At 68.1% G+C, this 51,631-nt stretch carries 47 protein-coding genes (1 of these 47 only partly in view); 31 read left to right on the forward strand and 16 right to left on the reverse strand.

Annotated features, from left to right (window positions below; translation table 11 throughout):
• Positions 1 to 165: the start of a type I pantothenate kinase gene (gene coaA / locus EDF23_RS06010; RefSeq protein WP_131921069.1), read on the reverse strand. Its footprint begins 780 nt before the window's first position; the window shows 165 of its 945 coding nt (coding positions 1–165); it begins with the start codon at positions 163 to 165; its stop codon lies beyond the left edge, outside the window.
• 27 nt (positions 166 to 192) lie between these two features.
• Positions 193 to 678, reverse strand: coding sequence for a glutathione peroxidase (locus tag EDF23_RS06015; RefSeq protein WP_111083439.1), 486 nt, complete (start codon positions 676 to 678; stop codon positions 193 to 195).
• 70 nt (positions 679 to 748) lie between these two features.
• On the opposite strand from EDF23_RS06015, the gene glmS reads away from it, so the two are divergent.
• From glmS to tsaE, 5 genes are read left to right on the forward strand one after another with little or no spacing between them, the layout of a single operon-like run.
• Positions 749 to 2,596 carry a glutamine--fructose-6-phosphate transaminase (isomerizing) gene (gene glmS, locus EDF23_RS06020; protein ID WP_123936953.1) on the forward strand — a complete coding sequence of 616 codons (1,848 nt, stop codon included), beginning with the start codon at positions 749 to 751 and terminating at the stop codon, positions 2,594 to 2,596.
• A gap of 7 nt (positions 2,597 to 2,603) precedes the next feature.
• Positions 2,604 to 2,978: a holo-ACP synthase gene (locus tag EDF23_RS06025; RefSeq protein WP_123293157.1), complete on the forward strand. Its 375-nt coding sequence runs from the start codon at positions 2,604 to 2,606 to the stop codon at positions 2,976 to 2,978.
• Complete coding sequence (gene alr / locus EDF23_RS06030) at positions 2,975 to 4,078, forward strand: alanine racemase (protein ID WP_131921071.1); 1,104 nt, start codon at positions 2,975 to 2,977, stop codon at positions 4,076 to 4,078. Before EDF23_RS06025 ends, alr (EDF23_RS06030) begins: the two co-directional genes overlap by 4 nt.
• On the forward strand, positions 4,075 to 5,241 hold the full coding sequence (gene alr / locus EDF23_RS06035; RefSeq protein ID WP_165901023.1) for an alanine racemase: 1,167 nt from the start codon (positions 4,075 to 4,077) through the stop codon (positions 5,239 to 5,241). Before alr (EDF23_RS06030) ends, alr (EDF23_RS06035) begins: the two co-directional genes overlap by 4 nt.
• A complete protein-coding gene (gene tsaE, locus EDF23_RS06040; protein ID WP_243648824.1) occupies positions 5,238 to 5,750 on the forward strand; it encodes a tRNA (adenosine(37)-N6)-threonylcarbamoyltransferase complex ATPase subunit type 1 TsaE in 513 nt (170 codons plus the stop codon). Before alr (EDF23_RS06035) ends, tsaE begins: the two co-directional genes overlap by 4 nt.
• Before the next feature lie 51 nt (positions 5,751 to 5,801).
• Here the strand turns inward: tsaE and EDF23_RS06045 are convergent, their stop codons facing one another.
• Together EDF23_RS06045 and EDF23_RS06050 are read right to left on the reverse strand one after the other, a co-directional pair.
• Entirely contained in the window at positions 5,802 to 6,206 is a 405-nt protein-coding gene (locus tag EDF23_RS06045; protein ID WP_131877644.1) for a DUF5615 family PIN-like protein, read from the reverse strand.
• Positions 6,203 to 6,430, reverse strand: coding sequence for a type II toxin-antitoxin system VapB family antitoxin (locus EDF23_RS06050; RefSeq protein ID WP_123936950.1), 228 nt, complete (start codon positions 6,428 to 6,430; stop codon positions 6,203 to 6,205). The genes EDF23_RS06045 and EDF23_RS06050 overlap by 4 nt, the downstream gene beginning before the upstream one ends.
• A gap of 165 nt (positions 6,431 to 6,595) precedes the next feature.
• Here EDF23_RS06050 and EDF23_RS06055 point away from each other — a divergent pair, with 165 nt between their 5' ends.
• From EDF23_RS06055 to EDF23_RS19715, 6 genes are all read left to right on the forward strand, one after another.
• Positions 6,596 to 8,029: a 3' terminal RNA ribose 2'-O-methyltransferase Hen1 gene (locus tag EDF23_RS06055; protein ID WP_131921073.1), complete on the forward strand. Its 1,434-nt coding sequence runs from the start codon at positions 6,596 to 6,598 to the stop codon at positions 8,027 to 8,029.
• Complete coding sequence (locus EDF23_RS06060; RefSeq protein WP_131921075.1) at positions 8,026 to 10,650, forward strand: polynucleotide kinase-phosphatase; 2,625 nt, start codon at positions 8,026 to 8,028, stop codon at positions 10,648 to 10,650. Before EDF23_RS06055 ends, EDF23_RS06060 begins: the two co-directional genes overlap by 4 nt.
• Positions 10,651 to 10,670: 20 nt before the next feature.
• A complete protein-coding gene (gene tsaB / locus EDF23_RS06065; protein ID WP_123936947.1) occupies positions 10,671 to 11,306 on the forward strand; it encodes a tRNA (adenosine(37)-N6)-threonylcarbamoyltransferase complex dimerization subunit type 1 TsaB in 636 nt (211 codons plus the stop codon).
• Positions 11,303 to 11,866: a ribosomal protein S18-alanine N-acetyltransferase gene (gene rimI, locus EDF23_RS06070; protein ID WP_207895447.1), complete on the forward strand. Its 564-nt coding sequence runs from the start codon at positions 11,303 to 11,305 to the stop codon at positions 11,864 to 11,866. Before tsaB ends, rimI begins: the two co-directional genes overlap by 4 nt.
• Positions 11,853 to 12,908 carry a tRNA (adenosine(37)-N6)-threonylcarbamoyltransferase complex transferase subunit TsaD gene (gene tsaD / locus EDF23_RS06075; protein ID WP_111083431.1) on the forward strand — a complete coding sequence of 352 codons (1,056 nt, stop codon included), beginning with the start codon at positions 11,853 to 11,855 and terminating at the stop codon, positions 12,906 to 12,908. Before rimI ends, tsaD begins: the two co-directional genes overlap by 14 nt.
• A gap of 89 nt (positions 12,909 to 12,997) precedes the next feature.
• Positions 12,998 to 13,777: a DUF4190 domain-containing protein gene (locus EDF23_RS19715; RefSeq protein ID WP_131921077.1), complete on the forward strand. Its 780-nt coding sequence runs from the start codon at positions 12,998 to 13,000 to the stop codon at positions 13,775 to 13,777.
• Here the strand turns inward: EDF23_RS19715 and EDF23_RS06085 are convergent.
• Complete coding sequence (locus EDF23_RS06085) at positions 13,770 to 14,960, reverse strand: class I SAM-dependent methyltransferase (RefSeq protein ID WP_131921079.1); 1,191 nt, start codon at positions 14,958 to 14,960, stop codon at positions 13,770 to 13,772. The two genes, EDF23_RS19715 and EDF23_RS06085, sit on opposite strands and share 8 nt — an antisense overlap.
• A 160-nt stretch (positions 14,961 to 15,120) precedes the next feature.
• On the opposite strand from EDF23_RS06085, the gene groES reads away from it, so the two are divergent.
• Positions 15,121 to 15,420 (forward strand): co-chaperone GroES, encoded by a 300-nt coding sequence (groES, locus tag EDF23_RS06090; RefSeq protein WP_131921081.1) that lies wholly within the window; start codon positions 15,121 to 15,123, stop codon positions 15,418 to 15,420.
• A 152-nt stretch (positions 15,421 to 15,572) separates the two neighbouring features.
• A complete protein-coding gene (gene rarD, locus EDF23_RS06095) occupies positions 15,573 to 16,535 on the forward strand; it encodes an EamA family transporter RarD (RefSeq protein ID WP_185094108.1) in 963 nt (320 codons plus the stop codon).
• Positions 16,536 to 16,641: 106 nt separating this feature from the next.
• Here rarD and EDF23_RS06100 read toward each other — a convergent pair whose 3' ends face one another.
• From EDF23_RS06100 to guaB, 3 genes are all read right to left on the reverse strand, one after another.
• Positions 16,642 to 17,973 (reverse strand): ABC transporter substrate-binding protein, encoded by a 1,332-nt coding sequence (locus EDF23_RS06100; RefSeq protein ID WP_123936943.1) that lies wholly within the window; start codon positions 17,971 to 17,973, stop codon positions 16,642 to 16,644.
• A gap of 191 nt (positions 17,974 to 18,164) precedes the next feature.
• Positions 18,165 to 18,548, reverse strand: coding sequence for a VOC family protein (locus tag EDF23_RS06105; protein WP_123293171.1), 384 nt, complete (start codon positions 18,546 to 18,548; stop codon positions 18,165 to 18,167).
• A gap of 74 nt (positions 18,549 to 18,622) precedes the next feature.
• Complete coding sequence (gene guaB / locus EDF23_RS06110) at positions 18,623 to 20,125, reverse strand: IMP dehydrogenase (protein ID WP_123293173.1); 1,503 nt, start codon at positions 20,123 to 20,125, stop codon at positions 18,623 to 18,625.
• A gap of 242 nt (positions 20,126 to 20,367) precedes the next feature.
• On the opposite strand from guaB, the gene EDF23_RS06115 reads away from it, so the two are divergent.
• The 7 genes from EDF23_RS06115 (at position 20,368) to EDF23_RS06145 (ending at position 27,994) form a co-directional block, all read left to right on the forward strand.
• Complete coding sequence (locus tag EDF23_RS06115; protein ID WP_235035783.1) at positions 20,368 to 21,762, forward strand: branched-chain amino acid ABC transporter permease; 1,395 nt, start codon at positions 20,368 to 20,370, stop codon at positions 21,760 to 21,762.
• A gap of 12 nt (positions 21,763 to 21,774) precedes the next feature.
• The gene (locus tag EDF23_RS06120) at positions 21,775 to 22,761 is read left to right on the forward strand and encodes a branched-chain amino acid ABC transporter permease (RefSeq protein WP_123293176.1); all 987 of its coding nucleotides are present in this window, start codon (positions 21,775 to 21,777) and stop codon (positions 22,759 to 22,761) included.
• Positions 22,754 to 23,656 carry an ABC transporter ATP-binding protein gene (locus tag EDF23_RS06125; RefSeq protein WP_123293178.1) on the forward strand — a complete coding sequence of 301 codons (903 nt, stop codon included), beginning with the start codon at positions 22,754 to 22,756 and terminating at the stop codon, positions 23,654 to 23,656. The genes EDF23_RS06120 and EDF23_RS06125 overlap by 8 nt, the downstream gene beginning before the upstream one ends.
• A complete protein-coding gene (locus EDF23_RS06130) occupies positions 23,653 to 24,471 on the forward strand; it encodes an ABC transporter ATP-binding protein (protein WP_123293180.1) in 819 nt (272 codons plus the stop codon). Before EDF23_RS06125 ends, EDF23_RS06130 begins: the two co-directional genes overlap by 4 nt.
• A gap of 189 nt (positions 24,472 to 24,660) precedes the next feature.
• Entirely contained in the window at positions 24,661 to 24,852 is a 192-nt protein-coding gene (locus EDF23_RS06135; protein ID WP_123936942.1) for a hypothetical protein, read from the forward strand.
• 71 nt (positions 24,853 to 24,923) lie between these two features.
• Complete coding sequence (locus EDF23_RS06140; protein WP_123339491.1) at positions 24,924 to 26,042, forward strand: GuaB3 family IMP dehydrogenase-related protein; 1,119 nt, start codon at positions 24,924 to 24,926, stop codon at positions 26,040 to 26,042.
• A gap of 65 nt (positions 26,043 to 26,107) precedes the next feature.
• Positions 26,108 to 27,994, forward strand: coding sequence for a glycerol-3-phosphate dehydrogenase/oxidase (locus tag EDF23_RS06145; protein ID WP_131921083.1), 1,887 nt, complete (start codon positions 26,108 to 26,110; stop codon positions 27,992 to 27,994).
• A gap of 132 nt (positions 27,995 to 28,126) precedes the next feature.
• Here EDF23_RS06145 and EDF23_RS06150 read toward each other — a convergent pair whose 3' ends face one another.
• Entirely contained in the window at positions 28,127 to 28,627 is a 501-nt protein-coding gene (locus EDF23_RS06150) for a hypothetical protein (RefSeq protein ID WP_131921085.1), read from the reverse strand.
• A 75-nt stretch (positions 28,628 to 28,702) separates the two neighbouring features.
• On the opposite strand from EDF23_RS06150, the gene EDF23_RS06155 reads away from it, so the two are divergent.
• The 5 genes from EDF23_RS06155 to guaA are packed head-to-tail and all read left to right on the forward strand — an operon-like array spanning position 28,703 to position 33,507.
• Positions 28,703 to 29,233, forward strand: coding sequence for a TrkA C-terminal domain-containing protein (locus EDF23_RS06155; protein WP_071260110.1), 531 nt, complete (start codon positions 28,703 to 28,705; stop codon positions 29,231 to 29,233).
• A 3-nt stretch (positions 29,234 to 29,236) separates the two neighbouring features.
• Positions 29,237 to 30,688: a cation:proton antiporter gene (locus EDF23_RS06160; RefSeq protein ID WP_111083418.1), complete on the forward strand. Its 1,452-nt coding sequence runs from the start codon at positions 29,237 to 29,239 to the stop codon at positions 30,686 to 30,688.
• A 5-nt stretch (positions 30,689 to 30,693) separates the two neighbouring features.
• Entirely contained in the window at positions 30,694 to 31,473 is a 780-nt protein-coding gene (locus EDF23_RS06165) for an SURF1 family cytochrome oxidase biogenesis protein (RefSeq protein WP_123339494.1), read from the forward strand.
• A 10-nt stretch (positions 31,474 to 31,483) separates the two neighbouring features.
• Positions 31,484 to 31,930, forward strand: coding sequence for a DUF3817 domain-containing protein (locus tag EDF23_RS06170; RefSeq protein WP_111083416.1), 447 nt, complete (start codon positions 31,484 to 31,486; stop codon positions 31,928 to 31,930).
• Positions 31,927 to 33,507, forward strand: a complete 1,581-nt coding sequence (guaA, locus tag EDF23_RS06175; protein ID WP_111083415.1) for a glutamine-hydrolyzing GMP synthase — start codon at positions 31,927 to 31,929, stop codon at positions 33,505 to 33,507. Before EDF23_RS06170 ends, guaA begins: the two co-directional genes overlap by 4 nt.
• 306 nt (positions 33,508 to 33,813) lie before the next feature.
• Here the strand turns inward: guaA and EDF23_RS06180 are convergent, their stop codons facing one another.
• The 3 genes from EDF23_RS06180 to EDF23_RS06190 form a co-directional block, all read right to left on the reverse strand.
• On the reverse strand, positions 33,814 to 34,686 hold the full coding sequence (locus tag EDF23_RS06180; RefSeq protein WP_111083414.1) for a Bax inhibitor-1/YccA family protein: 873 nt from the start codon (positions 34,684 to 34,686) through the stop codon (positions 33,814 to 33,816).
• An 892-nt stretch (positions 34,687 to 35,578) separates the two neighbouring features.
• Positions 35,579 to 35,956 carry a hypothetical protein gene (locus tag EDF23_RS06185; protein WP_131921087.1) on the reverse strand — a complete coding sequence of 126 codons (378 nt, stop codon included), beginning with the start codon at positions 35,954 to 35,956 and terminating at the stop codon, positions 35,579 to 35,581.
• Between the two features lie 124 nt (positions 35,957 to 36,080).
• The gene (locus EDF23_RS06190) at positions 36,081 to 37,031 is read right to left on the reverse strand and encodes a type IV toxin-antitoxin system AbiEi family antitoxin domain-containing protein (RefSeq protein ID WP_123339497.1); all 951 of its coding nucleotides are present in this window, start codon (positions 37,029 to 37,031) and stop codon (positions 36,081 to 36,083) included.
• A 233-nt stretch (positions 37,032 to 37,264) separates the two neighbouring features.
• Here EDF23_RS06190 and EDF23_RS06195 point away from each other — a divergent pair, with 233 nt between their 5' ends.
• Positions 37,265 to 38,125, forward strand: coding sequence for a metallophosphoesterase (locus EDF23_RS06195; protein ID WP_131921088.1), 861 nt, complete (start codon positions 37,265 to 37,267; stop codon positions 38,123 to 38,125).
• A 781-nt stretch (positions 38,126 to 38,906) separates the two neighbouring features.
• Positions 38,907 to 39,098: a KTSC domain-containing protein gene (locus tag EDF23_RS06200; protein ID WP_165901024.1), complete on the forward strand. Its 192-nt coding sequence runs from the start codon at positions 38,907 to 38,909 to the stop codon at positions 39,096 to 39,098.
• Between the two features lie 817 nt (positions 39,099 to 39,915).
• Here the strand turns inward: EDF23_RS06200 and EDF23_RS19140 are convergent.
• Complete coding sequence (locus EDF23_RS19140) at positions 39,916 to 40,170, reverse strand: hypothetical protein (protein WP_165901025.1); 255 nt, start codon at positions 40,168 to 40,170, stop codon at positions 39,916 to 39,918.
• A 136-nt stretch (positions 40,171 to 40,306) separates the two neighbouring features.
• On the opposite strand from EDF23_RS19140, the gene EDF23_RS06205 reads away from it, so the two are divergent.
• Positions 40,307 to 42,670: an RHS repeat-associated core domain-containing protein gene (locus EDF23_RS06205; RefSeq protein WP_165901026.1), complete on the forward strand. Its 2,364-nt coding sequence runs from the start codon at positions 40,307 to 40,309 to the stop codon at positions 42,668 to 42,670.
• An 849-nt stretch (positions 42,671 to 43,519) separates the two neighbouring features.
• On the opposite strand, the gene EDF23_RS06210 is transcribed toward EDF23_RS06205, so the two are convergent.
• The gene (locus tag EDF23_RS06210; protein ID WP_131921091.1) at positions 43,520 to 45,952 is read right to left on the reverse strand and encodes a hypothetical protein; all 2,433 of its coding nucleotides are present in this window, start codon (positions 45,950 to 45,952) and stop codon (positions 43,520 to 43,522) included.
• A gap of 11 nt (positions 45,953 to 45,963) precedes the next feature.
• Positions 45,964 to 46,308 (reverse strand): Lsr2 family protein, encoded by a 345-nt coding sequence (locus tag EDF23_RS06215; protein ID WP_123339503.1) that lies wholly within the window; start codon positions 46,306 to 46,308, stop codon positions 45,964 to 45,966.
• Positions 46,309 to 46,540: 232 nt separating this feature from the next.
• On the opposite strand from EDF23_RS06215, the gene EDF23_RS06220 reads away from it, so the two are divergent.
• Positions 46,541 to 47,293: a hypothetical protein gene (locus EDF23_RS06220; protein WP_123339504.1), complete on the forward strand. Its 753-nt coding sequence runs from the start codon at positions 46,541 to 46,543 to the stop codon at positions 47,291 to 47,293.
• Positions 47,294 to 47,439: 146 nt separating this feature from the next.
• A complete protein-coding gene (locus EDF23_RS06225) occupies positions 47,440 to 48,864 on the forward strand; it encodes a hypothetical protein (RefSeq protein WP_123339505.1) in 1,425 nt (474 codons plus the stop codon).
• A gap of 80 nt (positions 48,865 to 48,944) precedes the next feature.
• Here the strand turns inward: EDF23_RS06225 and EDF23_RS06230 are convergent, their stop codons facing one another.
• The gene (locus tag EDF23_RS06230; protein WP_123339506.1) at positions 48,945 to 49,817 is read right to left on the reverse strand and encodes a DUF4062 domain-containing protein; all 873 of its coding nucleotides are present in this window, start codon (positions 49,815 to 49,817) and stop codon (positions 48,945 to 48,947) included.
• Between the two features lie 98 nt (positions 49,818 to 49,915).
• Between EDF23_RS06230 and EDF23_RS06235 the strand changes: the two genes are divergently transcribed.
• A complete protein-coding gene (locus EDF23_RS06235) occupies positions 49,916 to 50,860 on the forward strand; it encodes a DUF6615 family protein (protein WP_131921093.1) in 945 nt (314 codons plus the stop codon).
• The last annotated feature ends 771 nt before the right edge of the window (positions 50,861 to 51,631 follow it).

The following is a 51,631-nucleotide window of genomic DNA, read 5'->3' on the forward strand; positions in this document are numbered from 1 at the left end:
CTCCTGCACCTCCTGCATGTCCAGCCGGTCGCCGAGCCCGCGCAGCTGCACGATCTCGGTCTCGGTGAGCGACAGGTGCTCCTTGGGTGCGAGCTGCGACCACTCGTGCCGCGGGATCTCCACGAACGGGGTCGGGTGCGCGACGGCGGTCTCCGGGATCGGCATGGGGACGAGCGTACAGACGGGTGACCGTCAGGCGGGCAGGGCGGCCTCGATGGCCGCGATCACCTCGGGAGCGTCCGGCTTCGTGGTCGGACGGAAGCGCGAGACGGTGCCGTCGGGGGCGACGAGGAACTTCTCGAAGTTCCAGCTGACCCGACCGGCCTTGCCGTCGGCGTCCGGGGTCTCCTTGAGCGCCTGGTAGAGCGGGTGCGCGCTCTTGCCGTTCACCTTGACCTTCTCGGACATCGGGAAGGTGACGCCCCACGTGGTGGAGCAGTACTCGTCGATGGCCTCGGACGAGCCGAGCTCCTGCAGGAACTGGTTGCTCGGGAACCCGAGGACCGTGAAGCCGCGCGGGCCGTACTGCTTCTGGAGGGCCTCGAGCTGCTCGTACTGCGGAGCGAGACCGCACCGCGACGCCACGTTCACGACCAGCACCGCCTTGTCCGCGAACGAGCCGAACGTGGTGTCCTCGCCGTGCAGCGTGGTGATGGCGATGTCGTCGAAGCGTCCCATGGCCGAAACGTTATCCCCAGCCCTGCTGCTTCGCAGGGTCCGCGCTCAGGCAGACCGTAGGATCGCTTCCATGTGTGGAATCGTCGGCTACGTCGGCAGCAACAGCAGCCAGGACGTCCTCCTCGGTGGCCTCCGTCGCCTCGAGTACCGCGGCTACGACTCGGCGGGCATCGCCGTGGTCGATCCTGCGGGGGACCTCGTCTCCGCCAAGAAGGCGGGCAAGCTCCAGGCCCTCGTCGACGAGCTCGAGTCGTCGCCGATCCCGGACGGCACCACGGGCATCGGGCACACCCGCTGGGCGACCCACGGCGGCCCGACGGACGGCAACGCCCACCCGCACCTGGCCGACGGCGACAAGCTCGCCCTCATCCACAACGGCATCATCGAGAACTTCTCCGAGCTGCGCGCCGAGCTGCAGGCCGAGGGCATCGAGTTCCGCAGCGAGACCGACTCCGAGGTCGCCGCGCACCTGGTCGGTCGGGCGTTCCGCGAGACCGGTGACCTGACCGCCGCCATGCAGCAGGCCGTGCAGCGACTGGACGGGGCGTTCACGCTCCTCGTCGTGCACGCCGACCAGCCCGGCGTCGTCGTCGGCGCCCGTCGCAACTCCCCGCTCGTGGTGGGCCTGGGCGACGGCGAGAACTTCATGGGCTCGGACGTCGCCGCGTTCGTCGCCTACACACAGCGCGCGCTCGCGATCGGTCAGGACGAGATCGCCACGATCCGCCCCGACCGCGTCGACGTCATCCACTTCGACGGCACCCCGGCCACCCCGAGCGAGTTCGAGGTGAACTGGGACGCCTCCGCCGCCGACAAGGGCGGCTGGTCCTCGTTCATGGCGAAGGAGATCAGCGAGGAGCCCGAGGCCGTCGCCAAGACGATCCTCGGCCGCGTGCACGACGGTGCCGTCACCCTGACCGACCTCGACCCGATCGCCGAGCGTCTGGCCACGGTCGACCGCGTCATCGTGATCGCCTGCGGCACCGCTGCGTACGCCGGCATCCTCGGCAAGTACGCCATCGAGCAGTGGGCCCGCATCCCGGTCGAGGTCGAGCTCGCCCACGAGTTCCGCTACCGCGACCCGGTGCTGAACGACCGCACGCTCGTCGTCTCGATCAGCCAGTCCGGCGAGACCATGGACACGCTCATGGCCGTCAAGTACGCCCGCGAGCAGGGCGCGCAGGTGCTGTCGATCTGCAACACCCAGGGCGCGACGATCCCGCGCGAGTCCGACGCCGTGATCTACACGCACGCCGGGCCCGAGGTCGCCGTCGCGTCGACGAAGGCCTTCATCGCCCAGGGCGTTGCGCTGTACCTCCTGGGGCTGCACCTGGCCACCCTTCGCGGCACCATGACGGCGGAGCAGATCGCCGAGCAGGTCGCCGAGCTCGAGGGCCTGGCCCCGAAGCTGCAGCAGACCATCGAGGACGCCGCTGGCATCAAGGACCTGGCGCGCTGGATGGCGGACACCCGCAGCGTGCTGTTCCTCGGTCGCCACGTCGGCTACCCGATCGCGCTCGAGGGTGCGCTCAAGCTGAAGGAGCTCGCGTACATCCACGCCGAGGGCTTCGCCGCAGGTGAGCTCAAGCACGGCCCGATCGCGCTCATCGAGCCCGGGCAGATCGTCTTCGTCATCGTGCCGTCGCCGCGTGACCCGCGGTCGCTGCACCCGAAGGTCGTGTCGAACATCCAGGAGATCCGCGCCCGTGGTGCTCGAGTGATCGCCATCGCGGAAGAGGGCGACGCCGCCGTGCTGCCCTTCGCCGACGAGGTGCTGCGCATCCCGCTCGCGACCCCGCTGTTCGAGCCGCTGCTCGCCGTGGCGCCGCTGCACATGTTCGGCATGGAGCTCGCCGCGGCCAAGGGCCTCGACGTCGACCAGCCGCGCAACCTCGCGAAGTCGGTCACCGTCGAGTAGTCGCACGATGATCATCGGCATCGGGGTCGACGTGGTGGACCTGGAGCGGTTCGAACGGGTGCTGTCGCGCACGCCGGCGATGCGTGCGCGGTTGTTCACCCCGGCCGAGCAGGTCCGCGACGGCGAACAACGGCCGATCGCGTCGCTCGCTGCGCGGTTCGCGGCCAAGGAGGCCCTGATCAAGGCGTTCGGCTCCAGTGCGGGGCTCAGCTGGCAGGACCTCGAGGTCGTGTCGGACGACCAGCGCAACCCGTCGCTGACGCTGCACCAACAGGCGCGACAGGTGGCGGATGCGCGTGGCGTGACGAGCGTGCACCTGTCGCTCTCGCATGATGGAGGGATCGCGACCGCGTTCGTGGTCCTGGAGGGAACAACGAAGTGAGTGCGTTCACCGGCATCACGGTCGATCGTGAAGCGCTGATCGAGAACTACGCGACGATCGCCGAGCAGGTCGCACCGGCCGGCGTCATCGCGGTCGTGAAGGCCAACGCCTACGGCCACGGCGCGCTCGACGCCGCACGGGCCTTCGTCGACGCCGGTGCCGAGTGGGTCGGCGTCGCGGACATCGACGAGGCCGTCGCGCTCCGTCAGGGCGGCATCGACGAGGACGTCCGGATCCTCGCGTGGTTGCACGCCCCCGACGAGGACTTCCGCCGGGCAGCGCAGTACGACATCACCCCGGCGGTGTCGAGCGTCGAGCAGTTGTCCGCCGCTGCCGACTCCGAGGTCGGCGCCGTGCACATCTGCGTCGACACCGGCCTGAGCCGCAACGGTGCGGTCGAGTCCGAGTGGACCGAACTCTTCGCGACCGCCGGGGCCCTCGCCCGTGGTGGCAACCGCACCCGTGTCGAGGGGCTGATGTCGCACCTGTCGAACGCGTCGCGGACGGACGACCTCGACCAGGACGCCGCACTGCAGCGCGCGCTCGACGGCCTCGCCGCCAACGGCATCGTGCCCGACCTGGTGCACCTCGCCGCGAGCGCCGCGAGCATCGCCGTGCCGGAGACGCGCCGCGACCTGTCCCGCGTCGGACTCGCCCTGTACGGCCTGAGCCCGTTCACCGACCGCACGTCGGCCGACCTCGGCCTCCGCCCCGCGATGCGTGTGACCGCTGCCGTGCTCCGCACCGTCGACGTCCGCGCCGGCGAGGGCGTGTCCTACGGCTACACCTGGCGGGCGTCGACCGACACCCGCCTCGCCGTCATCGGCCTCGGGTACGCCGACGGCTTCGACCGCGACTTCGGCAACCGGGTCTCGGTCCGCATCGGCGACCGCACGTTCCCGGTGGTCGGCCGGGTCGCGATGAACGCCATGCACGTGGACATCGGCGACGCCGACGTCAGCGTCGGCGACGAAGCCGTGCTCTGGGGCGACCCAGCGAACGGCGACCCCGCGGTCGAGGACTGGGCCGCCGCGATCGGCACCATCAACTACGAGGTGGTCGCCCGGGTCGGCCACAGCGTGCACCGGAGGACGACGTGAGCTCCGCACCCCTGCGCCAGGCACGGATCGACCTGGACGCCTACCGCGCGAACCTCGACCTGGTCCGCGAGTGGATGGACCCCGTCGCGGTCATGGCGATCATGAAGGCCGACGCCTACGGCCACGGTCTGGAGCCGATCGCGCTCGCCGCGGTGGACGCCGGCATCCGCTGGATCGGGGTGCTCACGGTCCCCGCGGCCCTGCGTCTGCGGTCGATCGGTGTCGGTGAGGACGTCCACCTCTTCACCTGGCAGCACGATCCCGCCCTGGACTTCCGCGACGCCATCGACTCCGCCGTCGACCTCGGTGTCTCGAACGTGCCGGAGCTGCAGCGCGTCATCGACGCCGTCGACCAGCGACCCGCGCGCGTGCACCTCGGCTTCGACTCCGGGCTGCACCGCGACGGAGCGACCCCGGCGGCCTGGCCAGCGCTCGCGTCGCTCGCGCTGGACGCCCAGCGCGCCGGCCGCATCGAGGTCGTCGCGGCGTACACGCACCTGGCGGAGTCCTCGGACCAGGACGACGCCGACGCCGTGGCGCTCTTCGACGCCGCCGTGGAGCAGGCCGACGACCTCGGGCTCGACCTCCCGATGGAGCACGTCGCCGCCTCGCTCGCCGGGTTGGAGCGCAAGGAGTTCCGCAAGGACATGGTCCGGATGGGCGCCAACCTGTTCGGCATCCCCGGCGCGGACGGTGTCTCGGCGGCCGACCTCGGGCTCGAACCCGTGATGACCCTGACGGCGTCGGTCGCGAAGACCAAGCGGGTGCCCGTCGACACCGGCGTCTCGTACGACTACACGTACCGCACCGCCTCGGAGACCACCCTCGCGCTCGTGCCCGTCGGGTACGCGGACGGCGTCCCCCGTCTGGCGCAGGGCCGCATCGAGGTCGCGATCGGCGGCAAGCGCTACCCGGTCGCCGGCCGTGTGGCCATGGACCAGTTCCTGGTCGACGTCGGCGACGACGACGTCCGCACCGGCGACACCGTGACCCTGTTCGGCACCGGCGAGCACGACGAGATGACCGTCCTCGACTGGGGCCGTGCGCTCGGCACCATCGGCGAGGAGATCGTCTGCCGCATCGGGCCCCGCGTGCCACGGTTCTACGAGGGCCACGACATCGAGGGACACGTCGGGGAGTACCTGCGGGGCGACCAGTCGTGACCGGCCCCGCTCGGGTCCTGCTGGACACCGCCGTCGACGGCACCGATGCGATGGGCGAGCTCGGGGCGCGGTTGGCCGCGGTCCTGCGTGCCGGGGACCTGGTCGTGCTGACCGGGCCGCTCGGCGCCGGCAAGACGACGCTGACCCGTGGCCTCGGTGCCGCCCTCGGCGCGCGTGGCCAGGTGTCGAGCCCGACCTTCGTCCTCGCCCGGACACACCCCACCACCGCCGGCCCGGACCTGGTGCACGTCGACGCGTACCGGCTGTCCGACCCCGTCGAGCTCGACGACCTCGACCTCGACTGGGAGGCGTCGATCGTCGTGGTCGAGTGGGGCCGCGGCATGGTCGACGGCATCAGCGACAGCGTGCTCGACGTCGAGATCACCCGTGCCACCGGTGCCGACGCCTCGGGCACCACCGAGGCCGACGACCCCGACGACGTCCCCGACGAACCCCGCCGCGTCGTCGTCAGCGCGACCGGCCCACGCTGGGCGGGCGTTTCGCTCTGACCCTGCGGCCCATCGGCCTCACGACGTCGAACCGCAACGGCGGCGGCGTGTTCAGCCCTCGGGGACGTACTCGTGGCGGAAGCGGGGGACGACCGCAGCGATGTGCTCGAAGTCCTTGTCAGCAGCGAGCACGGTGGCGTCGTTGGCGATCGCGTACGCGGCGATCTGGGTGTCCGTGACTCCAGCGCCGCGGACGTACCCGCCCGCCCAGAGCGCCGCTTGCACCGCGAGCACGTCATCGGTGGTCGGGTGCTCCTCGGCAGACAGGTACAACGCCATGTCGGCCTGGAACTCGACGTGCTCGGCCGCAGTCCGAGCTGAGAAGCAGTACTCGAGGACCTGCGGTGGGCAGGTCAGGATGAGGTCGCGCGTCGAGATTGCTCGGAGACGGCCCGCGATCCCGGGGGACCGCCCGGCCTTCCACCACACCGAGTTGTCGACGATGTACGCGCTCACAGCCCGGCGGGGGTGTGCGGAGCTGTGTAGTGCACCGTGCTGGCAGCGATCTGCTCGTCGGTGAACTGCCGCTCGATGACCCGTTCCACCGCGGCGGGCTGACGTCGGATCGCGATGAGGGTCTGCAGTGCTCGGGTGACGACGTCGCGGTTGCTGCGCGCGCCGGTGAGTTCCTTGGCGAGGCTGAGCACGTCGGGATCGAGATCGATGGTGGTGACGGTCATGGCGGACCTCCTTCGCGGCTGCGTCCGAATATACATCGCTCTATATAGAGACGCGAGTGATGGGACGGCCCGCTGGTTCCACCGACCGCCGGAAGCCTCGTAAGCTCGTCCTCCGGTCCACCACCGGCTGGCGAGATCGCCGGAGGACGACCGACGGAGGACCGCGTGCTCGTGACGCTCTCGACCCGGGGCGAGGCTGCCCCGGACTTCTCCCACCTGCTGCACAAGCACCCCGGCCGAGCGCAGGCCTTCGACCTGAGCGTCGGGACGGCGCACGTGTTCTACCCCGCGGACAAGCCTGCGGTGTGCACCGTGGCGCTGCTGCTCGAGGTCGACTCGATCGCCCTTGCCCGGAGCAAGCGCTACGGTGCCGACACCCAGGCGCTGTCCCGCTACGTCAACGACAGACCGTACGTGTCGACGTCCATGCTGGCCCTGGCGATCGGGCAAGTGTTCCGCAGCGCGATGGCCGGCTCGAGCGAGTCCCGCCCGGAGCGGGCCGCTGCACCGATGGAGCTCGACATCACGCTGACGAGCGTGCCGAGCGAGGTCGACGAGCACGGTGTCGGGCTGGCGACCCGGCTCTTCGCGCCCCTGGGATGGGACGTCGACGAGGTCCGGCGTCCGCTCGACGAGACCCGTCCGGAGTGGGGTGACGCGGCGACCGTGGGGCTGCGGTTGCGGGGGAGCGTCCGCCTGTCCGACGCCCTCCGGCAGCTCACCGTCCTGCTGCCGGTCCTCGATGACGCGAAGCACTACTGGGTGGGTGACGACGAGGTTGGCAAGCTCCTGCGCCGCGGCGAGGGCTGGCTCGCCGAGCACCCGCTGCAGGACCTCATCACCACCCGGTCCCTCGCGCACCAGCGTTCCCTGGTGGCCGATGCGACCACCCGGTTGACCGGGTCCGAGGAGGACGCGACGACCGGGCCGGTCGCCGAGACCGAGACGACGACCGCGACGAAGACCGAGACCGAGACCCCGCTGTACCGCCGCCGCGCCGAAGCCGTGCTCACGGCCCTCGCCGACACCGGTGCCCGGACGGTCGCGGACGTCGGCTGCGGCGAAGGTGCGTTGCTCCGGCACCTCGTTGCCGACCGCACGTTCACCACGATCATCGGCACCGACGTCGCCCCGCGCGAGCTCGAACGCGCCGAGCGACGGCTGCACCTCGACGAGGCCGGTGACGCGCAGCGTGCCAGGGTCCGCCTGCTGCAGTCGTCGGTGACCTACTCGGACGACCGCCTGGCGGGGTTGGACGCGATCGTCCTGATGGAGGTCGTCGAGCACGTCGATCCCGAACGGCTGCCGGCGCTCGAGACCTCGGTCTTCGCAGCCGCCCGACCCCGCGCCGCAGTCATCACGACGCCGAACGCTGAACACAACGTCCGGTTCGAACGCCTCGCCGCCGGACGCTTCCGGCACCCCGACCACCGGTTCGAGTGGACGCGTGCGGAGTTCCGGTCGTGGGCCACGGCGGTCGGCGACCGGCACGGCTACACGGTCGAGTTCCGCCCGATCGGCGACGACGACCTCGAGGTCGGCCCACCCACCCAGCTCGCCCTGTTCCGCCGCCTCGACGGCTCGGAGACCCGCGCATGAACGCCCACGACGACCGCAACGACCGCGACCGCGCCCTGACGATCCCGGAGATGTCCCTGGTGCTCCTCGTCGGCACGAGCGGTTCCGGCAAGTCCACGTTCGCCGCGCAGCACTTCGGCCGGTACGAGACCCTGTCGAGCGACGTGTTCCGCGGCCTCGTCTCGAACGACGAGAACGACCAGGCGGCGACCCCGGCGGCGTTCGCGGCCCTCAAGCACGTCGCCGCGCAGCGTCTCCGCGACGGCCTGCTCACCGTGGTCGACGCGACGAACGTCCAACCGGAGGCCCGCCGCGACTTCGTCCGGCTCGCCCGCGACCACGACGTCCTGCCGGTCGCGATCGTCCTCGACGTCCCGGAGCCCGTGTGCGTCGCGCGGAACGCCGCCAGGACCGATCGTGACTTCGGCGCCGATGTGGTGCGCCGCCAGCAGGGGCAGCTCCGACGCGGGCTGAAGGGCCTGAACAAGGAGGGGTTCCGCCGGGTGCACGTGCTCCGTGGCGAGGACGCGATCGCGGCGGCGACGATCGTCCGGCAGCCGCTGCTCAACGACCGGCGCGACGAGCACGGCCCCTTCGACGTCATCGGCGACGTGCACGGCTGCCGGTCGGAGCTCGAGGCGTTGCTCGGTCGGCTCGGCTGGACGCTGCTCCGTGACGAGGCGGGCCGCCCCGTCGACGCCGTGCACCCGGATGGCCGACGGGCGCTGTTCCTCGGCGACCTCGTCGACCGTGGACCGGACAGCCCCGGCGTCCTCCGGCTGGTGATGGGCATGGTGCGGAACGGGCACGCGCTCGCGGTGCCGGGGAACCACGAGGACAAGCTCGTCCGCGCGCTCGACGGCCGCAAGGTCCAGACCTCGCACGGTCTCGCCGAGACGCTCGCGCAGCTCGCGGCCGAGTCCGAGGACTTCCGCGCCGAGGTCCGGGAGTTCTGCCGCGGACTCGTCGGGCACCTCGTGCTCGACGACGGTGCGCTCGTGGTCGCGCACGCCGGCATGCTGGAGCAGTACCAGGGCCGGGCGTCCGGTCGGGTGCGCTCGTTCGCGCTGTACGGCGACACGACCGGTGAGAGTGACGAGTACGGGTTGCCCGTGCGGCTGCCGTGGGCGGATTCGTACCGGGGTTCGGCGATGGTGCTCTACGGGCACACCCCGACGGTGGACGCCGAGTGGATCAACGGCACGATGTGCCTCGACACCGGCTGCGTGTTCGGCGGGAAGCTCTCGGCGCTCCGGTACCCGGAGCGCGAGCTCGTGCAGGTGGACGCGGAACGCGTCCACTACGAGGCGGCCAAGCCGCTCGAGCCGTTGCGTGGCCCGACCGAGTCCGGTCCGACGACGAGCGCGACGGACGGGAGGCCCGGTGCGGCCCCGTCACCACGTCGCGTCCCCGGCGTGCTCCCGATCGAGGACGTGACCGGCCGGCAGATCGTCGAGACCCGGCATCACGGGCGGGTCGGCATCCGTGCGGAGCACGCCGCCGGCGCCCTCGAGGTGATGAGCCGGTTCGCCATCGACCCACGCTGGCTGCCGTACCTGCCGCCGACGATGAGTCCCGTTGCGACGTCCGCGCTCCCTGACCACCTGGAGCACCCCGCCGAGGCGTTCACGTACTACCGCGACCAGGGCGTGCAGTCGGTGCGGATGGAGGAGAAGCACATGGGCTCACGGGCCACCGTGCTGCTCGCCAGAGACCCGTCGCGCTTCGACGCTCCCGTCGGCTGGAACGGTGTCGCGCACACCCGCACCGGCCGGTCGTTCTTCGACGCGGCGACGACCACGACGTTCGCCGGACGGTTGTCCGAGGCGTTCGAGCGGGCCGGACTGTGGGCGGAACTCGACTCGGACTGGGTGCTGCTCGACGGCGAGGTGCTGCCGTGGGCGGTGAAGGCCGAGGGGATGATCCGCGATTGGTACGCCGAGGTCGGTGCCGCAGCCGCTGGGGCGTTCCCGACCGCCGTCGCCGCGCTCGAGTCCGCACGGGACGCCGGTGTCGACGTCGCCGACCTGCTCGACCGGACCCGCCGACGTGCGGCCGCTGCGGACGCCTACACGGCGTCCTACCGGCGGTACGCGACGCCGTCGACCGGCATCGACGAAGTCCGGTTCGCGCCGTTCCAAGTCCTCGCGGCCGAGGGGCGGACGTTCGCCGACCGACCGCACGGCTGGCACCTCGACGTGTCCGAGCGGTTGGCGGCGGCGGCGGCTCCCGACGTGGTCCGGGCCACCCGCTCGGCCCTCGTCGACGTCACCGACGATGCCAGCCGCGCCGCCGCGACTGACTGGTGGCAGGCGATCACGGAGGCCGGCGGCGAGGGCGCGGTCGTCAAGCCCGAGGCGAACCTGGTCCGCGGGCCGAAGGGACTCGTCCAACCCGGGGTGAAGGTCCGCGGCCGCGAGTACCTGCGGATCATCTACGGGCCGGAGTACAGCGAAGCCGAGAACCTCGCTCGGCTGCGCGACCGCGACCTGCGGCACAAGCGGTCGATGGCGCTGCGCGAGTACGCCCTGGGGCTGGAGTCCCTGGAACGCTTCGTGGCCGGCGAGCCGCTGTGGCGGGTGCACCAGTCGGTGTTCGGGGTCCTGGCGATGGAGTCCGAGGCCGTCGACCCGCGCCTGTGACGCGCGCCTACGATGGACGGGTGCTCCTCGCCATCGACACCTCCGCCGGAACCTCCGTGGCCGTCGTCGACCCGGCCACCGGCAAGCCCCTCGCCACCCGCGACACCGAGGACAGTCGCCGGCACGCCGAGGTGATCGGCCCGTTCCTGGCCGAGGTGCTCGCCGAGGCCGGCATCACCGGCGCGGACGTCACGGGCGTGGTCGCCGGCATGGGCCCCGGCCCGTTCACCGGTCTGCGCGTCGGCATCGCCGCCGCCCGAACCTTCGCCGCCGCCGTCGGCGTGCCCGTCCTGCCGCTCGTCAGCCACGACGCGGTCGCGGCCGACGAGCGCGACGGCCGACGGGACGGACCGTTCGTCGTCCTGACGGACGCCCGCCGGCGCGAGGTCTACTGGAGCGCGTACGACCAGACCGGCACGCGTGTTGCGGGTCCGGGTCTCGCCAGGCCGGCCGATCTCGACGAGGCGATCCGTGCCTCCCGGCCCGAAGCGGTGGGCTGGGACCGCGTGACGGCCCTGTCCATCCCTGCCTGGAGGCTCGGATCACTCGCCGCGGACCGCCTGCGGTCCGGCGCGGGGTTCGACCAGGACACCCCCCTCTACCTGCGGGAACCCGACGTCACGGTGCCGGGTGCGCCGAAGCGGGTGAAGCAGTGACGGTGCCGGACGGGCTCCGCCTGCGGCGGGCGCACCCGCAGGACCTCGACGACATCATGTGGCTCGAGCACGTCTCGTTCCCGGCGGACGCCTGGTCGGCGTCGCAGATGTCGGGCGAGCTGTACTCGCCGCACGGGTACTACGTCGTCGTCGAGACCGTCGACGAATCGGCAGCGCCGTCGGTCGTCGGGTACGCCGGACTGTCCTCGCTGGCGGGCAACCCGGTCGCTGACGTGCAGACCATCGCGGTCGCAGCCGAGCAGCGCGGCAAGGGACTCGGGCGGGTGCTGTTCACGGAACTCCTCGACGAGGCCCGTCGCCGCGGTGTGCGCGAGGTGTTCCTCGAGGTCCGCGCCGACAACCCCGTCGCGCAGTCGATGTACACGGCGTTCGGGTTCGAGCACATCGCGACCCGGCCCCGGTACTACCAGCCGGACGGCGTCGACGCGTGGGTGATGCGGGCGGAGCTGCCGGTCGCAGCAGACGCGACGCCGTCGTCGTCGCCGTCGCCGTCGACCGTCGGACCGATCGGACAGGAGGCGCTCGATGAGCGTGGCTGAACCACTGGTGCTCGGCATCGAGACGAGCTGCGACGAGACGGGCGTGGGCATCGTGCGGGGGAGCACCCTGCTCGCGAACGTCATCGCGTCGAGCATGGACGAGCACGCCCGGTACGGCGGCGTCGTGCCCGAGGTCGCCGCGCGGGCCCACCTCGAGGCGATGACCCCGACGCTGCACGAGGCACTCGAGCGGGCCGGGGTCACCCTCGACGAACTCGACGCCGTCGCGGTCACCGCCGGGCCGGGGCTGGCGGGCGCGCTCATGGTCGGGGTCGGTGCCGCGAAGGCGCTCGCCGTCGCCACCGGCAAGCCCCTGTACGGCGTGAACCACCTGGTCGGGCACGTCGGCGCCGACGTCCTGCGCACGGACGGCAGCGACATCGAGCTGCCGACGATCGCGCTGCTGGTGTCCGGCGGGCACACCTCGCTGCTGCTCGTGAAGGACCTGGTCGGCGACGTCGAACTGCTCGGCGAGACCATCGACGACGCCGCGGGTGAAGCGTTCGACAAGGTCGCACGGCTGCTCGGCCTGCCGTACCCCGGCGGGCCGCAGATCGACCGCGCCGCGGCGGACGGCGACCCGAAGGCCATCCGGTTCCCCCGCGGCCTGACGTTGCCGAAGGACCTGGCCGCGCACCGGTACGACTTCTCGTTCTCCGGGCTGAAGACCGCCGTCGCCCGCTGGGTCGAGCGCTGCCGCGACGAAGGCCGCGAGGTGCCCGTGGCCGACGTCGCCGCGAGCTTCCGCGAAGCCGTCGTCGACGTCCTGCTGACCAAGGCCCTGAACGCGTGCCGCGACACCGGCGTGGATCGGCTCCTGCTCGGTGGCGGTGTGGTCGCGAACGCTCGGCTGCGGCAGGTCGCCGAGGAGCGGTGCGCCGCCGCGGGGGTGCAGCTGCGGATCCCGCCGTTCGACCTGTGCACGGACAACGGCGCCATGATCGCGGCCGTCGGCGCACGCCTGGTCGCCGAGGGGCACGCGCCGAGCGACCTCGGGATCGCGGCCGACTCGACGTTGCCGGTGACGACCGTCCAGGTCTGAACCGTCCGGGCTCCGACCGGTCGGCCCTCGGGTGCCTGTGGGAGGATTCACGTGGCGTCGGAGAGACCGGGCGCCGAGAGGGGTTGACGGTGTCCGATCAGAACGAGTGGCCGAAGCCGGGCGAGACGACGCCGGGCGGCACGACCGGCGGGCAGCCCGAGGGGACGCCCGCTCCGGATGCACCGCAGGCCCCCGACGCACCCCAGGCCCCGTCGGCTCCCGAGCAGCCGCAGCAGTCCAACCCGTACGGGCAGCAGCAGCCGTCGAACCCGTACGCGGCACCGCAACAGCCGAACCCGTACGGTCAGCCGCAGCAGTCCAACCCGTACGGCCAGCCGCAGCCGTCGAACCCGTACGCGGCTCCGCAGCAGCCGCAGCAGCCGCAGAACCCGTACTCGGCACCGCAGGCGCCGCAGGACCCGTACGGCGCCGCCCAGAACCCGTACGGCCAGCAGAACCCGTACGCGCAGCAGCAGGGCGGCCAGAACCCCTACGCGCAGCCGCAGCAGCAGCCGTACGTGCCCGCGGGTGCCTACGGTCCGACGGGGTACCAGCCCTACGCGCAGCGCCCGAAGACGAACACGCTGGCGATCCTGTCGATCGTGTTCGGTCTCGCCGCCGTCCCGATGTGGTTCATCGCGATCCTGCTCGGCCCCGCCGGCGCGATCCTCGGCCACGTCGCGCTCGGCAAGATCAAGCAGAACGGTGAGGCCGGCCGAGCGCTCGCCCTGACCGGCATCATCGCCGGCTGGGTGATGACCGGCGTCTGGCTGATCTGGATCGCCTTCATCATCTTCCTCGGCGTGATCGGCCAGAGCTCGTACTCCGACTACGGCTACGACTCGGGGACCGGCGCGTTCCTCAGCTGAGCCGCTCGCACAGGATCGCGGTGTGCCGGCCCTCCAGCCGGGTGAGCACGAGGGTCACACGACCGGTCCCGCGTAGCCGCAGGCGCTTGCGGAACTGCGCCGGGTCGACGTCGACGCCGCGCTTCTTGATCTCGACGGTGCCGATGCCGTCGTCGGCGAGCCGCGCTGCCAGCCGCTTGACGTCGAGCGGCATGGTGTCGAGCACCCGGAAGCCCTGGGCGAAGGGCGTCGACACGGCACGGTCCGAGGTGACGTACGCGATCCCGTCGGAGAGCATGTGACCGTCCAGGGTGCGGGCGAGGTCGCCGATGAGTCGTGCGCGGATGACGGCGCCGTCCGGCTCGTACAGGTAGGCCCCGAGCGGCCCCACCTCGGCGTCCTCGGAGTCTGCCGGGCCGGTCATCTCGGCGATGCCGTGTGCACCGATCACCGTGGCGGCACGGCGGATCCCCGGCCGGGCGAGGGGCCCGAACCACAGCGCGAGCTCGACGACCTCGCGGTCGACGGACGTCCACTGCGCCTCGGCGGTGTCCGGGATCAGGTCGCGGTCGATCCCCGGCCCGAGCTTCACGCCGGTCGGCGTCGTCGTCGCGGTGGCGAACACGGTGTCCAACGAGGGTGACCAGTCGTCCGGGTCGGCCAGCCGGCGGGTGTCGGAGTGGCCGGAGGTCCGACGTGCGGGGTCCATCCAGATGCCGTCGACGCGGGAGGCGTCGAGCGAGGCCGCGTCGCCCAGTTCGACCCGGGCGTTCGGCCAGACCGCGAGGTTGTGCGTGGCGACCGCCGCGGTGACCTCGTCACGGTCGACCGCCGTGACGTCGAGGTCGAGGGCCGCCATCGCCATCGCGTCGCCGCCGATCCCGCACCCGAGGTCGGCGACCCGGGTCAGCCCGGCAGCGGCGAAACGCCCGGCGTGCTGGGCGGCGACCTGCAGCCGGGTGGCCTGCTCGAGTCCGGCCTCGGTGAAGAGCATGCGTCCGGCGAAGTCGCCGAACTTGCCACGGGCCTTCTGCCGGAGCTTGGCCTGGGTCAGGACCGCCGCGACGAGCTGCGGGTCGTGCCCCTCGGCTCGGAGCCGCGACACCACCCGGACGATCTCGCCGCCGTCCGAGACGCCGGGGGTTCGGTCGAGCAGGGCCATCCCGTCGGGGGTCAGCAGTGCGGCGAGTTCGGCGGCTTCCATGTCCCGATCCTCCCAGGTGCTGGATGTTCCCCTGATGTGCTGGCACTCGGATTGACCGAGTGCCAGTGGCCCCCTAGAGTTGGCGTTGGCACTCTCCTGTGCGTAGTGCCAACCCGGTTTTCATCTGTACCGAGTCCGTACCGAGAAAGAAGAGGTCACCGTGGCCGTCAGCATCAAGCCGCTCGAGGATCGCATCGTCATCCGCCAGGTCGAGGCGGAGCAGACCACTGCATCCGGTCTGGTCATCCCCGACACCGCGAAGGAGAAGCCCCAGGAGGGCGAGGTCGTCGCCGTGGGTCCGGGTCGCATCGATAACAATGGCAACCGTGTCCCGGTCGACGTATCGGTTGGGGACACCGTCATTTACCAGAAGTTCGGTGGAACGGAAGTTAAGTACTCGGGTGAAGAGTTCTTGATTCTCAGCGTCACCCGCGACGTGCTCGCGGTCGTGGAGCGCTAGTCTCTCGACTCCTCGGACGCCCCGTTCGGCCTGTCGGCCGGCGGGGCGTTCGTGCGTCTGCGGGCTTCCGGCGGGTCCGTCGCGTGCACGTGCTCCGACCGGGAGGCCCGTGGCACGCCCGGCCCGTCGGTGGCCGTTCCTAGGATGGTTCCGTGAGTGAACCGAGTCCCGCGCGACCCGTCCGCAGCGAGGCATCCGTCGGCGTGGTGCAGGCGATCATCGCGTACGGGCTCTGGGGCCTCATGCCCCTGCTCTTCGCGGCGATGGCCCCGGCCGGCGCGTTCGAGATCGTCGCCTGGCGGATCGTCTTCGGGCTGGTGTTCTGCGCGGTCGCGATCGCCGTCACCCGCTCGTGGCTCCGGACCCGCACCCTGATGGCGCAGCGCCGGGTGATGGCCGTGATGGGGCTCGCCGCGGTCCTCATCCTGGTGAACTGGACCGTGTACGTCCTGGCGACCACGACCGGCCACACGGTCGAGGCCGCCCTCGGGTACTTCATCAACCCGCTCGTGACGATCGCGCTCGGCGTCGTCGTGCTCCGCGAACGCCTGCGGCCGGCGCAGTGGGCCGCGGTCGGCATCAGCGTCGTGGCGGTCGTCGTGATCGCCGTCGGCTACGGCCAGGTGCCGTGGATCTCGCTCGTGCTGGCGTGCTCGTTCGGCCTGTACGGCCTGGTGAAGAAGCGGGTCGGCGGCACGGTCGACGCGCTGAGTGGTCTGACGATCGAGACCGTGTGGCTGCTGCCGATCGCGGTCGTGGCGCTGGTCGTGCTCGGCGCGACGGGGCTCGGCGGCGGCGTGACGTTCACGAGCGAGGGCTGGGTGCACGTCCTCGTGACGGTGCTCACGGGTCCGGCGACGGCGGTCCCGCTCCTGCTGTTCGCCTCGTCGGCGCGGCGGGTGAGCCTGTCGACCCTCGGGCTGACGCAGTACCTCGCGCCCGTGATGCAGTTGCTCGTCGGTGTCGTGGTGCAGCACGAAGCGATGCCGCCCGCGCGCTGGTTCGGCTTCGGCATCGTGTGGTTGGCGCTCGTGGTGCTGACGGCGGACTCGTTCGTCGCCGCGCGGGCGTCCCGTCGCCGAGCGCTCGCACCTGCTCCGGCCGAGCCCGCCTGACGGACGCACCCCGGGCCTCCCGTCCGCCCGTCCCACACGCGAAAGCGACAGTTCCCTGCGGATGATCCGCAGGGAACTGTCGCTTTCGTGAGGTGGAGCCGGTGCCCTACTTCTTGACCGCGCCCTGGATGGCGCTCTGGTAGACGGGCTTGTTGTCGCCGTCGAACTTGTAGATGCCGATGTAGGCGCTCGACGGGTCGTTGTTGTCGTCGAACGGACCGATGCCGGACGGGCCGGTGTAGTGGATGTCCTTGCCGTCGTCGAGGAGCGCGACGCACTCCTTGAACGTGGCGCACTCGGTGCCGCCGTCCGCTCCGGAGACCGCGGCCATGTTGGCCTGGATCGTGCCCGAGTCGGTGCCCTTGCCCTTCACCGCAGCGAGCGCGGCGAGGACGGTGGCGTCGTAGGACTCCGCCGCGTACGAGTAGTCGGCGAGCGTCTTGTTCGACGAGTCCTTGTAGAAGGCGGACAGCTGCTTCTTGAAGTCGTCCTTCGGCGAGGCACCGGGGATGGTGCCCTGGGCGCCGGTCAGGGTGCCCTTGTCGAAGTCCTTCGAGTAGTCGGCCGTGTTGCCGTCGGACATGTAGATCTTCGCCGTGTTCCCCTGCGAGACGAGCTCCGGGATGATCGACTTCGTCTCGTCGAAGGCCAGGACGACGATCGCGTCCGGCTTGGCTGCGAGTGCGGCCGTCACCTCGGACGAGAACGTGGTCTGACCGGGCGGGAACTCCTGGCCCTCGCCCTTGCCGCCGTAGACGACCTGGCCACCGGAGGCCTCGACCGCGGACTGCACCGAGTTGCGGAGGCCCGTGCCGTAGGTGTCGTTGAAGACGAGGAACGCGACCTTGGCGTTGCCGTCACCGGTCACGAGCTGACCGAGTGCCGAACCCTGCACCGAGTCCGGCGGAGCGGTCCGGTAGTAGTACGACGAGTAGCCGGACAGGTCGCTCGCGGTGTTCGCGGGCGAGATCTCGACGATGCAGTTGCTGGTGAGCTGGTCGATGACGTTGAGCGTGACCGACGAGGACTCGGCACCGATCGCGACCGGGACCTTCGCGTTCACGAGCTTCGTCGCGGCCGAGCTCGACACGGTCATGTCGTTGCTGTCGCCCGAGTCCGTCGCCGGGTCGATGGTGACGTCCTTGTCGAGGACGCCGCCCGCGGCGTTGATGTCCTTCACCGCGAGGCCGACGCCGGACTCGGCCGGCGGGTTCAGGTACGCCAGCGAACCGGTGAGCGGCAGGATCGTGCCGATCTTCAGCGCATCGGTGCTGGGGGTGTCGGGGGCCTTGCAACTGGCGGCGGGGTCCTTCTTCGCATCGCTCGACGCCGAGCTGGAAGGGGAGTCGCCGCTGCTGGTGGTGGAACACGCGGCGAGCAGGACGGCTGCTGCGCCTGCCAACGCCAGTGCCGTGGTGGCACGGGTGGTTCTGATCATCCGTGGAGCCCTTTCTCTGCGCGGAGGCCGTGCCGCTTCGGGTCGAACGCGGCGCCTCCACTGGATGTCGAGAAACGTAGGGTCCCGGTGTTTCGCCCGTGTGACGGGGCGGTACGGAAAGTGTTTCGTTACCGAGCCGTGATCGTTTCTGTGCGGAGGATCAGGGATCGGCGAGCCGCGCAGCCCGCGCGTCAGCCGTCGAGTTCAGCCACGGAACGCAGCACGCAGAACTCGTTGCCCTCCGGATCGGCGAACACCACCCACCCACCGTCGTCGTGTCGCAGGTCCGCGAGTTCGGTCGCACCGATGCCCCGCAGCCGCTCCACCTCGGCATCGCGCGTGCGGTCGGTGGGACGCAGGTCGAAGTGGATCCGGTTCTTCACGGACTTCGCCTCGGGCACCTGGATGAACAGCACCTGGTGCGAGCCGTCGGGAGCGGTGATCATGCACTCCTCGTGCCCGGGGCCGTTCGGGTCGTCGGCGATGTCGACGTAGCCGAGGACCTGCTTCCACCACTCCGACAGAGCGAAGGCGTCACGGCAGTCGATCGTGGTGTGGGAGACGGCGCTGACCATGCCGTGACACTACTGCCGGCAGACGACGAACGCCCCGCTCCGGTGGGGAGCGGGGCGTTCGGGGTGCAGTCGGCTCAGCTGCGGTAGTTCGGTGCCTCGACGACCATCTGGACGTCGTGCGGGTGCGACTCCTTGAGCCCGGCAGCCGTGATGCGGACGAACTTGCCGCGGGCCTTGAGCTCCGGGATCGTGCGGCCGCCGACGTAGAACATCGACTGCCGGAGTCCACCGGTGAGCTGGTACACGACGTTGCCGACCGAGCCGCGGTAGGGCACCTGGCCCTCGATGCCCTCGGGGATCAGCTTGTCGTCGTTGGGGACGTCCGCCTGGAAGTAGCGGTCCTTCGAGTACGAGGTCTTCTTGCCGCGGGTCTGCAGTGCGCCCAGGGAGCCCATCCCGCGGTACGCCTTGAACTGCTTGCCGCCCACGAAGACCAGGTCGCCGGGGGACTCGTCCGTGCCGGCCAGCAGCGAACCGAGCATGACGGTGTCGGCACCGGCCACCAGGGCCTTGGCGATGTCGCCCGAGTACTGCAGGCCACCGTCGGCGATGATCGGCACGCCGGCCTCGCGCGCGGCGAGGGACGCCTCGTACACGGCGGTGACCTGCGGGACGCCGACGCCGGCGACGACGCGGGTGGTGCAGATCGAGCCGGGTCCGACGCCCACCTTGACGGCGTCGACACCGGCGTCGATGAGCGCCTGCGCACCGGCACGCGTCGCGACGTTGCCGCCGATGACGTCGATGTCCGCGAAGGACGGGTCGGCCTTGAGGCGGCGCACCATGTCGAGCACGCCTTCGCTCTCGCCGTTGGCGGTGTCGACCACGAGCACGTCGACGCCCGCGTCACGCAGGGCCTCGGCACGCTGCCAGGCGTCGCCGAAGAAGCCGATCGCGGCACCGACGCGCAGTCGGCCCTCGTCGTCCTTGGTGGCGTCCGGGTACTGCTCGCTCTTGTCGAAGTCCTTGACGGTGATGAGGCCGCGGAGCTTGCCCTCGGCGTCCACCAGCGGGAGCTTCTCGATCTTGTGCTGCGCGAAGATCGCGATGGCTTCTTCGGGGTCGATGCCCTCCATCGCGGTGATCAGCGGCGCCTTGGTCATGACGTCGCGCACGAAGGTGGTCGACTGCTCGAACGTCGCCACGAACCGCATGTCGCGGTTGGTGATGATGCCGACGAGGGTGCCGTCCGCTTCGACCACGGGCAGGCCGGAGACCCGGAACTGTCCGCAGATCGCGTCGACCTCGGCCACGGTGGCGTCCGGGGTGGTGGTCACCGGGTTGGTGATCATGCCCGACTCGGAGCGCTTGACCTTGTCGACGTAGGCCGCCTGGTCCTCGATGGAGAGGTTGCGGTGGAGGATCCCGATGCCACCCTGCCGCGCCATGGCGATGGCCATGCGGGCTTCGGTGACGGTGTCCATCGCTGCGGAGAGCAGCGGGACGTTGACGGAGATCCGCCTGGTGAGCCGGGACGCGGTGGACGCCTCGCTCGGGATGACGTCGGTGTGCCCCGGCAGGAGCATGACGTCGTCGTACGTGAGTCCGATGAATCCGAACGGATCCGGCTGGTCCATGGGTCCCCTTCGTGGGCGAGTGAAGTGGTCGAGACACCGAGAACGCAACGGCGGGTTCCGGATAGGACATGGTAACGCGCGTGGGCCGTCCCGCTATTCCGCGTTCCGCCTGGGAGAACGGATCGCGGCTCTCCTCCACACAGGTCACGGTTGCGCGACGACTCACAGCGGGAACGAGTTGGAAACACGGGTGTCACACAATCCCCATAGCGTCACTCGACATCCGAACGAGAGGCTCTTCCGTGGGATCCATCACTCCTCCGGGACGGGCGCAGCCGCGCCTGTTCCGCCTCCGCCAGGCCCGGCGACGACCGGTCCTGGCGGCCGTGCTCGTCGCCGCGTTCCTGGCGACCTTCCTGATCGACTGGGCGGTCACACTGCCGGCCTTCAGTGCCACGTCGGCACCGGCGACCAGTCAGGCCTGCACCGTCAGCCCGACGAACGGGTGCATCCAGGGCACGATCACCGACTCCGAGCGGGAACCGGCCGACGACGTCGACGTCGACGTCGCCGGGCCCGGCGGCTTCGCCGAGACCGCCACCACGAACGCCGACGGCCGCTGGTCGGTCAGCGTCGACGAGGCCGGCGAGTACACCGTGAGCGTCGACCAGGACACCCTGCCGAAGGGCCAGTACCTGACGAACGCGGCGGACGCGGAACGCAAGGTCCAGGCGACCCTGAACGCCAACGTCGGGCAGATCTTCCAGCTGTCCGACCAGAAGGGCGCCACCACCACGACGGACTCGTCGAGCGTCAGCCCGCAGCGGGCCTGGCAGCAGTTCGCCTCGGGGATCCGCCTCGGCCTGCTCATCGCGCTGGCGTCGATCGGCCTCTCGCTCATCTACGGCACGACGGGGCTGTCGAGCTTCTCGCACGGCGAGCAGGTCACCCTCGGCGGGCTGCTGGCCTACGTGTTCGCGAACCAGCTCGGCTGGAACATCTGGGTGACCGGCATCGTCGTCACGCTGCTGTGCGCGGCGACCGGGTACCTGCAGGACGCCGGGATCTGGCGGCCACTGCGGCGCAAGCGGATCAGCCTCACGCAGCTCATGATCGTGACGATCGGTCTGTCGATCGCCGCCCAGTACGCGTTCCAGTACTTCTTCGGCGCCGCGACCGTCCGGATCCAGCAGGGCAACCCCGAGACCGTCCGGTTCGCCGGGGTCACGCTCACGGTGCAGTCCTACGTGGCGATGGGCATCGCGCTGGTCGTCCTGATCGCCACCGGCCTGTTCCTGGCGAAGACCCGCTTCGGCCGGGCCACCCGCGCGGTGTCGGACAACCCGGCGCTCGCCGCCGCGTCCGGCATCGACGTCGACCGGGTCATCCGGTTCGTGTGGACGCTCGCCGCCGGTCTCGCCGGCCTGTCCGGCGTGATGCTCGGCCTGGTGCTGAACGGCGTGAACTGGCAGACCGGCCTGCAGCTGCTCCTGCTCATGTTCGCCTCGGTGACCCTGGGTGGTCTCGGGACGGCCTACGGCGCGCTGGTCGGATCGATGATCATCGGCGTCGTCGTCGAGCTCACGAACCTCGTGCTCCCCGGTGACTTCAAGTACGCCACCGCCCTCGTCATCCTCATCCTCATCCTGCTGTTCCGGCCGCAGGGCATCTTCGGCCGCGCCGAGCGGGTCGGCTAAGGGAGCACGCGCATGGACTACATCCTCAACCTGCTGTCCTCGCTCACCCAGGAGGCCCTCGCCCCGACCACGGCGGCGTTCGCCCTGGCAGCCATCGGACTGAACGTGCACTTCGGCCTGACCGGGCTCGTGAACATGGGGCAGGCGGCGTTCCTGCTGCTCGGCGCCTACGGCTTCGCGATCTCGATCACGAACGGGCTGCCGTTCGTGATGGCCGTGCTCATCGCCCTGCTCGTCGCCATCGTGTTCGCGATCATCCTCGGCGTCCCGACGTTGCGACTGCGCGGCGACTACCTGGCGATCGTGACGATCTCCGGCGCCGAGATCATCCGCATGGTCGGCCGCTCCAGCCTGCTGACCACGACGACGGGTGGCTCCAACGGCATCACCGGATCGAGCTACCGCGACCCGTTCACCGCCCTGAGCCCGCTGCCGGACGGCACCACGACCATCCTCTGGTTCACCTACGCGAACAACGGCGTCAACGGCTGGTGGATCCGCATCGCCGCCTGGGCCCTCGTCGCGCTGTTCACCTTCGTGCTCTTCCTGCTCATGCGCAGCCCCTGGGGCCGTGTCCTGAAGGCGATCCGCGAGGACGAGGACGCCGTCCGCTCCCTCGGCAAGAACGTCTACTCGTACAAGATGCAGGCGCTCGTCTTCGGTGGTGCGCTCGGAGCGCTGGCGGGGATCATCTACGTCCTGCCGAGTTCGGTGCAACCGGACGCCATGGGCCGCTCGATGACGTTCTTCATCTGGACGGCACTCATCCTCGGCGGTGCCGCGACGGTGTTCGGACCGGTGCTCGGCGCGGTGCTGTTCTTCGTCGTCCGGCTCTTCATCCGCACCCTGGCCGGCGACTTCATCCCCGACTCGATCATGAACGCCCAGCAGGCCGAGCAGTTCTCGTACGTGCTCGTCGGCGTCGCGCTCATGCTCCTGATCGTGTTCCGACCACAGGGCCTGCTCGGCAACAAGAAGGAGCTGACGTTCAGTGTCTGAGACCTACGGCTACACGAAGGCCGACCCGATCCTCACGGTCGACGGCGTCACCCGGCACTTCGGCGGCATGACCGCCGTGGACGTCGACCACCTCGAGGTCCAGCGCGGCTCCATCACGGCCCTGATCGGCCCGAACGGCGCCGGCAAGACGACCTTCTTCAACCTGCTGACCGGCTTCGACAAGCCCAGCCCCGGCGCCCGGACGCAGTTCAACGGCGCCACGCTGCAGAAGACCAGCGCGACCCACATCGCCAACCGAGGCATGGTCCGCACCTTCCAGCTGACGAAGGCGTTGTCGCGGCTCACCGTGATGCAGAACATGCTGCTCGGCGCCCGCGACCAGCCCGGCGAGAACTTCTTCGCCGCGCTGATCAAGCCGGTGTGGGCGAAGCGCGAGCGGGAGATCACCGCGAAAGCCGAGGACCTCCTCGCCCGCTTCAAGCTCGACGACAAGGCGGACGACTACGCCGGGTCGCTGTCCGGCGGCCAGCGGAAGCTCCTCGAGATGGCCAGGGCGCTGATGTCCGACCCGACGATGATCATGCTCGACGAGCCGATGGCGGGCGTGAACCCCGCGCTGACGCAGTCGCTGCTCGGGCACATCCAGTCCCTTCGCGACGACGGCATGACCGTGCTGTTCGTCGAGCACGACATGCACATGGTCCGGCACATCTCGGACTGGGTGGTCGTGATGGCCGAGGGCAAGGTCGTCGCCGAGGGGCCGGCGGACACCGTGATGGACGACCAGGCGGTCATCGACGCGTACCTGGGCGCGCACCACGACACCGACCTGGGTGACGACTCGCTCCTCACCGAGGAGACCTTCGAGGAACTGGCGGAGGAAGTCGCGGAAGAAGACGCGGCGGACGCAGCAGCAGAGGAGAAGACCCGATGACGGACGCAGTCGACCCCACGAACGCGAGCAGCGCCTCCAGTCCGGAAGCGCCGAAGGCGAGCACCGCCACGCTGGAACGCGAGCCGGTGCTGAGCGCGAAGAACCTCGTCGCCGGCTACCTGCCGGGGGTGAACATCCTGAACGGCTGCGACCTGGACTGCTACCCCGGTGAGCTGATCGGGATCATCGGGCCGAACGGTGCGGGCAAGTCCACGCTGCTCAAGGCCCTGTTCGGTCTCGTGTCGATCCGCGAGGGGTCGGTCACGCTGCAGGGTGAGGACATCACGAACCTCAAGGCGAACAAGCTCGTGCAGGCCGGCGTCGGCTTCGTCCCGCAGACGAACAACGTGTTCCCGTCGCTGTCCATCGAGGAGAACCTGCAGATGGGGCTGTACCTGCGGCCCCGCAAGTTCGCCGAGCGCCTCGAGGTCATCTACGACCTGTTCCCCGTGCTCGCGCAGCGCCGCGGTCAGCGGGCGGGGTCCCTGTCCGGCGGCGAGCGGCAGTCGGTCGCCATGGCACGTGCGCTGATGATGGACCCGAAGGTGCTGCTGCTCGACGAGCCGAGTGCCGGGCTGTCCCCGGTGCGCCAGGACGAGACGTTCCTGCGGACCCGCCGGATCAACAAGGCCGGTGTGTCGATCGTCATGGTGGAGCAGAACGCGCGACGCTGTCTGCAGATCTGCGATCGTGGGTACGTGCTCGACCAGGGGAGGAACGCGTACTCGGGCACGGGGAAGGAACTCGCGGACGACCCGAAGGTCATCGAGCTGTACCTCGGGACGCTCGCCAAGGACGTCGACGCGGGGCGCTAGCGCGCTGTGTCGACTGCGGGTACCGCTGTGGGGGTGGTATCCGCGACGGGTGGGGCCGTGCGTGGTCGCTTCGCGCCGCACGGCCCCGCTCCTGCATGCGGTCGTCTGTTGGCCCACCCCGGGGCGTGGCCGGCTCCGGTTCTGACGGGAGGCCCGCCCCGCGTCCGCCGGGTCGGTATCGTTCCGCAGGTGCAGAGACTGTCGGCGGGTGCGATGGACGCCCTGGTGTGGGTGGTCTTCATCGCGCTGTTCGTCGGTGCGGCGCTGCTCGTGAAGGTGGCGGCTGCGCTCCTGGTCGTGCTCGTGGTGCTCGCGCTCCTGCTCGGCTTCGTGCTGCGGGTGCTCCGCAAGCGACGCCGGACCCCGCGCCGCCCCCGCTGACCGCGCCCCGCCGTCCGGTCCGCACCGTCCGGTCCGTGCACGCCCCCGGACCTGCCCGGTAGGCTTGCCGGGTGAGCGAAGTCGAGATCGGTGCAGGCAAGCGCGGACGTCGGGCGTACGCGTTCGACGACATCGCGGTGGTCCCCTCCAGGCGCACGCGTGACCCGCGCGACGTCAGCGTGCAGTGGTCGATCGACGCGTTCACCTTCGCGTCGCCGATCCTCTCCGCGCCGATGGACTCCGTGTCGTCGCCGGCCACGGTGATCCAGATGGGCAAGCTCGGCATCCTGGGCGTCCTCGACCTCGAGGGGCTGTGGACCCGCTACGAGGACCCGACGCCCTACTACGACGAGATCAAGTCGCTCACCGACGGCAACGTCACGAAGCGCATGCAGGAGATCTACTCCGAGCCGATCAAGCCGGAGCTGATCACCGCGCGCCTGGCCGAGATCCGTGCCGCCGGGGTGCCGGTCGCCGGCTCGCTCAGCCCGCAGCGCACGCAGGAGTTCTCGAAGACGGTCGTCGACGCCGGTGTCGACCTGTTCGTCATCCGCGGCACGACGGTCTCGGCCGAGCACGTGTCGCAGAACGAAGAGCCCCTCAACCTCAAGAAGTTCATCTACGAGCTCGACGTCCCGGTGATCGTGGGCGGTGCCTCGACGTACACGTCGGCGCTGCACCTCATGCGCACCGGTGCCGCCGGTGTCCTCGTCGGCTTCGGCGGCGGTGCTGCGTCCACCACGCGTGCCGCGCTGGGCATCCACGCACCGATGGCCACCGCGGTCGCCGACGTCGCCGGTGCCCGTCGTGACTACCTCGACGAGTCGGGTGGCCGCTACGTGCACGTCATCGCCGACGGCGGTCTCGACACCGCCGGCGACATCGTCAAGGCGATCGCGGTCGGTGCGGACGCCGTCATGCTCGGCACCGCGCTCGCCCGTGCCACCGAGGCACCGGGTGGCGGTTTCCACTGGGGTGCCGAGGCGCACCACCCGGAGCTGCCCCGCGGCCGCCGGGTCGAGGTGGGCACGATCGCCCCGCTCGAGAACGTGCTGAACGGCCCGACCCCGACGTTCGACGGTCGCGCCAACCTCGTCGGTGCGCTGCGCCGCTCGATGGCGACGACCGGATACTCCGACGTCAAGGAGTTCCAGCGAGTAGAAGTGGTCGTGGCGCCGTACCACCAGTGATCCTGGTGGCACCCGCGCACCGACGCGGGTGACGCTTCGGCGCCGACCGTGACCCGGAGGCGACGATGGCGAAGTCCAGCACCACGAAGCAGACCAGTTCGGCCGGACGTCCTGGCGACGTCGTGCCGGGGGCGGGGTTCGACCCCGCGGCCAAGCTCGGCCCCGACGAACGCGCGGCGGCGATCGAGACCCTCAAGACGAAGGAACTCGACGTCCTGGTCGTGGGCGGCGGCATCGTCGGTGCGGGCAGTGCGCTCGACGCCGTCACCCGCGGCCTGACCGTCGGCATCGTCGAGGCCCGTGACTGGGGTTCCGGCACGTCGAGCCGTTCGTCGAAGCTCGTGCACGGTGGCATCCGCTACCTGGAGCAGCTGAACTTCGGGCTCGTGCGCGAGGCCCTCATCGAACGCGGCCTGCTGCTGCAGCGGATCGCCCCGCACCTGGTGAAGCCGGTGCGCTTCCTCTACCCGCTCAACCACCGCGTGTGGGAGCGGTTCTACATCGGCATCGGGATGGCGATGTACGACGCCTTCAGCTGGTCCGGCGGTCGTCCGCCCGGGGTCCCGCACCACCGGCACCTCAGCCGCACGCAGGTGCTCCGCTCGATGCCGTCGCTCAAGAAGGACGCCTTCGTCGGCGGCATGACCTACTACGACGCCCAGGTCGACGACGCCCGCTACGTGGCCTCGCTCGTCCGCACGGCGGCGTCCTACGGCGCGCACGCCGCGAGCCGGATCCGGATCGAGGGCTTCATCAAGGTCGGGGAGCGCGTGGTCGGCGCGCAGGCCCACGACATCCAGACCGGCGAGCGGTTCGAGATCCGCGCGAAGCAGGTCGTGAACGCCACGGGCGTCTGGACGGACGACACCCAGGCGATGATCGGCACCCGCGGGCAGTTCAAGGTGCGGGCGTCGAAGGGCGTGCACCTGGTCATCCCGCGCGACCGGTTCCAGTCGAACATGGGCATGATCCTGCGCACCGAGAAGAGCGTGCTGTTCGTGATCCCGTGGGGCCGGCACTGGCTGGTCGGCACGACCGACACCGACTGGTACCTCGACAAGGCACACCCGGCGGCGACCGCGGCCGACATCGACTACATCCTCGAGCACGTCAACAAGGTGCTCCGCGTCCCGCTCACCCGCGAGGACGTCGAGGGCGTCTACGCCGGACTCCGTCCCCTGCTGGCGGGGGAGTCCGACCAGACCTCGAAGCTCAGCCGCGAGCACGTGGTTGCCCACACGGTGCCCGGGCTCGTGGTGGTCGCCGGCGGAAAGTGGACGACCTACCGGGTGATGGGCAAGGACGCCATCGACGAGGCCGTCGCCGCGATGGACGGCAAGATCCCGGCGTCGACGACCGAGGACATCCCACTGCTCGGGGCCGAGGGCTACCCGGCCGCGTGGAACCGTCGCGCACGGACCGCCCGCAGCTTCAACGTGCACAAGGTCCGCATCGAGCACCTGCTGAACCGCTACGGCACCCTGGCCACCGAGGTGCTGCAGCTCGTCGAGCACGACCCTGCCCTGGCCGAGCCGCTGCCGGGAGCCGACGACTACATCGGTGCCGAGGTCGTCTACGCCGCCTCGCACGAGGGGGCCCTGCACCTGGAGGACGTCCTCGCCCGCCGCACCCGCATCTCGATCGAGGCCTGGGACCGCGGCGAGTCGGCGGCCCCGGTCGCCGCGAAGCTCATGGCCGACGTGCTCGGCTGGGACCAGGAGACCACCGAACACGAGGTGTCGAACTACCTGAAGCGTGTGGCCGCGGAACGCGAGTCGCAGCTGCAGCCCGACGACGAGAGCGCGGACCGAGTGCGGCTCGAGGCACCGGACATCGCGTTCGGCTTCGACGAGGACGACGTCGTCGTGGGCGGCGGCCGCAGCAGCGGCGCGGAGGGCGCGAAGGCGTCCGACGAGCAGGTGGTGGGGGAGAAGACGAGCGAGCCGGAGTAGCGACCCGCGTTGCGGACGCGGCCACGGGCCTCTCCCCACCGGCACGGCCGTGACGCCGCTGGCGCGTCGCCCCGGAACCGGCGGCGTGGGCCCAGACCGGGAACTCTGGACGGGAGGCCCGTGGTGCGTCCGTCAGGCCCCCAGCGTCCCCGACACGGCGCGGCCACGGCGTCGCTCGCCGACGACGAGCACGACTGGGATCGCGAGCAGCGCGACGAGGCTGGTGACGTAGAGGACACCGGCCCAGATGGTGTGGTCCTCGCCGCCGATGCCGTAGCCGTCGGCCACGTCCATCCCGAGCTGGAAACCGGAACCGAACACCTGGACGGCGCCGGCGGCCACGATCGCCAGCAGCCAGGCGGCAGCGAAGTGCGCCGTCGTCCGCCGGACCAGCGTCACGATCAGGACCGTGACCGCCAACGCGATGCCGACCGCCGCGATCACGAGCACGGCCACGACGTCGGTCCGCACCCGGTACCCCTGCGCGTCGAGGTGGCCGTAGATCGCACCGAGCGACTGCCCCGGCACCGCGCCGAGCGGATCGAGTACGAGCGCGTTGAGCGCCAGCAACCCCGCGTACAGCGTGACGACCAGCGTCCCGACGACCCCGACGACGATCCGAGTTCTCCCCATCCAAAGAACAGTAGCGACCGGAATGCGCGGGGCCGTGCGGTGGTTAGCATGGGCGTACTCGAAAAGGGAGCCATCATGGTCGACGTCCATCGCGTCAAACTCCCCGGAGTCGGCGTGCTGCACAGCTTCTACACCGACGACGGTGGCAAGTGCGGTGTCATCACGCACCGGTCGGGTCACTCCGACCTCATCTCGTTCGCCGACGTCTCCGACGGCGCCGACAAGTCCGAGAAGGTCTCGCTGCGCCTCAGCGAGGACGAGGCGCACACCCTCGCCGAACTCCTGGGTGGCACCCGGATCACCGAGGGCCTCGACAAGCTCGACGAGATCCCCGGGCTGTCCATCGACTGGTTCTCGGTCGACTACGACGACGCGATCGCCGGCAAGCCGCTCGGCGACCTGCACGACTCCGGCTTCATCGGCCTGACCGTCGTGGCCGTGGTCCGTGGCGACAGCGCCAACCCGGCACCCTCGCCGGACTTCGTCGTCTTCCCCGGTGACACCATCGTCGTCGCCGGTTCCCCCGAGAAGGTCGCCAAGGCCTTCTCCTTCTACCGCAGCGGAGAGCTTGCGGCCGCATCGGCCGAGGCCCCGCGGAAGAGCTAGCGCATGCACCTGGGCGGTGAACTGCTCACCATCGGTGTGCTGTTCGTCATCGCCTACGTGCTCGGGCGGCTCGGCAAGACCATCGGTCTGCCGGCGATCCCGATCTACATGATCGTCGGGCTCATCGCGAGCCCGCACACGCCGTGGATCGGCCTGAACGTCGAGTCGCACACGATCGAGCTCATCGCGACGTTCGGGCTCATCCTGCTGCTGTTCAACCTCGGGTTGGAGTTCGACCAAGAGGAGTTCTACGGCAACGCCGGCAAGCTCCTGGTGTCGGGCGGCACCTACGTCGTCATCAACATGGGCGTCGGGTTCGCGTTCGGGTTCTCGCTCGGCTGGGGCACCCGTGAAGCCCTGATCATCGCTGGCATGACGGCCACCTCGTCGAGCGCGATCGTGACGAAGCTCCTCATCGAGTTGCGACGACTCGCGAACGACGAGACCCCGATGATCCTGGGCGTCACGGTCATCGAGGACGTCTTCATCGCCATCTACCTGGCGATCGTGTCCGTCGTGCTGTCCGGCGACACGAACGCCTGGGCCGTCGTCGGCAAGCTCGCGCTCGCGTTCGGCTTCCTCATCGTGATGTTCACGCTCGCCCGGTTCGCCGGCAAGTGGGTGTCGAAGATCTTCGCGACGCGTGACGACGAACTCTTCACGGTGCTGTTCTTCGGGCTCGCCGTGATGTTCGGTGGCATCGGCGACCTGCTCGGCGTGACCGACGCCATCGGCGCGTTCGTCATCGGCCTGCTCTGCGGAGCGACCCGGTACCGCGACCGCATCGAACAGCTCGCCCTGCCGATGCGTGACGTCTTCGCCGCGTTCTTCTTCGTGAACTTCGGCCTCGGCCTCGACCTGTCGACCTTCGGCGAGGTGCTCTGGCCGGTCCTCGGTGCGATCGGCATGACGGTCGTGCTCAACGCGGTCGCCGGGCAGATCGTCGCGCGCATGAACGGCTTCAACGTCCAACAGGGGATCAACACCGCCGTGATCCTGGTGAACCGTGGCGAGTTCGCGCTGATCCTCGCGACGCTCTCGGCTGCCGCCGGACTGGAGGCGCGGATCACCGCGTTCGCGGGCCTCTACGTCCTCGTCATGGCGATCCTCGGGCCGCTGCTCGCGGTGAACTCGGAGCGGATCGGCCGCCTCGTGGTGCGCCCCGCCCGCCTCGCCCGCCTGCGCGGACGACTCGGTGGCCGCCGAGCGGTCGCTGCGGCTGCCGCCGCCGAGGCAGCGGAGGCCGAGGAAGCCGAAGCAGCGTCCGCCGCCGCGGTCCGCCGTGCCGAGCGGGACCGCCAGTTCGCGGAGGAGTTCGCGCTCGTGGAGGCCGCTGGCAGGGACGAGCAGGAGAATGGGTCACCGGAGGCGACCGACGAACCCGTCACGTCGCCCGTCGAGATCCCCACCGAGCGCCCTGAGCGTCCGGTCCGACAGCGCGATCCGGAGTACTGATACAGATGTGGGCCGTTGCCCGACGACCGAGGTGGATCGCGCTGCTGTTGCTGGCGCTCGTGCTCGCGGCGGTGTTCGCCGGGCTGGGCAAGTGGCAGCTCGAGCGGAGCATCGCCAACGGCAAGCCGCTGCCGGCGACCACCGAGACCCGCAAGACGCTCGATGCGGTCACCGCCCCGGAAGAACCCGCGAGCGAGACCATCGCCGGCCAGAAGGTCACCGTCACCGGCACGTTCGTCGCCGGCGACACCACGATCCTGACCGGCCGCACCGGGGGTGGGACGTACCAGACCGTCGGGCACTTGGTGGACTCGGATGGTGGGGCGAGCCTCCCGGTCGTCATCGGGTGGTCCGACCAACGGTCGGCCGCCGTCGCCGGTGGTGACCGCCTGACGGACGGGCAGACGCTCACGGTTCAGGGCCGGTACTACCCCGCCGAGTCGCCCGACCAGGACACCTACAAGCAGGCGGAGTACTCCGCCGTGGCACCCGCGCGCTTCGTGAACACCTGGAAGGCGTTCGACGACCGGATGTACCTCGGGTACGTCGTCGCCGACGGTGCCACCGCGCAGGCCGCCGACCTCGGCACCATCGCCGACCGGGCGCCGTCGCGCGAGGTCCAGTTCGACTGGCTGAACCTGTTCTACGCGATCGAGTGGGTCGTCTTCGCCGGCTTCGCGGTGTTCCTCTGGTACCGGTTCGTGAAGGACGCCTGGGAGCGCGAGGAAGAGGAGCGGCGTGAGGCTGCCCTCAGCGTCGACGGGGCCCTCGCGGACCGACGGTAGGCTGGTCGTCATGGCCTTGACCGTCCGAACCCGCGACATCCCGAAGATCCCGGGTGCGGTGAAGTGGTACCGCGTCTCCGCGTACATCACCGGTGTGCTGCTGCTGGCCCTCGTGATCGAGGTCATCATCAAGTACACGCCGCTCCAGCTCGAGATGCAGCTCGGCAACGGCCCGTTCTTCGTGCCGAACGGCACGGCCGGCGAAGCACCCGGCACGTTCAACCTGTCGATCGCGATCCTCATCGCGCACGGCTGGCTGTACGTCCTCTACCTCTTCACGGACTTCCGTCTGTGGAGCATCATGCGCTGGAAGCCCTCCCGCTTCCTGCTCATCGCCCTCGGTGGCATCATCCCGTTCATGTCCTTCGTGGTCGAACACCGCATGCAGCAGAAGGCCATGGACACCTACCACGAGCTGATCGCTGCCCAGCAGCGTGAGAAGGAGGCCGCTCGGTGAGCGAGACCGAACAGCGTCCCGTCCTCGTCGTCGACTTCGGGGCCCAGTACGCGCAGCTCATCGCGCGTCGGGTCCGTGAAGCGAACGTCTACAGCGAGATCGTCCCGCACTCCATCACGGCGGAGGAGATCCGCGCGAAGGACCCCGCAGCCATCGTGCTGTCCGGTGGTCCGTCGTCCGTGTACGAAGAAGGTGCACCGTCCCTCGACGGCGACATCCTGGACCTCGGCGTCCCCGTGCTCGGCATCTGCTACGGCTTCCAGGCCATGGCGACCGCCCTCGGTGGCGAGGTCGCGAACACCGGCCTGCGTGAGTACGGCGCGACGTCCGTCGACGTCAGCGGCACCGACAGCGTCCTGCTCGGTGGCCAGCCCGGGTCGCAGGTCACGTGGATGTCGCACGGCGACTCCGTGGCGAAGGCCCCCGAGGGCTTCGAGGTCCTCGCGTCGAGCGCGTCGACCCCCGTCGCGGCCTTCGCGTCCGACGAGCGCAAGCTCTACGGCGTGCAGTGGCACCCCGAGGTGAAGCACTCCGAGCACGGCCAGGCCGTCCTCGAGAACTTCCTGCACCGCGCCGCCGGTCTGCCCGGCGACTGGAACTCGAGCAACGTCATCGACGAGCAGGTCGCCCGGATCCAGGCCCAGGTCGGGTCGAACCGCGTGATCGCCGGCTTGTCCGGCGGTGTCGACTCCGCCGTCGCCGCAGCCATCGTGCACAAGGCCGTCGGTGACCAGCTCACCTGCGTCTTCGTCGACCACGGGCTCCTCCGCGCCGACGAGCGCAAGCAGGTCGAAGAGGACTACGTCGCCTCCACCGGTGTCCGGCTCATCACGATCGACGCCGAGCAGCAGTTCCTCGACGCCCTCGCCGGTGTGAGCGACCCCGAGCAGAAGCGCAAGATCATCGGGCGCGAGTTCATCCGCACGTTCGAGGCCGCGGCCGAGGCACTCGTGCTCGAGGCGCGTGGGGACGGCGACGACGGCGAGGTCAAGTTCCTCGTGCAGGGCACCCTCTACCCCGACGTCGTCGAGTCCGGCGGCGGAGCGGGTACCGCGAACATCAAGTCGCACCACAACGTGGGCGGCCTGCCCGAGGACATGACCTTCGAGCTCGTCGAGCCGCTCCGTGCGCTCTTCAAGGACGAGGTCCGTGCCGTCGGTCGCGAGCTCGGCCTTCCCGAGGTCATCGTCGGCCGCCAGCCGTTCCCCGGACCGGGGCTCGGCATCCGCATCGTGGGTTCGGTCGACAAGCAGCGGCTCGAGCTGCTCCGCGCCGCCGACAAGATCGCGCGCGAGGAACTCTCCGCAGCGGGCCTCGACGGGGAGATCTGGCAGTGCCCGGTCGTCCTGCTCGCCGACGTCCGCTCCGTGGGTGTCCAGGGTGACGGCCGCACGTACGGGCACCCGATCGTGCTCCGTCCGGTCTCGTCCGAGGACGCCATGACCGCGGACTGGACGCGCCTGCCGTACGACGTGCTCGCGAAGATCTCGAACCGCATCACGAACGAGGTGCCCGACGTCAACCGGGTCGTGCTCGACGTCACGTCGAAGCCGCCGGGGACGATCGAGTGGGAGTGACGCTCCCCTGAACGACCGGAGGCCCGGCACGCCCTGCGTGCCGGGCCTCCGCGCGTCCGGGGGCGGCGCTGCCGGGGGAATGGGTGCTGCTGGGGGTGGTCGAGTGGCGACAACACCCCGCGGGCCCGGTGCCGAGCGGTCACGAACTGTCGATTGGCCCCGGCCCGGGCGACACTTCGTGACCACTCGCCGGGCGACCGGCGGGGTGTTGCGACCACTGGCGCTGCCGCCGCTCCCGCCCACAGCACCCCGGAAACGACGAAGGGCCCCGGCACAGCGCCGGGGCCCTTCGTGGACGCGGTGGTGCTAGTTGCGCGCGCTGCTCGCGACGATGGCGAGGATGCGCAGGATCTCGAGGTACAGCCAGACGAGCGTCACGATGAGGCCGAACGCCGCGGTCCACGCGTAGATCTTCGGAGCGCCGCGCTGGACGCCCGTCTTGATCTGGTCGAAGTCGAGGATCAGCGAGTACGCCGCCATGACCACGACGAAGATGCCGATGAGGACGCCGAGCGGGATACCGAACAACGTCACACCCATGAGGCCGAAGGCGCTCTGGGTCACACCGGTCCACATCAGGACGAGGTTCACGAGCGAGAACGCCATGTACCCGACGATCGCGATGAGGAAGAAGCGGGTGGCCTTCGGGGTCGCACGGACCTTTCCCGACAGGAACAGGAGCAGCGTGACCGCGAACACCCCGAGGGTGCCGAACACGGCCTGGGCGACGATGCCGCCAGTCTGGGTGAAGTTGTACTCGAAGAAGTTCGAGATCCCGCCGACGAAGAGCCCCTCGAAGAAAGCGTACGTCAGGATCAGACCCGGCGACGGCTTCTTCTTGAAGGTGTTCACGAGCGCCAGGACGAACCCGACGATCGCGCCGACGATCCACACGATCGGGGGCAGGTTCCAACCGGCCACCGCACCGACGAGCAGCACGCCGAAGGCGAGCAGCGTCTTGACGATGGTGTCCTCGTACGACATGCGGTCGGTGTCGACCGTCGATGCCGCCGGGCGGTCGTACATGTACTGCAGCTGCTCGGGGGTCATCCCGCCCTGTGCCTGCTGCGGGGTCTGTCCCCAGCCGGCCTGCTGCTGACCAGCGCCACGCCCGCCCCAGGTGTTGGGTCCCTGGGCGTTGAAGGCGGGGGACTGGTCGAAACCGGGCTTGAAGGCCATGGTGTCCTCTTCCTAGGAGATATGAGTCCTCTCAGCCTAGGTGCGCTCGGTCGCGGAAGGCTGAGGATTCGCGGCGAGCGGACGCGGGCCCGGAGGCCCTGACGACGGCAGCCTATGTGACCGATCTGTTCCCGCGCCGGATCTCCATCTCGCTACCGGAGTAGATACTCGCGTATGCGGTGGAAAGCGGCCTGTTGCTCCGGTGGGAGCTGCCCGTGAAGACAGGGGCTCACGCGCGAGATAGAGGCGAACCCGCACGAATACGCCGCCTGGTGCCGAACGGCGGAGGGGCGACCTATGATCGGCGTTGCTCTGCGGAGAGGGTGCGTTTTTCTGCGACGTCGCAGGAGCGGATGTCGGCGGCCCCAGCGGCCGGTCCCAGCCCGCGCTTGATGCTTGTAGCTGGCGGCCGCAAAGCCGGTCTGCCATCGCTCGCGAGCGTCACGGTCGCGCTCACGCAGCACCGTGCTGTTCTGAACCGGCGAGGGTGAGCACGCTTGGCCACACGGTGAGGGGTGACCCTTCCGCCACCGCGTGGGAGTTACAACTTCACTTGAGAGTGATGCTCCGATACGGAGTTGGAAAGTGGCCCGTTACTGCCATGCGAGCTACCTGGGTAGAAGCGTGGGACGTGTGGAGGTATTGCGCCGAAGGGCGGGTAGCCCTTCGCCCGATGGCGCGCGAGAGGTAGGTGGCGTAAGTCACGCGCAAGCGCGAAGTCGGGCGTCGATTCACGCGACGGCGGCACGTGCAGTGAGCCCTCCACACCAGACGCCTCGATTGGCCATCTCGCCCGGCACTCCGTGAAGCACGAGCTTCCGCAGCATGAGACGTCCGCGCAGTAGGCCAGTACGGCCGAAGTTTCGAGGCGCACGGACGTACGAGGCGCTATTCAGCGATCCCGTCGGCTGTCCAGCTGGCGCAGGACCCGATTGGGGTCCTGCCCTGTTCGGAGCCAGTCACGGGGGCTGAGCGCTTGCCCGCTGTGCAACAGGGCTCCCTGCACTGTGCTCATGAAGCCGCTCAGCACCGCTGCGGACATGCCGGCAGTCCGCTTGCATATCTCGGGGACGAACGAGATCATTTCGTCTTCCGTGAACTGCCATGCTGGAAAGAGCCGGAAACCATCGACGGTGAATGAGTGGACGTCGTTCTCGCGAACCAGTCGCTCAAGTTCACCTCGGTTTATCGCCAACACCTCGCACACCTCAGATGTCTCCTGCGAAGCCGCGATCAGCTGCACCACTGACCATTTGACTGCGTTCGACACGCTCGCAGATGCGTAGGCGTTTGCCCAGGACGATCGTTCCGCTGGGTTCAGATGGTGCCTACAGGCCACCGCTGGCCGACCATCCGACGGTACGCACGCCCCGCTGGCGGGAATGCACGGCGGGTCAGTCATCCTTCTCGCTCCTGTACTCGTCGTCCCACTCGCGAAGCACATTGATGTCCACCCAGTCAGGATGGCGCTCCCGTACGCGTCTCACGTGGTCAGCGTTACTCCACCATCCGTCGCCATACCGTCCGCGCGAAGGCGTGGGCCAATCTCCCGCAATCAGAAGCAGGCGTTCGTAGATGAGATCCGCGTTCCAGCGGTCGTCCATCCAGCCGTTCTTCTCCGCCACTACCCTCAGGTGGTACGTCAGCAGTTCTGAGCGGAGAGGGTAGAGCCGCCACATTGCGTCACGCAGCGCCACGGCAACGTTGTCGAGATCGCCCGTCGCGTCGTACGCCCAGGCGAGGGTGGCCTCCGGGCAGAGGTACGGGTAACCGCCAACCCAGCGGACGTCGGCACGGTCGACTTCGCACGGGATCACCTTGACGTCGCCGTCTGAAAACACGCCATCGACTGCGACCGGGACGAGCAGCTCAGCCCTCCAACTGAGTTCATCGAGTTCCCACCGAGCGAGCGCCGCGCCGCCGCCAATGACAGCAATTACGTCCTCGGATCCTCTGTCGCGAACCGTCCGCTGACTCAGCGTCAGATTCGGCTCAAGTGCGAGCCAGCATGCCTCGGCCTCGAGCGTCTGATCACCGATCGGTAGCCGGTCAACCGCTGTATGCACCCATACGTTCGAACGCACCCTGAGAAGTTCCCCGAGGTCCGTCAGCCGTCGGAGCCCAAGCTTGGCGGCTCCCCGCCCATAGATACGAGCAACCTGTTCAAGCGTGACTAGCCCGCCCTGGGTGGCAGCAAGGGATACCACACGCGGCCGAACCCTTGCGGCTGCTTGGCGGCGCTCCTCGCCCGGACTGCGCCCTCCGAGCGAGAGCGACGGCGAGCGAAGGCGCAGCCTTGGTGTTACTCGCCGCGGGGGCGGCACGCTGTCTTGGGGATCGTGCATGCGACGACCATAAGTCCGAATCGACCGGTAGGGAATGCCGGCTGGTGTATTTGATACAAAACTCGATGCAATTGCGTACTCTTGTCGCGATGACGCTGCGAGTTAGCCTCGGCGTATTTTCATTGCGACATATGCGTACTTTGTTCGCGATCTCTGCAAAATTGAATGCTCGGTCTTTCGTTCATACCTAGGACGTGCCTATCATGGCTCTCCTTCAGTCGAGAGGAGCGGCCATGACGAGCGAACCGGAAGGGCGGGATCTTCGGCGGCACCGAGGTTTCGACGCTAACTCCGACGAGCACGTGATCGTGGTCGCCGGGGACTGGCACTCCGACCTCGTACACCTCACCGACAACATCCCGCGGCTGATCGACGGAGGCTTCCCGGCAGGATCATCCCAGCCCACAACCCTGCTGCACGTTGGCGACTTCAACCTCACGAACGGCTCCCGCGCCAACAAGCAGTTCCTGCTTCGCGCGGCGGAACTCGCGGCCAAACGACAGATGCGGATCCTCATCACACCCGGCAGCCACGACAGCTGGGCGCGCCTCGCGTTGCGCGCCGACTTCACGCGAGGCGAGCCGACCCGGCTCCATGGCGACGTCTGGGCGCTGCCACGCGGCTATCGGTTCCGTATCGGCGGGAAATCGTTCCTTTCCTTCGGCGGCGCTGGATCGATGTCCCGGCCGACCAGCAAGGAGGGAACAACCTGGTGGCGACAGGAGATGCCGTCCGACACCGAGGTGGAGACGAGTATCAGCCGTGGGCACCCGCACGTCGTTATAACCCATGAGGCGCCACGTGGAGGCACAGCTCGCGTCGACAGGAAACTCGCTAGGTTCCCGCTGAAGAACATCGCTGACCGTTCGTACACCGCGCTCGGCAGGGACCGAGTCACCCGGATTTGGCACGGCGTCGCACCTCAGCTTCTGATCCACGGCCATCACCACCTGCAGGCAGAAGGACACCACGACGACGGTCGCTCGGTGTACGCGCTCAACCAGAACCAGCAACCAGGCAATCTCGCCTCAATCGACCTCGACTCGATGCGAGTGAGGTGGCTCGACAGCGCGCGGCCTCGTCGAGTCGAGTGAGGGCTCCGTCGGACGGCAGCGGCAGCGGCAGCGGCAATGGCAGCGGTCAGTGCGTGAGCGCGCCGAGCGCGTTGGGCCAGTCGACGTGCTCAAGAGCCTGCCTGAAGCCCACCGAGCTAGACGCGCTTCCAATTTCGCTCTTCGTGCGCAGGTCGAACATCAAGACAACGTAGGCGTCGCCTGTGCCCCTCTCCGGTCCGTGAAAGTCGAACCTCAGTGGGTGCCCATCAATCAGCCCAAAGAGGGACGCGAGCACCGCGGGGATACGCACCTGCGCTGCAGTCGGGGTGAACGTAGCCCCATAGGGCGCCAGCTCGACAGAGATGCCCGCTTCTAGCCCTGAGGGCACCATGGTGCCGTACCTTTCAGCGTCAGCGTCAGCGTCAGCGTCAGCGTCAGCGTCAGCGTCAGCGGTTCGTTCGGGGACAGGAGCATCATCCTTCCGCGAACCGCTGCTGAAGGAACCCTCGCTTGAAGCTTTCGGCACATCCTCAGGGTGGTTCTTCCTGTCGACCTTTCGCCAAGGTGGTCGTGCGCTTGCTCGCTGCGTCGGTCGCCTCCAGTGTTCTGGGGAGCCGGCGGTAGCCAGTCCAGGACGCGTCTCCAGTCAGCGATCGCTGCGTTGGCGAGAGAACAGCCAATAGGCTCACGACGTGGACACGACGAACACCCATCGGGGTGGGCCGATGCAGGCTAAGCCGAAAGCCCTGCTCTGCGACGCAAGCGCGCATACGTCTGCGGTAGATCAGTGAGGCGCGTCCCTGTTCAAGGCGGCAACCTCGTGTCGGTTGGTTACGACGAGCAGGAGAGCGCGCTCGAGGTGGAGTTCGTCGGGGGTGCGGTCCGGCTCTACTTCGAGGTTCCGCAATCCGTCTTCGAGGGCTTCGTCGCGGCGCAGGATGCCGGAGCGAACGTCGGCCTGTACTTCGACGTGCGCGTGAACAGAGGTGGCTACCGGTACCTCGAGATCTAGAACCGTCACTGCTCATCTCGTGAGTCGTCGTCGATGGGGAGCCTGACGTTGCAGGATTGGGGCCCGCCACAACTCACGGGTGACGCGTGCGTAGAGAGGTTGCGGTTTCCCGCATGCCCCCGTTTGGGGGGTGCGGAAGGATCGTCAATGCGGCTAGGTTTCGAACAACCCTCATCTGAGCTGACAGTGCGGTCGACGGGTGGTGCGGGCGTTTCACGCCATTCGAGTGGCCCTGGGGTGTCTTGGCCACGTTTCATCACCCGCGTCATCGTGCTCTTCCGCTAGGGGAACCCGTGCTTCTTGCTCCACGCCGTAAGGCTGTCCATTCATCGTTCGGTTGGAAGGTTGCGCTCGTCGGCGCGGTCAGTGTCGCCCTCGTGGGCGGTGTCACCGAAGTCGCTCACGCTGCGATCCCGACGGGTCCAACGACAACCGGCTTGACCGGTGCGCGGCCGTCGGCGACGACGTTGCCGTTCGCAGTGTCGGACCAGGTCGGCGTCACCGTCGACGTTGCAACGGGGAACCTCGAGGTCACGACCGCTGGGTTGTCGCTGCCGGGTGCGAGCGGGACGAACGCGATCACCCAGACGTACAACTCGTTGGGGTGGCAGACGGCGAACGCGAACACCGCGCAGGCAGTCCGATGGACGACAGGGATCGCTGGCGCGGGCTCGTTCTCGTCCGGGGCGTCCGGTTCGGTGGTCTACACGGACGCCGATGGCGCGACGTGGAACTTCCCCTCGGCAACGGCTACGACTTTCACCGCACCGGCCGGGTTCCTCCGCAAGCTCGTCGCCTCCGCCACGACGAACCCGACCTACACACTGACGGACCCCACCACGGGGCAGGTCATCACTTCGAACACCAACGGTGTTCCCGTGTCGGTCGCGGACAAGAACGGCAACACGGTGACGATGTCCAACATCGCCAGCGTGCCCACGACCATCACCAGCACCGCCGGGACGGCGGCTGCAAAGACCGCGAACGGCGCGTACGACGCGACCACGCGCGCGTATACGGTGACGCAGGGGAGCGGCTCGACTGCACGGTCAGTGAAGTGGGTGAAGGACACCAACGGCAACTTGACCTCCTACGTCGATGGTGCCGGGAAGACGACGACGTTCGCGTACTCCGGTAACGACCTGACGGGGATCACGAGCCCGACGGGTGCGACGACGACGATCAGCTACTCCGGGACCACGCACAAGGTGTCCCAGGTGCTGCAGTCCAACACCACCGCCGGTAGCGCAGGGGCGTCAACGACGCGGCTGAGCTATGCGTCGGCGACGTCGACCCTGGTCGCGTCCCCGAACACGGACACCGCGACCGCGGTGGCGTCGGTGCCGCACACGACGTACGCGATCAACTCGACGCAGAAGCTCGTAAACACCGTCACCGACCCGGTCGGCCGCGTGCGGTCTAAGACATACAACGGCGCGAACCTGCAGCCCTCGACCTCGACCATCGGGTCCGGGTCCGCTGCTTCAACGACGACCGCGACATATGGGGCGAACAGCAGCCAGTCCCTAACGAAGATTGCCTCCTCCGGTGGGGCGTCGCAGTCCACCAGCTACAACGCATCGCCGGCAGCTACGGCGTACTCGCCGGCGTCAACGACCGACGACGCCGGCAACACCTCGGCGCTGACCTACGACCCTGTCGGTAACCAGCTGACGAGTAGCGCCGGCGCCGGCGCCACTGCCGCGACGTCGACGCTGACGTACACGGCCGGACAGGTCGCCACCGCCACCGCCCCGGGTAACGGCACGAACAAGACGACCTACGCGTACGAGAACAAGCAGCTCAAGACCGTCACCCCCGTGACCGGCACCAGCCTTGCCGCCCGGACCTACTCGTACGACGCACTCGGCCGGATCGCCTCGGCCTCCGACGGTGCAGGCCGAACGACGAACTACGCCTACGACGGCAATGACCGGGTCCTCACCACCAGTTTCTCCGACGGCACCGCAGCGGTGACGAACACGTACGACAACGCCGGACACCTGCTCACCCAGGCGTCCTCTGGCGGCACGATCACGAACACGTACGACCAGCTCGGCAACTTGCTTACCACGACGAACACGGCGAACACTGTCGGTTTGAGTGCCATCACCTACACGTACGACAAGGCGGGCAACCAGACCTCGTACGCGGACCAGGACGGCACGCTCACCTCGACCTATGACGACTCCGGTGTACTGACCTCCACCACGACGCCAGCGCCGAACAACACCACTGAGACCATCCGGTTCGTCACCGACCCCGACACCGGACGCCGCACCGACACCTACGTCGATTCGAACGCGGACAACAGCGCCTGGGCCAGCCGCACGCACGCCGATTATGACAGCAGCGGCCGTATCCAGGAGGTCCAGGGGTGGGTTGGCCCGTCCTCAAGCAACAACCAGCGGATCTACGACCTGTACTACTGCTACAACGCCGGCAGCACCTCCCCCAGCTGCGGCACCACGGCTGCGAACGACCGCTCCAAGATTCAGTGGGTCACCGACAACGTTTCTGGGCAGAGCACCGCTTACACCTACGACACCCGCGGCCGCGTCACGAAGACCGTCACCACCGGTAGCGGATCCGCGACAGCCGGGACTTGGGAGTTCGGCTACGACATCCGCGGCAACCGCACCTCGGCGAAGTTCACCACCGCTGGCGGCACAGTCACCACCAACCAGGCGCTGACGTACAACGCGGCGAACCAGATCACCAACACCGGGTACACGTACGACGGGGCCGGGAACCTCACCGCAGCACCCGAGTACACGTTCACCTACAACGCCGCGGAGCAGATGACCCAGGCCGTCCACAACGGCTCAGAGACCACCAATTACGCATACGCTGGCGCCGACCAGAAGTCGCTTCTGTCGCTCTCGACACCGGGTGGCGATACGCGGACCTATCAGTACGGCCGTGCAGATCAGAACGGCAACCCCACCCTCACGAGCGCCACCCGCAACGGCAACCGGGCAAACGTCGTCAATGACGCCAAGACCGGGCAGCCCATCGCCCTATCTACCCCATCCGACGCACTCGGTCAGTACGCCTACGACGGCTCCGGCAACCCCTTCGCCCTTCTTGCGGGCAATTCCGCAGCGTTCGTCAAGACCGTCGACCCGTACGGCACCACCACCGTCTCCTACGACGGCGGCGGCGACGGCATTCCCACCAACCCCTTTACCTTCAAGGCCGGTATCGACGACATCCACACTGGGCTCGTGAAGTTCGGGCAGCGCTGGTACAACCCGTACATCGGCGCCTGGACCCAGCAAGACACCCTCGACAGCCCCCTCAGTCCCAGTAACGGGAACCGATACGCTTTCGCAGCAAGTGATCCGATCAACCGCGCAGACCCCACTGGCCAGCTCACCGCCTGCGCTGCTTTCGCCGCGATCCTGACCATCGGAGGGGGCGCACTAGTAGCCGCATCGCTCATTATCAGTGCCGTTGCTACCGGCGGAGGCACGCTAGCTCTAGTCGGGGCAGCTATTGCCACGTTGGGTTACGCACTCACACCCACCGGCATCATCCTGGCGATCGCAACCCTTGCAGATAGGTGCTGATGTCTACTCTCCTTCTCATTCTTCTTATCTGTAGCTCCCTGACGTTTCTTGTCGCAGCGTTTGTGGGTGGTATATTCACGGGCAAGGTGAGGACAACGACAGGCCGCCTGAGAACACCGGTCAACGTTGCTTTTGCCGCAATCGGCGTTTCGATCGTTCTTGCCATTTTGCTTCTGGCTCTGTTCTAGCTGCAAAGCACAGGCACAGATGACGCCCTCGCCAGTTCCATGGCGGGGGCGTCGTCCGTGTTGCACGAACTGATCGGAGCAAACGGAACCATCGGCGAGGGGCATCATGTATTGCCCGAGCCCTGTACCGGACTGTATCGGTAGTTTCAAGCTGGCCCTCACGGTGATGACGGCGGAAATCCTAGGGGACATCGAGAGCGCTTTGGTGCGTTAGAAACGCCACGCCGTGTGCCGCTGACCGAGTAGCTGAGTCCCAGTGCTCCGCAGAACCAAATGCGGCGGCAGCATCCACAGAGCGGCCGGGTACTCCGCGCCTTCCCGGACGTGTTGCTCCAGCATGTACCCCGTTCGCGACTCGATCTCTCTCGACGTGGCTTGGGCTCGCTCGAATGCTGCAAACACCGGTTCCCGAACCCATTCCGCGACGAAGGCAACTTGTTCGTGCCTGACGCTCCTGCACGCCGAAGTGGAGAAGCTCGCAGCGGTCGTCGAAGTCGGTAGCAAGTCCGATCGTTGCTCGACTCGCCCCGCAACTGCCTGCGCGGCGGCCCGCGGCACGGTGGGGATGTTGTCGACTGATTTTGAAGGTGACCGCTGTACCGCGATCGATCTACACAGGGCGCGATAGGCAACGCCGGTGGTTAGAGCGCCGACCTGGCGATCAGTGTCGTCGGAGGTCTGCGATGAATTCGATCTGCGCTTTGATCCCTCGCGATGATGCGAGGGCGTGGACTGCGTCTTGATCGCCCTTCGGCCACTTCTGAAGGCCGGTGCCGAAGACGATTTGATCCGCTCGCAACAGCTCCGCGGCGTCGAGGCGCTTCGCTATCAGCTGCTGACGTGTCTGGCCGCCGCCAAGGTCGCCTTCCTTACATTCGCCGATGATGAGGTCCCCGTCTCGGTGCGCGATGAGGTCGATCTCGAAGGATGGTTTACCGGCGCCTTCTTCGGCGAACTCAATCTCCGCTAGGTCGCTGTACTCTTCGGCGAGGCGAGCGAGACGATTGCCAAGTAGGAGTGTGAGATCGCCGCTGTCCTTCAGAATGGTCCGCATCGCGGGGTGCAAGTCGTAGTAGAACTCGGGCTCGCTTCCTGCCCGATGCCATCGGTCACCCGTGAGGGCATTGAGCGCGCCGCAACGAGTGCACGGGTAGGTCCTTCCGACCCGTTCAATGGGCGTGAACTGCACGGTTCTGCACTCTCCGCAGTTGAGCATGAAGCCGCGCGTGAGTAGCTCCGATCGCAGAAGCTCGTCGAGGTCGTCCCGCAGCTCCGCCGCATCGGGGGTCGACCTTTGGGCGAGGAGTGCATCGAAAGTGAGAAATGACTCGTAGGCGGCGTCTCGCCGAAGTCGGACGCGACCTCTTTCGGACGATTCCTCGGCCTGGAAGGCGCGGAGCATCTGACCGCGTGAGGAGACGACAAGCTGGCGAAGGGCGCTACGCCCGCCGAGCCGATCCGCGACGAGGTCGGCGAGTTGCCCCGGGCGGGACAGGGTGGCCCTCATGTTTCCGCGGATAGCCGTCTGCTGCACCCAAGGCATTAGTCCCAGGAACTGCAATCGGGGCCGGGCCATCCGTTGCTCCAGCGGAGTCTCGGGCGGAAGGTACCCGGTGAAGGCAGCATCGAAGGTGATGCCGTCCTTCGCGTCGCGAAGGTTTACCCAAGCCGCGCGGCCATCCGCCTGCAGGCTCCCTGGGACTGTTCCTCGCCCGCGCGGAGACTGCGGATGGTCGATCTCAGCATCGACCAACCACCCCGGCCGTTTGGCGCCGGCCAGGAGGGGCCACGCAGTAGACGGCAGCGGGAGGGTCGGTTCGTGGGCCAGTACCGCCGTCCCATCGCGCTCGATGAGGAACGGGAACGTGGTCCGACGATCGGCGTGAGCGGCGACGAGCAAACGCCGCGGTGGCGCCGGGATGGGGAGGCCGCTTCCGTGCAGACGCTCCTCGGCGTCTTCCAGTCCCGCGTCTCGGACGAGTGACCCGAGTACACGTACCGCCGCTTTTAGTTCGTCGGCGGACATGGAAGCTGACGCGAGATAAGCGGGACGCTCGAATGGATCGGTAGCCATCCGGCCGGCGAGCCCCGCGGCAAGAGCGGTGCTCTCAGCCGGCTGCTCGAGCATCGGGGTGGTGACCCACACCGCCTGTCCATGCAGCCGGTCGAGCAGCACGGCAAGCGCGAAATCGTCCGCGGTGTCCCCGACTGACGCGGTGACGGTTGCCGGCTGTGTCTCGTTGCCCCACCAGGTCAGGCCGTCATCGATTGCATCGAACCATGGTTGCAGGTCGCTGCTGCGTGACGAGAGGACCATGTTCGCAAACCAGGTCAAGGCGTCTGGAGCGTGCGAATTGTCCCGTGAGGCGATCCACCGGATGAGGTCGCTTGGCGGAGCAGCCGGCTCCGAGCCCTCGGCGGGCCCCATTGGCGGCTTCCCGGTGATAAAGGCCGCGAACAGTGCGGCGCTGGACTCCCAGTGGGTCCTCGCTACTTGCGCTGCCACCGGGGATGTGAGCGCTGTAGCAGCCAGCAGTTGCGGGGGGAGCCTCTCGCCGACAGCTCGGAGTCGAAGGTACTGCGGGATCGGCAATCCGTCGGTGAATCCACGAAGCAGCTCGCATTCCGCGCCCACGGTCGCAGCAGCGATCGCCGCCGCGGCCGGAGCCATCGAGTCGCAGTCAGCGACGTCTCCGTCATTGCTCAATCGGTCGCTCAAAGCTTCCGGAGACAACGCGGACCAAGTCAGCTCTCCGGGGGCATACACGGCAAGGTAATCGGGATCGTAATGGTGTAGCTGCGCGAGCAGGCCGGGCTCTACCTCGCCCTCCCGTCCGTACGGAATCAAGACGAAGCCTTCGCCACCCCAGATAGCTGACACCGCGGAGAGAGCTTCGCGTGCCCACGCCTGCCAGGAGGACCCGGCATACGTCAGAACCGCCACGCGCGGTGGTCGGTACGACGTCGATATCTCGTGATGTTCCAGAGCGGCTGGCACGGGTTCATCTTGCCGCGCCGCGGGATCGCCGTCCAACGAGGCGGACACCTGCAACACTCCGGTTCCCGCGCCGACGAAGCGGTGCAGCGTCGGCACGGGACGCGGTGTCAGTGCGCAGCGTTGTACGCGTCGCGGACAACCTGGCTGATGCGCCCGCGCGCCGACACGTCGTGACCGTTCGCGTTCGCCCACTCTCGGATCTTGGCCAGTTCGCCTGCGTTGCCTCGTTTCGAGGCGGAGCCGCTTCGCCGGCGAGCGGCTCTATCGCCCATCTTTCGGGCGGCCGCAACGTAGTCGGAGAGGGCCCCGCGGAGCGCCTCCACGTTCTGGTCACTGAGATCGATCTCGTATTCGCTGCCGTCAAAAGCGAAGCGCAGGGTGCGGCCCTTGCCTTCGGTGATCGTGTCGCCGGTGAGGTCATCGATGAGGTGTGTAGTCACTCGCTGTGCCACTGGAATGCCTTTCATGGGAGGGGAGGTTGCTCATCATTGTGGCATAACCTCCGTGGAGTCGAATGGTCGGAGCGTTCGTCGGTGGGCGGTTCTCACTCACGAGCTGCGCGGCCGTCCTGCCTCGGCGAGAATGTCGTTGGTTACCTTTGTCGTGCAACACGTGTCTTTCGAAGGAGGACGTCGCATCAGCGGCTGCGTTGCCCGTGTCGGCGGGTACTAGGACACTGTGTGCATGACAGAACTCGCGTACATGGTTCGGGCCGACTGGGGTCAACAGGGGACGGGGATGACTGCCCAGAGTGTGGTCATCCGGGACTGGCTCGGTCCGGGACCCTACGTCTTCGCAGTGTCGGACGCGGACGCTTTCGGTGTGGATGATCAGGATGCGGATGCCGAAGCGGCAGGGTACCTCGATGCGGATGCGGTCAATCGAAGCGTCCTGAGTACCCGGCGGCTTCCGCGATTTTCCACAAGTGCTGACGTCACGCTTCAGACGGTGGTCGTCCTACATCCATTCGAGGAGAGCGACCTCGAAGCGATCCGCAAGGTGGCTGATGCGAACAGCTTGCGCAAGCTGTTCATCCTCGTGTGGTCAGGCGACGACATCGTGCGTACGTGGCTCGATGGCATGGGAGCGTTGAACCTGCACACGCGGAAGACCGCGGGCGTCGAGGACTCCCTTTTGCTCGCCGCGGCCGGGATGATCAAGAGCGAGGACTACAACGGGCTTAGCTTTGGTAAGGGCAAAGACGCCGTTGTGCAACTCGTCAGAGCTTTCGCAGTCGAGGGATATCCCGTTGACCCTACATCTTGGCTGCGCGCGTACTTTGCCGTAGGTGGGGGCTTCAAGCACGCGCCCGCGTTGCAGAAAATCGTTCAGGAGATGGCGACGGGGATCAGGCACCGTGTTAAGCCGCGCTATCGCGACAATATCGTCGCCATCCTTCGCGACCGCGACCGCGACGGGGACGTTGGGGACGAGTGAGTACCCGGGAGTCGCTCCTGCCTGTTTGAGGACGGTTGAGGCAACTATTGCAACAGCCTGTGCCGTGGACGGGGGTCAGCGGCGTGACGGCACCGACGGCTACGCTTTCTAGTCTAACAAAAGGGGGAAGCCGAACGATGGCTGATATGGATCTCGAAGTCGCCAGCACAGGATCACAGGGCGGAATATCGTCCACGATCCAAGAGTTCGAGCAGGCGCTTCTCGCCCGGGTCGACGCCCTGCACCTTCCGTCCGAGGGGGTTCTCGTTGGGGTGCAGCAGCGCGTGCAGGTTCTCTCGAACCTCGACGGCGCCATGGCGAACCTTCCGCAGGAGAAGCGCGCGACGGCCATGTACCTGTCCAAGTTCATCATGGCGGTGTCCGCCGGGCTCTTCGACGCCGCGCTGAACTACCTGTGGGACGAAACGATCGGCGAACTCCGGAAGCGGATCATCGCGTACGACCTCGACTACTTCTTCGACAATGCCGTCTCCTCGCCGGAGAAGCGCAAGGACCTGTCGGGCCCCGACGACCTCCTCAAGGTCACGGACGACGAGTTGATCCGTGCCGCGGCGAAGATCGGTTTCGTCTCCTCTGTCGGACAGCAGCAGCTCGATCTCGTACGTTTCATGCGAAACCACGCGAGCGCTGCTCATCCGAACCAGCACGAGCTGCAGCCGTTCGCGCTGCTCGGGTACATGGAAACGTGCATCAAGGAAGTGATCACGCTTCCGGACTCACCCACGATGGTTGCCACGTCGCGACTGTTGGCGAACATCAAGCGGGAAACAGTCACCGCTGCTCACGCCGAGAGCTTCGCGCCGCTCTTCGAAGGCCTACGCCGCGACCAGACCGAGACGTTGGCGAACGGACTGTTCGGCCTCTACGTATCACCGGAATCGACCTCGGTCATCCGCGACAACATCCGATTGCTGCTTCCGCTCCTGTGGCCGCACGTGACGGAGTCGGTGAAAGCGAACTTCGGCGTCCGATACGCGAGGTTCCAGGCCAATCTTGACCTGGCTCAGGCTGAACTTGCACACGAGTTCCTCGTCGCGGTGGGCGGTACGTCTTATCTCCCTGAGGACATCCGATCGGGACAGATAGACGCACTCCTCGACCGACTGCGCGGCGCCCACCACGGCTTCGACAACTTCTACAACGAACCGCCCGTCGCGCACGAGCTTGAGACCTACGTCGGCACGTTGGCGCTGCCAGCTGGCGTCAGTGACAAGTTTGCACAGGTCATCGTCGACGCTTTCCTTGGGAGGTCGTCGGGCCTTGCGTACGCGGCCGACCCAATATACGAGCGTCTCCTCCGCCGAATGACGCCGAACGAAGCGGCAGGTGCGCTTCTCGTGGCGACTGGGCCAGATGTCTCTGCCCTGCTGCGTTACGACATCCCGAAGAGCCAGTTCGCGCGTCTCCTCGACATCATCGCCCCGAAGCTCATCAACCGCTCAGCGACCGCGTTGATGAACCACCTTCGTAGCTTCACTGGCGCGCCGGCGCAGATCGCTCTCGATACGAAGATGCAGGCGCTCCGTGCGAAGCTTGCCGAGAATCTATAGCGGAGCATGCGCGGGTGGCCTACCGCGAGAGCCGAACTCGATACGGAACGCTCCGGTCCCGGCGTCAGTATGTCGTCCCGTCAGGAGGTCGTGAACGACCGTGTCCTCTCGCGACGCACCCCGTTCTCGATCCACGTTGCGTGTACTTCGAAAGTCATGGTGCCCATTAGGGTAATCAGGCTCCATTGAAGTTCTGACTCACCAAACAGTGTGAACAGCTCGGTTGGGCCTTCGAAGCGATAATGGCTATCGTCCGACCCGACCGGCTCGATGGTGAATTCAAATTGTTCGGCGTCGACCTCGGACAGGTTGCGAAGGACAAGGTCGTTCCGACGAGTTCGGGTCTTCATCTTGCCGTTCCGGTCGAAGCCGACTTGGTCCACCAAATGGACGTGCTCCCAAGCCGGATCCGCGCCTGAGGACCGACGAGGGAGCGAGCCTTCACCCCACCCGTTGTCGTCGACGTCGTGCTCCAGAGCACGGGTGACCTGAGCGGCAAGATCCCCGGGGTCGCTGTAGTCGCCGAGAAGCCCGTCCTGCTCGAGTGCGGTCTTGAAGTCCTTGAGAGCGATGAGTTGCTTCGGGTCGACGTCGCGGGGCAGGTCCTCGGATGAGAAGTAGACGTGCACTGGCTTCCCGACCGCCGCTGCGCGGCGAATCTCCTCAGCCGTACCCGACACGTCGTAGCCGGTGTGGGTGCCGAGGCGAGAGTCGAAAAACGCAACGACGACGTCGGCGCGATCGACGGCCTGGGCGTTGATAAGGGCTTGGGCGCGATCCCCGAGCGCGGCGACCGCGTGCCGTTCATACAGCCACGGCAACGCGACGATGTTCTGGCGGTGCGCGTTCTGCACGCTCCAGTCGTTGATCGCGTCCCGCACTGCCGCACGTTCTTCACGGGTGTCTCCCGGTGAGGCGATGAGGATCAAGATGCTGTTGACGTTGGTCGGCATGTTGTCTGCTTCGTTCGTTTCGGGGACGGGGTATGAGCGGGAGCGCGGGCGGCGCTCTGGCAATGAGGATTCTCCACGAAATCTGTGATGATTACGGGATGAAGGTGCAAGCGTTGGCACAAGTCATGGACGAACTCGCGGAGCTGACTTGGTTCAAACTCGTGGAGGCCAGGCGCCTGACGATGCGCATGGGTGAAGTCTCGATCACGGACCACAACCTGCTCGCGCTTCAGCAGTTCGCGTCCGCTGCCGGTAGTGATGTACGCCTCGTCCATGCGCACGACGAGGCGACAAGCGGCGCCGACTTCGAGATCTGGCTGGTCGACCGAGCAGGCCGACCGGTCTGGGCATACTCGATCCAAGCGAAGGTCGGCGGCTGGGTTGGTGCGACCTACAAGTACCGTTCGATCGGACACAAGGTCGGACCGGCCGCTCAACACGATCTTCTGCTTCGGCACGCGGCGACCAACGGAACCCGACCCTTCCACCTGCTCTACAACGGCTGGGATCCCAGCGATACCGATGCGCCGATACCACCGACACCGGATCAGCGAAAGCTTGGGTGCGCTGCCGTCTCCACCCACGAGGTGGCGCGAATCCGTCGTCTCAGCAGGCCCAGCCTGAAGGCAGTCGACTACCTGCCAAAGAGCTTTCCCTGGTCCGAGCTGCTCACCAGATTGAGCCCGCCAGCTCCGCCTCCCGTGAAGCCGACGCCTCCGATATCGCCATCCGGCGGGTCCGGTGCGCAGCCACCACTCGGTGGTGGCGCCGGACCGGGCACTAACGGTAACGGCGCACAGGGCGGCTCCGGACCCTCGGACGGGGACAGTCCCTCCCTCCCCGCACAGGCCGACGCAGGGTTGGACATCGTGAGGCCGGTCCTTGCTGATGTGGAGGGCGAGTCGGCTTCCCCGCTCCGTCGTCCTTCGGCCCTACCTGAATACGTACTACGCGGACTTGACGGCCCTCGAACGCAAGTGCCGCGCAAGCGCTCTGAAGATGTGTGGCTCCCGGAGTTCGCTCTCGTGGTCACGATCGACTAGCGGTGCCCACGCGGCAAGGGATGAAAGGCCACATCCTGACGTCCGGCGTGTTCTCATCAGTGGTCGGAGGGTCGAGCTTCTCAGACCACACGAAGACGCAATCGCGCCGGACTGACCTTCCGCCTGGGTCCGGGCGACCGAGCCCGGGTGCACGCAGGCCGATGGCGCGTGGCGGCTCGCGCACCCCGCTCGAAGGAACAGACGCCGCACCTCACGACGTTTCTACATGGCAGTCGGATTCGGCACCGGAGACACGATGGGGAGCAGACACGCGATCCGCATCTGATCAGGGCAAAGAAGATCTGCCACGTACCGTGAGAACCAGCGGTGACATGTCCCGTGAGAAAGGCCGCTCTGCCGCGGCCGCCTTCGACAGCGCCTGCGAGAAGACGCATCTGAAACACGGACATGGACACGTTGTTTGGCAGTACGGACGGGTCGCGTTGATCAGGGGTCGGCTAAGTCTTCGTGCGTCGCGAGGTGTCCGTATGGCGTTCGTGAACTGAGATAGTTCGCGGACCACCTATGTGAGACGGGGAGCGCTCCGGAGCAGGGCGTAGGAGTCCGGGCCGCCCGCAAGCACCCGAGGTTCCATTGGAGGACCGGCTACCGGGACGGTCCAGGAGACGCTCTGGCACCATCCTGGTCGCACTCGTCTCAGACGAGCGACCGACCTCCGCCGGGTGAACCACCCGACGGCGGTCGCCGCGCGCACATGTTGGCCGCGCGCCCCGTTTGCCGATCAGTCGGTTACCCCGGGTGACGCCATCT

Origin of the sequence: Curtobacterium sp. PhB128, assembly GCF_004340725.1 — a bacterium.
Classification (GTDB): Bacteria; Actinomycetota; Actinomycetes; order Actinomycetales; family Microbacteriaceae; genus Curtobacterium.

Bases quoted from the DNA above. Each gene is read 5' to 3' on its own strand.
- EDF23_RS06120 (WP_123293176.1), top strand. From the start codon at position 21,775: ATGGACTACATCCTCAACCTGCTGTCCTCGCTCACCCAGGAGGCCCTC.
- EDF23_RS06235 (WP_131921093.1), top strand. From the start codon at position 49,916: ATGAAGGTGCAAGCGTTGGCACAAGTCATGGACGAACTCGCGGAGCTG.
- EDF23_RS06085 (WP_131921079.1), bottom strand. From the start codon at position 14,960: ATGGAAGCCGCCGAACTCGCCGCACTGCTGACCCCCGACGGGATGGCC.
- EDF23_RS06100 (WP_123936943.1), bottom strand. From the start codon at position 17,973: ATGATCAGAACCACCCGTGCCACCACGGCACTGGCGTTGGCAGGCGCA.
- EDF23_RS06230 (WP_123339506.1), bottom strand. From the start codon at position 49,817: ATGCCGACCAACGTCAACAGCATCTTGATCCTCATCGCCTCACCGGGA.
- EDF23_RS06130 (WP_123293180.1), top strand. From the start codon at position 23,653: ATGACGGACGCAGTCGACCCCACGAACGCGAGCAGCGCCTCCAGTCCG.
- EDF23_RS06195 (WP_131921088.1), top strand. From the start codon at position 37,265: ATGACGAGCGAACCGGAAGGGCGGGATCTTCGGCGGCACCGAGGTTTC.
- tsaD (WP_111083431.1), top strand. From the start codon at position 11,853: ATGAGCGTGGCTGAACCACTGGTGCTCGGCATCGAGACGAGCTGCGAC.
- EDF23_RS06170 (WP_111083416.1), top strand. From the start codon at position 31,484: ATGGCCTTGACCGTCCGAACCCGCGACATCCCGAAGATCCCGGGTGCG.
- EDF23_RS06155 (WP_071260110.1), top strand. From the start codon at position 28,703: ATGGTCGACGTCCATCGCGTCAAACTCCCCGGAGTCGGCGTGCTGCAC.
- EDF23_RS06220 (WP_123339504.1), top strand. From the start codon at position 46,541: ATGACAGAACTCGCGTACATGGTTCGGGCCGACTGGGGTCAACAGGGG.
- EDF23_RS06060 (WP_131921075.1), top strand. From the start codon at position 8,026: ATGAACGCCCACGACGACCGCAACGACCGCGACCGCGCCCTGACGATC.
- EDF23_RS06225 (WP_123339505.1), top strand. From the start codon at position 47,440: ATGGATCTCGAAGTCGCCAGCACAGGATCACAGGGCGGAATATCGTCC.
- glmS (WP_123936953.1), top strand. From the start codon at position 749: ATGTGTGGAATCGTCGGCTACGTCGGCAGCAACAGCAGCCAGGACGTC.
- EDF23_RS06145 (WP_131921083.1), top strand. From the start codon at position 26,108: ATGGCGAAGTCCAGCACCACGAAGCAGACCAGTTCGGCCGGACGTCCT.
- EDF23_RS06180 (WP_111083414.1), bottom strand. From the start codon at position 34,686: ATGGCCTTCAAGCCCGGTTTCGACCAGTCCCCCGCCTTCAACGCCCAG.
- EDF23_RS06165 (WP_123339494.1), top strand. From the start codon at position 30,694: ATGTGGGCCGTTGCCCGACGACCGAGGTGGATCGCGCTGCTGTTGCTG.
- EDF23_RS06160 (WP_111083418.1), top strand. From the start codon at position 29,237: ATGCACCTGGGCGGTGAACTGCTCACCATCGGTGTGCTGTTCGTCATC.
- EDF23_RS06190 (WP_123339497.1), bottom strand. From the start codon at position 37,031: ATGCACGATCCCCAAGACAGCGTGCCGCCCCCGCGGCGAGTAACACCA.
- guaB (WP_123293173.1), bottom strand. From the start codon at position 20,125: ATGGACCAGCCGGATCCGTTCGGATTCATCGGACTCACGTACGACGAC.
- EDF23_RS06025 (WP_123293157.1), top strand. From the start codon at position 2,604: ATGATCATCGGCATCGGGGTCGACGTGGTGGACCTGGAGCGGTTCGAA.
- EDF23_RS06015 (WP_111083439.1), bottom strand. From the start codon at position 678: ATGGGACGCTTCGACGACATCGCCATCACCACGCTGCACGGCGAGGAC.
- EDF23_RS06050 (WP_123936950.1), bottom strand. From the start codon at position 6,430: ATGACCGTCACCACCATCGATCTCGATCCCGACGTGCTCAGCCTCGCC.
- EDF23_RS06105 (WP_123293171.1), bottom strand. From the start codon at position 18,548: ATGGTCAGCGCCGTCTCCCACACCACGATCGACTGCCGTGACGCCTTC.
- EDF23_RS06150 (WP_131921085.1), bottom strand. From the start codon at position 28,627: ATGGGGAGAACTCGGATCGTCGTCGGGGTCGTCGGGACGCTGGTCGTC.